At 45.4% G+C, this 57671-nt stretch carries 48 protein-coding genes and 3 pseudogenes (1 of these 51 running past the window's edge); 19 read left to right on the top strand and 32 right to left on the bottom strand.

Annotated features, from left to right (window positions below):
- The 6 genes from ACLI09_RS15765 to ACLI09_RS15740 form a co-directional block, all read left to right on the top strand.
- A protein-coding gene (locus ACLI09_RS15765) for a TolC family protein (RefSeq protein WP_411420599.1) crosses the window boundary here: on the top strand, positions 1-1238 show its 3' portion. 85 nt of this gene lie to the left of the window's left edge; 1238 of the gene's 1323 nt are visible here — the last part of the coding sequence; its start codon lies off the left edge, out of view; it ends in the stop codon at positions 1236-1238.
- Positions 1235-2329 (top strand): efflux RND transporter periplasmic adaptor subunit, encoded by a 1095-nt coding sequence (locus ACLI09_RS15760; RefSeq protein WP_411420598.1) that lies wholly within the window; start codon positions 1235-1237, stop codon positions 2327-2329. Before ACLI09_RS15765 ends, ACLI09_RS15760 begins: the two co-directional genes overlap by 4 nt.
- Before the next feature lie 3 nt (positions 2330-2332).
- A complete protein-coding gene (locus tag ACLI09_RS15755) occupies positions 2333-3574 on the top strand; it encodes an ABC transporter permease (RefSeq protein WP_411420597.1) in 1242 nt (413 codons plus the stop codon).
- Between the two features lie 10 nt (positions 3575-3584).
- Positions 3585-4262, top strand: a complete 678-nt coding sequence (locus tag ACLI09_RS15750; protein WP_411420596.1) for an ABC transporter ATP-binding protein — start codon at positions 3585-3587, stop codon at positions 4260-4262.
- Positions 4259-5488, top strand: coding sequence for a hypothetical protein (locus tag ACLI09_RS15745; protein ID WP_411420595.1), 1230 nt, complete (start codon positions 4259-4261; stop codon positions 5486-5488). Before ACLI09_RS15750 ends, ACLI09_RS15745 begins: the two co-directional genes overlap by 4 nt.
- A gap of 70 nt (positions 5489-5558) precedes the next feature.
- Positions 5559-6428 carry a DUF6268 family outer membrane beta-barrel protein gene (locus ACLI09_RS15740; protein WP_411420594.1) on the top strand — a complete coding sequence of 290 codons (870 nt, stop codon included), beginning with the start codon at positions 5559-5561 and terminating at the stop codon, positions 6426-6428.
- Between the two features lie 324 nt (positions 6429-6752).
- Here the strand turns inward: ACLI09_RS15740 and ACLI09_RS15735 are convergent, their stop codons facing one another.
- Entirely contained in the window at positions 6753-6971 is a 219-nt protein-coding gene (locus tag ACLI09_RS15735; RefSeq protein WP_411420593.1) for a DUF6965 family protein, read from the bottom strand.
- A 188-nt stretch (positions 6972-7159) separates the two neighbouring features.
- Positions 7160-8026: an SDR family oxidoreductase gene (locus tag ACLI09_RS15730; RefSeq protein ID WP_411420592.1), complete on the bottom strand. Its 867-nt coding sequence runs from the start codon at positions 8024-8026 to the stop codon at positions 7160-7162.
- 149 nt (positions 8027-8175) lie between these two features.
- Between ACLI09_RS15730 and ACLI09_RS15725 the strand changes: the two genes are divergently transcribed.
- The gene (locus tag ACLI09_RS15725) at positions 8176-8529 is read left to right on the top strand and encodes a winged helix-turn-helix transcriptional regulator (RefSeq protein WP_411420612.1); all 354 of its coding nucleotides are present in this window, start codon (positions 8176-8178) and stop codon (positions 8527-8529) included.
- 36 nt (positions 8530-8565) lie between these two features.
- Here the strand turns inward: ACLI09_RS15725 and ACLI09_RS15720 are convergent.
- Positions 8566-10038: pseudogene (locus ACLI09_RS15720) on the bottom strand (amidohydrolase); the annotation flags it as partial.
- Between the two features lie 397 nt (positions 10039-10435).
- Positions 10436-11017, bottom strand: a complete 582-nt coding sequence (locus ACLI09_RS15715) for a Crp/Fnr family transcriptional regulator (protein WP_411420591.1) — start codon at positions 11015-11017, stop codon at positions 10436-10438.
- 531 nt (positions 11018-11548) lie between these two features.
- Here ACLI09_RS15715 and ACLI09_RS15710 point away from each other — a divergent pair.
- The 3 genes from ACLI09_RS15710 (at position 11549) to ACLI09_RS15700 (ending at position 12495) form a co-directional block, all read left to right on the top strand.
- Positions 11549-11830, top strand: coding sequence for a hypothetical protein (locus tag ACLI09_RS15710; RefSeq protein WP_411420614.1), 282 nt, complete (start codon positions 11549-11551; stop codon positions 11828-11830).
- The gene (locus ACLI09_RS15705) at positions 11791-11961 is read left to right on the top strand and encodes a (4Fe-4S)-binding protein (RefSeq protein ID WP_411420590.1); all 171 of its coding nucleotides are present in this window, start codon (positions 11791-11793) and stop codon (positions 11959-11961) included. The genes ACLI09_RS15710 and ACLI09_RS15705 overlap by 40 nt, the downstream gene beginning before the upstream one ends.
- A 192-nt stretch (positions 11962-12153) precedes the next feature.
- A complete protein-coding gene (locus ACLI09_RS15700; protein ID WP_411420589.1) occupies positions 12154-12495 on the top strand; it encodes a nuclear transport factor 2 family protein in 342 nt (113 codons plus the stop codon).
- A gap of 471 nt (positions 12496-12966) precedes the next feature.
- Here the strand turns inward: ACLI09_RS15700 and ACLI09_RS15695 are convergent, their stop codons facing one another.
- The 6 genes from ACLI09_RS15695 to ACLI09_RS15670 form a co-directional block, all read right to left on the bottom strand.
- A complete protein-coding gene (locus ACLI09_RS15695) occupies positions 12967-17085 on the bottom strand; it encodes a T9SS type A sorting domain-containing protein (protein WP_411420588.1) in 4119 nt (1372 codons plus the stop codon).
- A gap of 114 nt (positions 17086-17199) precedes the next feature.
- Entirely contained in the window at positions 17200-19857 is a 2658-nt protein-coding gene (locus ACLI09_RS15690; protein ID WP_411420587.1) for an ATP-binding protein, read from the bottom strand.
- A gap of 1154 nt (positions 19858-21011) precedes the next feature.
- Positions 21012-21299, bottom strand: a complete 288-nt coding sequence (locus ACLI09_RS15685) for a DNA-binding protein (RefSeq protein WP_411420586.1) — start codon at positions 21297-21299, stop codon at positions 21012-21014.
- Positions 21300-21306: 7 nt separating this feature from the next.
- On the bottom strand, positions 21307-21708 hold the full coding sequence (locus ACLI09_RS15680) for a hypothetical protein (protein WP_411420585.1): 402 nt from the start codon (positions 21706-21708) through the stop codon (positions 21307-21309).
- A 33-nt stretch (positions 21709-21741) separates the two neighbouring features.
- Positions 21742-22038: a hypothetical protein gene (locus ACLI09_RS15675; RefSeq protein ID WP_411420584.1), complete on the bottom strand. Its 297-nt coding sequence runs from the start codon at positions 22036-22038 to the stop codon at positions 21742-21744.
- 8 nt (positions 22039-22046) lie between these two features.
- Positions 22047-22538 (bottom strand): hypothetical protein, encoded by a 492-nt coding sequence (locus ACLI09_RS15670; RefSeq protein ID WP_411420583.1) that lies wholly within the window; start codon positions 22536-22538, stop codon positions 22047-22049.
- On the opposite strand from ACLI09_RS15670, the gene ACLI09_RS15665 reads away from it, so the two are divergent.
- The 3 genes from ACLI09_RS15665 (at position 22537) to ACLI09_RS15655 (ending at position 24237) form a co-directional block, all read left to right on the top strand.
- Positions 22537-22908, top strand: coding sequence for a hypothetical protein (locus ACLI09_RS15665; RefSeq protein ID WP_411420582.1), 372 nt, complete (start codon positions 22537-22539; stop codon positions 22906-22908). The genes ACLI09_RS15670 and ACLI09_RS15665 overlap by 2 nt on opposite strands.
- A 212-nt stretch (positions 22909-23120) precedes the next feature.
- Positions 23121-23585, top strand: a complete 465-nt coding sequence (locus ACLI09_RS15660) for a helix-turn-helix transcriptional regulator (RefSeq protein WP_411420581.1) — start codon at positions 23121-23123, stop codon at positions 23583-23585.
- Entirely contained in the window at positions 23578-24237 is a 660-nt protein-coding gene (locus tag ACLI09_RS15655) for a nucleotidyl transferase AbiEii/AbiGii toxin family protein (protein ID WP_411420580.1), read from the top strand. The genes ACLI09_RS15660 and ACLI09_RS15655 overlap by 8 nt, the downstream gene beginning before the upstream one ends.
- Before the next feature lie 20 nt (positions 24238-24257).
- Here ACLI09_RS15655 and ACLI09_RS15650 read toward each other — a convergent pair whose 3' ends face one another.
- On the bottom strand, positions 24258-24476 hold the full coding sequence (locus tag ACLI09_RS15650; RefSeq protein ID WP_411420579.1) for a hypothetical protein: 219 nt from the start codon (positions 24474-24476) through the stop codon (positions 24258-24260).
- 268 nt (positions 24477-24744) lie between these two features.
- On the opposite strand from ACLI09_RS15650, the gene ACLI09_RS15645 reads away from it, so the two are divergent.
- Positions 24745-24900 (top strand): beta-propeller fold lactonase family protein, encoded by a 156-nt coding sequence (locus ACLI09_RS15645; RefSeq protein ID WP_411420578.1) that lies wholly within the window; start codon positions 24745-24747, stop codon positions 24898-24900.
- Here the strand turns inward: ACLI09_RS15645 and ACLI09_RS15640 are convergent.
- The 12 genes and pseudogenes from ACLI09_RS15640 to msrA form a co-directional block, all read right to left on the bottom strand.
- Positions 24890-27409, bottom strand: a complete 2520-nt coding sequence (locus ACLI09_RS15640) for a TIM-barrel domain-containing protein (protein ID WP_411420577.1) — start codon at positions 27407-27409, stop codon at positions 24890-24892. The two genes, ACLI09_RS15645 and ACLI09_RS15640, sit on opposite strands and share 11 nt — an antisense overlap.
- A gap of 30 nt (positions 27410-27439) precedes the next feature.
- Positions 27440-30118 (bottom strand): MGH1-like glycoside hydrolase domain-containing protein, encoded by a 2679-nt coding sequence (locus tag ACLI09_RS15635; RefSeq protein WP_411420576.1) that lies wholly within the window; start codon positions 30116-30118, stop codon positions 27440-27442.
- A gap of 82 nt (positions 30119-30200) precedes the next feature.
- A complete protein-coding gene (locus ACLI09_RS15630; protein WP_411420575.1) occupies positions 30201-31955 on the bottom strand; it encodes a glycoside hydrolase family 66 protein in 1755 nt (584 codons plus the stop codon).
- 1 nt (position 31956) lies between these two features.
- Positions 31957-33408, bottom strand: a complete 1452-nt coding sequence (locus tag ACLI09_RS15625) for a SusF/SusE family outer membrane protein (RefSeq protein WP_411420574.1) — start codon at positions 33406-33408, stop codon at positions 31957-31959.
- 12 nt (positions 33409-33420) lie between these two features.
- Positions 33421-34898: pseudogene (locus ACLI09_RS15620) on the bottom strand (RagB/SusD family nutrient uptake outer membrane protein).
- A gap of 11 nt (positions 34899-34909) precedes the next feature.
- On the bottom strand, positions 34910-37978 hold the full coding sequence (locus ACLI09_RS15615; RefSeq protein ID WP_411420573.1) for a SusC/RagA family TonB-linked outer membrane protein: 3069 nt from the start codon (positions 37976-37978) through the stop codon (positions 34910-34912).
- Positions 37979-38285: 307 nt separating this feature from the next.
- On the bottom strand, positions 38286-39926 hold the full coding sequence (locus ACLI09_RS15610; RefSeq protein WP_411420572.1) for a DUF6377 domain-containing protein: 1641 nt from the start codon (positions 39924-39926) through the stop codon (positions 38286-38288).
- 757 nt (positions 39927-40683) lie between these two features.
- Entirely contained in the window at positions 40684-41541 is an 858-nt protein-coding gene (locus tag ACLI09_RS15605; protein WP_411420571.1) for an LLM class flavin-dependent oxidoreductase, read from the bottom strand.
- Positions 41487-41705, bottom strand: coding sequence for a hypothetical protein (locus ACLI09_RS15600; RefSeq protein WP_411420613.1), 219 nt, complete (start codon positions 41703-41705; stop codon positions 41487-41489). The genes ACLI09_RS15605 and ACLI09_RS15600 overlap by 55 nt, the downstream gene beginning before the upstream one ends.
- Before the next feature lie 36 nt (positions 41706-41741).
- A pseudogene (locus ACLI09_RS15595) lies at positions 41742-42755 on the bottom strand (LLM class flavin-dependent oxidoreductase).
- A gap of 16 nt (positions 42756-42771) precedes the next feature.
- Positions 42772-43290, bottom strand: a complete 519-nt coding sequence (locus tag ACLI09_RS15590) for a peptide-methionine (S)-S-oxide reductase (protein WP_411420570.1) — start codon at positions 43288-43290, stop codon at positions 42772-42774.
- On the bottom strand, positions 43283-44284 hold the full coding sequence (msrA, locus tag ACLI09_RS15585) for a peptide-methionine (S)-S-oxide reductase MsrA (protein ID WP_411420569.1): 1002 nt from the start codon (positions 44282-44284) through the stop codon (positions 43283-43285). Before msrA ends, ACLI09_RS15590 begins: the two co-directional genes overlap by 8 nt.
- A gap of 620 nt (positions 44285-44904) precedes the next feature.
- On the opposite strand from msrA, the gene ACLI09_RS15580 reads away from it, so the two are divergent.
- The 3 genes from ACLI09_RS15580 to ACLI09_RS15570 are packed head-to-tail and all read left to right on the top strand — an operon-like array spanning position 44905 to position 46533.
- Positions 44905-45303, top strand: a complete 399-nt coding sequence (locus ACLI09_RS15580) for a single-stranded DNA-binding protein (protein ID WP_411420568.1) — start codon at positions 44905-44907, stop codon at positions 45301-45303.
- 15 nt (positions 45304-45318) lie between these two features.
- Positions 45319-45468 (top strand): hypothetical protein, encoded by a 150-nt coding sequence (locus ACLI09_RS15575; protein ID WP_411420567.1) that lies wholly within the window; start codon positions 45319-45321, stop codon positions 45466-45468.
- Positions 45469-45489: 21 nt separating this feature from the next.
- Entirely contained in the window at positions 45490-46533 is a 1044-nt protein-coding gene (locus ACLI09_RS15570; protein ID WP_411420566.1) for a DUF932 domain-containing protein, read from the top strand.
- 95 nt (positions 46534-46628) lie between these two features.
- On the opposite strand, the gene ACLI09_RS15565 is transcribed toward ACLI09_RS15570, so the two are convergent.
- The 4 genes from ACLI09_RS15565 to ACLI09_RS15550 form a co-directional block, all read right to left on the bottom strand.
- Entirely contained in the window at positions 46629-46892 is a 264-nt protein-coding gene (locus ACLI09_RS15565) for a tyrosine-type recombinase/integrase (protein WP_411420565.1), read from the bottom strand.
- Positions 46893-46991: 99 nt separating this feature from the next.
- Entirely contained in the window at positions 46992-47966 is a 975-nt protein-coding gene (locus tag ACLI09_RS15560; RefSeq protein ID WP_411420564.1) for a PDDEXK nuclease domain-containing protein, read from the bottom strand.
- Positions 47967-48349: 383 nt separating this feature from the next.
- The gene (locus ACLI09_RS15555; protein WP_411420563.1) at positions 48350-50569 is read right to left on the bottom strand and encodes a hypothetical protein; all 2220 of its coding nucleotides are present in this window, start codon (positions 50567-50569) and stop codon (positions 48350-48352) included.
- A 29-nt stretch (positions 50570-50598) separates the two neighbouring features.
- Positions 50599-51351: an SDR family oxidoreductase gene (locus ACLI09_RS15550; RefSeq protein WP_411420562.1), complete on the bottom strand. Its 753-nt coding sequence runs from the start codon at positions 51349-51351 to the stop codon at positions 50599-50601.
- Between the two features lie 147 nt (positions 51352-51498).
- Between ACLI09_RS15550 and ACLI09_RS15545 the strand changes: the two genes are divergently transcribed.
- Positions 51499-51918, top strand: a complete 420-nt coding sequence (locus tag ACLI09_RS15545) for a response regulator (RefSeq protein ID WP_411420561.1) — start codon at positions 51499-51501, stop codon at positions 51916-51918.
- 37 nt (positions 51919-51955) lie between these two features.
- Here the strand turns inward: ACLI09_RS15545 and ACLI09_RS15540 are convergent, their stop codons facing one another.
- Together ACLI09_RS15540 and ACLI09_RS15535 are read right to left on the bottom strand one after the other, a co-directional pair.
- Positions 51956-52435, bottom strand: a complete 480-nt coding sequence (locus tag ACLI09_RS15540; protein WP_411420560.1) for a DUF4385 domain-containing protein — start codon at positions 52433-52435, stop codon at positions 51956-51958.
- A gap of 13 nt (positions 52436-52448) precedes the next feature.
- Complete coding sequence (locus tag ACLI09_RS15535) at positions 52449-52844, bottom strand: hypothetical protein (RefSeq protein ID WP_411420559.1); 396 nt, start codon at positions 52842-52844, stop codon at positions 52449-52451.
- Positions 52845-52950: 106 nt separating this feature from the next.
- Here ACLI09_RS15535 and ligD point away from each other — a divergent pair, with 106 nt between their 5' ends.
- Entirely contained in the window at positions 52951-55632 is a 2682-nt protein-coding gene (gene ligD, locus ACLI09_RS15530) for a DNA ligase D (RefSeq protein ID WP_411420558.1), read from the top strand.
- Positions 55633-55938: 306 nt separating this feature from the next.
- Here ligD and ACLI09_RS15525 read toward each other — a convergent pair whose 3' ends face one another.
- From ACLI09_RS15525 to ACLI09_RS15515, 3 genes are all read right to left on the bottom strand, one after another.
- Positions 55939-56118: a hypothetical protein gene (locus ACLI09_RS15525; protein ID WP_411420557.1), complete on the bottom strand. Its 180-nt coding sequence runs from the start codon at positions 56116-56118 to the stop codon at positions 55939-55941.
- Positions 56119-56162: 44 nt separating this feature from the next.
- Positions 56163-57167: an SDR family oxidoreductase gene (locus ACLI09_RS15520; RefSeq protein ID WP_411420556.1), complete on the bottom strand. Its 1005-nt coding sequence runs from the start codon at positions 57165-57167 to the stop codon at positions 56163-56165.
- A gap of 43 nt (positions 57168-57210) precedes the next feature.
- Positions 57211-57671: hypothetical protein (locus ACLI09_RS15515; RefSeq protein WP_411420555.1), on the bottom strand; the 461-nt coding region annotated here is incomplete at its 5' end.

Here is a 57671-nt window from a genome sequence, read left to right as displayed (position 1 = left end):
TACAGGAAGTATGGGATTTTGCTGATGCACATAATGCCGGGATAAAAACAGCAGAGATAAACAAAACCATAGCAGCAACCGGCGTAAAGCAGGCATATGGGGCGCTGCTGCCCTCGGTAACGGCTAACGGCGGCTTTACCGATAACCTGCAGATACAGAGCACCCTGATACCGGCTAACCTTTTCGACCCGGCGGCCCCGGCCGGCACGTACACTGAAGCCACTTTTGGCAGGCGCTATAATTATAGTGGCAACGTGATTGCTGAAATGGACATCCTGAACACCCAGGACTGGTTCGCTGTTAAGGCGGCCAAGCTCAATAAGGAAATTGCTGCCATCAGCATCGCACAATCCAAAAAAGACCTCTACGGGCAATTGGCCAACAGCTACTATTCCTGCATGTTGCTGTCAGAAGCAGAAAGGCTGTCCCTGGAAAACTTAAGGGCCATAAGTGATGTCTATGCTATTTCGCTTCAGAAGTTTAACGACGGGCTGATCAGTGAAGTGACATTGAACCTTGCCGGGATCAATAAGGAAAAAGCGGAGAAAAGCCTGGATGTAGCCCGTCAAAATAAGCTGTTGCAGCTTAATACCCTTAAATCCCTCCTGGGCAGTGACCAGGATATCGAAATTACAGAGGAACTAAACGAAGATTTTTTGTTTAGCGCTGACACGGGTTTTGCCCCCGACCCTACCGTTCAGCTTTATAGCCTCCAGGCGATGGTTTCCAAAAATGAGATGCAATCCCAAAGAGCTGCTTTTGCCCCAACGCTATCAGCGGTGTACCAATATAGTACACTGGTTGCCGGTGATGATTTTGCCAGTTTTGCCAACAGCAATACCATACCGCAGCAATATTGGGGACTGCGCCTGTCAGTCCCCATATTTGCAGGTAATTCCAAGCGCTATGAGGTACAGAAAGCCAAACTGGATTACGCAGCTAAGCAAGAGCAATACAACAATGCTGTGCTTCAAAACACTATTAATAATACCAATTTGCTCATAGCCTACAGGGGTGCCCTGCAAGCGTATACCGCCTCCAAAAGTATCCTGGAGCGCTACCGGGCCAACGATGCACATGCAGCCCAACGCATGCAGGAAGGCCTCATCTCCCTGGACGAGCGGCTGGATTTCTATTCCGATATGATCATCAGCCAAAACGAATACCTGCAAAGCATGAGCGATTACCTTATACAGGAATACCGATTAAAAATTAGCCAAACAAATCTAATCAGATGAAAAGGATAGCCATTCTAACGTTACTAACAGCCTTTGTTGTATCATGCGGTAAAAAAGAAGCAGAAACGACCACCCCAAAATATGCCCCTGTTACAGAAGCAGTATTTGCCCCGGGCCACCTGGAAGCTACCGGCCAGTTTACCCTAACGGCCTTAAACGACGGCTACATTACCGACGTGCCGGTAGAAGAAGGCGATACCGTTACCACGGGACAGCTGATCCTACAGCAGGACAATGCAACAGCAGCAATAACCCAGGATGCTGCCAGCGAAAATTTACAGATAACCGCACAGCAGGCGGCATCCAATTCTGCCATTTTGCAGCAGCTAAAGGCGCAGCTCTCTTCGGCCAACCAAAAAGTACAAAACTATAAGGAGCAGCTGGACCGCATGCAGCGCCTTTATGCCTCCAGGTCAGTCGCCAAGGTAGACCTTGACAATGCACAGTTGGCCTATGACAACGCCCTTAATGATGCAACCGGCATCAAAAAAAATATCGAGAATACCAGGCTGACCCTGCAGCAATCGCTTATCGACAGTAAAAGCCAGCAGCGCACCGCTGCAGTGAATAATGCTTACTACAGCATAAAATCCCCCGGAAATTATACGGTGTACTCTCTTTTAAAACGCAAAGGCGACCTTGTAAAAAAGGGTGAAGCGGTAGCCGTTTTGGGTAACGCTTCATTAATGGTAGTCTTGGATATCGATGAGGCCAGTATTGCGAAGGTCAGGCTCGGGCAGGTGGTATTAGTAGAACTGAATACCGAAAAGGGCCGCACCCACACTGCCTCGGTTTCTAAAATATATCCTGCTTTTAACCAGGAAGCACAGTCATATACCATAGAGGCTGCATTTACAAAGCCGCAGGCAGGCCTGATAAACGGCACCCTGCTGCAGGCCAATATTATAGTGGACAAAAAAGAGAAAGCGCTGCTCATACCCCGCAGCAGCCTGAGCCCGGACGGCAAGGTACTGGTTAAAAGGGAGAAGGAAATGGATACCGTACAGGTAAAAACAGGCATCATCGCCACCGATTGGGTAGAAGTGCTTGATGGCCTTAGCCTCCAAGATGAAATCATTAAAACCTACTAGGCCATGAAATTAGGGATCAATACCGAAATTGCCCTCACCTACATTGTAGGGAGGCGCAAGCAAACGATGGTGGCAGCCCTAGGGGTAACCTTTGGCATCAGTATGTTCATTTTTATGAACTCGCTTATTACCGGTACAAATAACTGGTCGGAAGAAGTGATGCTGAGCACTACCCCCCACATAAGGCTGTACAACGATAACCAGCTCAGTACAAACGGAATGCTGGACCGGTATGCCGGCACTGCCACGGTAAACCTTATCAGCAACCCGCAGATGGTGTACAGCGATAACAAAATCGCTAACCCTGATGCACTGCTGAAGCAGCTCCAGAGCCACAGCGAAGTCACCGCCATAAGCAAACAGGTAAGTACCGAAATTTTATACAGCAACGGCAACGTACAGGAAAACGGCAATGCGTTCGGCGTAAATATACTCGAGCAGGATAAAATGTTTGGCATTACGGCCACCATGATAGCGGGCGATGTAAAGTCTTTGGTAAACAATCCCAACGGCATAATCATCGGCTCCGGCCTTGCGGACAAACTGAACCTTGCCAAAGGGGACTACATCAACCTTACCTATTCAAAGGTAACCAAGTCCCTTGAGGTAGTGGGCATCTTTAAGACTACCGTTAAGGCCGTAGACGACACCAAGAGCTATACCAATACAGCCGTAGTACAGCAGCTCCTGCAAAAAGACCGGAGCTATATTACCGATATTTACATCAACATAAAGGATTACTACAATGCTCCGGAAGTTGCACAAAGCCTGCAATCGCAGACCGGGTATACTGCTGAATCCTGGCAAAGTACCAATGAGCAGTCGCTCGCAGGAAAGAAAATACGTGATATTATAGCCAATTCGATGGTGATAACCATCCTTATAGTGGCAGGCTTTGGCATCTATAACATCCTGAATATGGTTATTTATGAAAAAATCAAGGAGATAGCCATATTAAAGGCAACGGGCTTTCAGGGTAAGGATGTAGTCAGCATTTTTCTGCGGCAGGCGCTGATTATCGGCTGTATCGGCTCGGTAGCGGGCATGCTCATGGGGGCATTGATTTCCTATGGAGTTTCCAAGATGTACCTGGGCCTGGGCAATGTTGATTACCTGCCCGTTACCTTTCTCACAAAACACTATGTACAGGGCGGCGCTTTCGGTATCGTAACCGCATTTTTTGCAGGCTATATCCCCGCGGTAAAGGCATCCAAAGTAGATCCCGTATTAATCATCAGAGGCTAAACGTATCATTATGAGCATTGCACTAAAAGCAGAGAACATCAGCAAATATTTTATGGCACCTGAGAAATTCAAGGTGCTTAACCAGGTGAGCTTCGAGGTAAGCAAGGGGGAATTTGTTTCCATCATCGGCAAATCCGGCAGCGGTAAATCGACGCTGCTGTACATCCTTTCGACCATGGATACAGAGTACGAGGGCGTGCTTAGCCTCAACGGTGAAAAGGTGACCGGGAACAAGCAGAATGCACTGGCATCATTCCGCAACGAACACTTGGGGTTTGTCTTCCAGTTCCATTACCTGTTGCCCGATTTCAGCTGCCTTAAAAATGTAATGATCCCCGCACTGCGGCTGGGTAAACTCACCAAAGACGAAATAGAGCATAACGCCTACGAAAAACTCAAAATGCTGGGCGTAGGCGACCAGGCCTTGAAATCAGCCTCAAAGATATCAGGCGGGCAGCAGCAGCGTGTGGCCATTGCGCGCGCACTGATCAACGAACCTTCCATTATCATGGGTGATGAGCCCACCGGTAACCTGGACAGTAAAAATACGGCGGTTGTTTTTGACATTTTTAAGCAGCTCGCCGCTGAGCATGACAAGACCATTATAACGGTAACCCATGATAATGACTTTGCTGAAAAAAGCGACCGTATCATCGAAATGATGGACGGCAAAATCATTTCGGGATGAGGAGCGTTATAACCTTACTTTTAGCGTTTACTTCAAATTTGCTGTTTGCCCAGGATATAAGGGTATTCACCTATAACGGGCATGAGACCCAATTTGCTGTATATTCCAATAGAAAGAACGGCGATGTAAAGCTGCCCGGCTATAACGTGTCCATAATTATGGGCGATAAAGACCAGGAACTGAGTGACATTTTCCAGAATGATACCCTAAAAAACGGGGAAGCGATCAGCATGGTCAACTTCTCCTATTTCTATTATATTCCCTACCAGGAATCACTGGATGAAAACAGTTTGTATGCATTCCTGGATGCATTCATACGCTTCAACCATGATGCAGATTATTTCGACAGGAACAGGGTGTTCCTTTATTTAAACAGCAAGGCCGAACTACTGTCCTGCAAAGCCTTAGACACACTTAATGAAATAGTTGCCGCAATAGTCGTCCCTCCTGATAATCCGCTACTGGGCTGCAGCCCACTAGTCTTTAATTCGGATGTGCCTTTGGGTGATATAAAAAAAAGGAGCATGAGGACTACAAAACAATATGAAGTGGTCACACTCGACTATATCGCGCAAAAAGATGATACTGAAAAAACCAACAGGGAGGCGAAAATCTGGAACAACCAGTTGTTTGGGAACTTCACTTTAGGATACCATTGGATAAGGAGCGGCAACAGGACGGCATTCGACGAGGAAACGCTTATCGATTTTTCTAAAATAAATACCTACTATAACCTGACAGCGGGATATTACATCAACAATTGGTCTGGGCTTTTCTTAAATTTTGGTTTCGTGATATCCGGTAAGGAAAAGGGTATTAAAGATGTCCGTTCAAATGTTGACGGCAGCGTCACCCTTAGCGGTTCGGGTAAAGGAGCTGCCGCAATCAAGCTTGGGTTAGGGCTGCGGCTGATCCCGTTTAAAAAGGACCGGCTTACGACCTATGCTGATATCTCGTTAAATAACCTGAGCGCCATTGCGGGCGGTGGCGAAGTAACCAGGACCATCGGCGGCTCGGGAACGAACACGACAGACACAACCAAAAAGAAAGAAAAGGCAGTTTCGTACGACCTCGCTATTGGCGCCACTTACCGGGTAACACGATCGTTCTCATTCCTGGGAAATTTCCAATATGAATTTTCAAAATTTGACCGGCCAATCGGTTCTGTAAATGGATTTGGAGGGATGTCCGTGAACCTCGGGATAGGCTTCAGTTTTGGCCTCTAATTCCCACAGGCAATGGTATAGTCCGGAGACCCTCAACGGCAATCAACCCTTTAAAAAACGTAATAATGAAATGAAGTATATAATAATAATACTGCTGCTTTGCAAAATTGTTGCGGCACAGGAAAAAGACATGGCTAGTATTAACTACAGTGCCGCTGCTATTACACATAACGACACGGCCGCGCATACCGGCCTGTTGGATATGAAGCTGCGCCTGCCTGTATATGATAATGGAAAATACACCATCATCACTGCCTTGAATTATAAAAATCTTTCCTTAGACGGCTTTCCCGAGCATTACGGTACGGGCTTACAGGCCCTTTCGAATCAGGCGATATTCAGGATAAAATTCTCAGGGACCCGAAGTTTGGCCCTTATTGCCCAGGTGGGATTGTTTTCGGATTTTAAAGCTGTCAGTGGTGATGATTTCAGGTACGGCCTGGGTTTTAATTACAGCATCAGGCACAGCGAACGCCTCACAACAGGCTGGGGGCTTTTTTATGCACGGCAGTTTTTTGGGAACCAGATAGTGCCCTTTATCAGCTTTGACTACCAGCCCGGTAAACGATGGACCATAAGCGGGCAATTCCCGGTAAAGGAAAAGGTGCTGTACCTTATTTCCAATACGGTAAGTGTGGGGCTGGAAATAGCAGGGGATAATAATAGTTACCGCTTAAGCGAAAGTCAAAGCCAGGGCAACTACGTAAAAGTTACCCAATGGGCTGCCCTGGGAAAATTCGAGTATGCCTTCGCCAAATCATGGCGGCTCAATGCAGGGATAGGCAGTAATTTTGTACAGAATTATGCACTTTTCCCCGATAGCTCCTCTACTTCATGGACCATTATAACGGCACCCCTGGGTAAAAAACCACAGCCCTTGGAGCAGGTTAAAAGCAGGGGATTTGCTGCCCAGGTAGGCATCTCCTACAGCCCTTTTTAATATACGATACTAAATTAATATGCAATCAATAAAAACAATATGAAATTCAGGAATCTACTTATTGCCTTAGCTGCGATGGTACTAACCTCGTGTGCCCCCAGGAAAACAGTGGTTGTTGTGCCACAAAAAAAAGTATACCGCACCGTTGTTGTCCGCCCTGCATCCCCAAAGGTAGTTGTGGTGCCGCCACCAAGACCCACTGTTGTGCGCCGGACCGTGATCATTAATTGATGGGACATTGTAACAGAGCATAATACGTTTGCTCCTAATTTACCTGACCATATCAATAAGAATTGTCCCGAACCCTGTCCCCTGGGCGGGGTTCTATTTTTGGCTTTCATCCTGTTTTTTCATATCACCGTAAAACTCCTTTAACCGCCACCAGGCCGGGCAGCTGTCCAGCTGCCCCCTATGGTTATTAATAAGTACAAAAGTATGGTTAAGGAACGCCTGCGAATCGGTAATTTTAGCATGGGGTTTCCAGTCCACTTCCTTGGGTGGAGGGTTGTCGATAAAGTAGCGCCGTATTTCTTCAGGTGTCATAACTGCAAAAATAAAAACCCTTCCGTAGAAGGGTTAAGGATAACAATATGGATGATGAAAAATGAGCATCACAAATTTAAAAAGCCTGCAATTTATCAGAAAAACAGATTAACAAAATTTTAAAAATTCTTAATAGTGAATTATATCTGACTGAATTTCAATACAAAAACTATCCTGGCCTGTAATAACTATATCCTGGAAGCATAAATTTCCTCTAGTGCGTCTTGTAACGTCTTTGGCTTTCTCCCCAACAGTGATTCCAGGTCTGTCGATAGGGTTTCGTATTGCCGGTTGCGGATGTCAGTTGTAAAACCGGCAGCAATCGCAATCATTCGCTCGGGTACCCCCAGCTGCCTTAGTTCCCCGGGAAAAGCAAGGGCATCTGCATTGGTGTAGGGAACATCTTTTCCGGCAATTTCGGAAAGGGATTTCGCTATGTCATCATAGGAATACAGCGCACTCCCCGTCAGTTCGTAAATAATACTTTCAGTATCATTCTGTAAAAGCGTGTTGGCAATAGCTTCCCCCATTTCCCTGCGCAGGGCATAGGCCACTTTTCCGTTTCCTGCCGGCAGGTAGATCCCCTTTTCAAAGACTTTTTCTCCTGCGTAGACCGGAATCATATCCGCATACAGCGAGTTCCGGAAGATTGTATAGTGCAAACCCGATTCCCTGAGGTAATTTTCCGTTTGAAAGTGGCTCTCTAAGTGTGTTTTTACAGCGGATGAATTCCAGTCCCTGATCAGCGCACTGGTATAGGCTATATGCTGTACACCTGCTGCTTTTGCAGCATCGATAAGGTTTTGATGTTGCTGGTAACGGTGAGGATCCACCGTGGAAATCAGCAGAATTGTATCCACGCCTTCTACGGCTTGGTGTAGCGATGCCACATCGTCGAAATCACCCATGCGTACCTGCACCCCTTTATCACGCAGCATTTGGGTTTTATCTTCGTTTCTTGCAAGGCCGGCTATTGTAGCAGGAGATACTGTTTTCACTAATTGTTCTATAACTGCTGAGCCTAGATGCCCTGTCGCCCCGGTTACTAAAATCATACTATAAATATTTAATGTTACAAATCAAAAGTACTTATTGTAGTTACCGGATATACAACTGTTACCGTTTGGTAACTGGTTACCAAACGGTAATGGGCTGACATTTTAGTTACCGTGTTTACATATCTTTGTTTACAAAACAGGAAATAATGAAAGGCCAAAATTACCTAACCGAAACCTGCAGGCAAAGTATCCAGGGCGTAAAAGACACCCAGGACCTGCTGAGCGGAAAATGGAAAACATCAATTCTTGGCATGCTTTTCTTTAACGGCAAAGCGCGGTTTATGGAGATCCACCGCCACATCAATGGTATTGCCCCCAAAGTACTTTCCAAGGAATTGAAAGACCTTGAAATGAACCGTCTGGTAAAACGCACAGTACTCGATACCATGCCCATTACAGTTGAATACGAATTGACAGAGGAGGGAAAAAGCCTTAAAACGGTTATTGAAGCAATGGGAGAATGGGGAAAAGCCTATAGAAGGAACCTGCCCAATAAATAAGTGCTGGTTGACACGCTCCCTTTTACCTACAACTGTAAGCAGCGAGGTAATATTTTTAATCTCCCCGGAAGGTATCTCGAAATAATCAGCGCTTAAAATAGCAAAATCAGCCAGGTTTCCCGGCGCTATACGCCCTTTGTCCTGTTCCTGGTTTTCAAACCAGGCTGCACCCGTGGTGTATAATTTTAACGCCTCTTCACGGCTAAGGCGATTGTCTTCTGCCAGTATAATGGAACCTGACACTGATTTTCCTGTTACCATCCAGCTCATCCCGATCCATGGATTAGCGGGAGATACCCGGAACCCATCGGAGGTCATTGATAAAGGCACGCCACTATCTATCAGGGCGCGAAGCCCAGGGGTATACAATGCTTTATCCCTGCCATGGGTTTTTGCGAATGCATCTCCGTGAAAAGCCATTTTGGTGTCAAGGGCAATGCCACCACCAAGTCTTTTTACCCTTTCAATATTTTCCGGCGATATTGTCTCGGCATGTTCCACACTCCAGCGCATACCGTCAAGTGGTGTGGTAAGATTAACTTCTTCAAGAGCATACAGAAAAGTCGTCATATTCTCGTTATAGGTAACGTGCATCCTGAAAGGTATTCTTTTTTTAATCAGCTTACCAAGATCTTCCCGGGCATACTTCATCATCACATCTTTTGGAATTATAATAGCAGGCTCATCAAAATTCTCGTGGTCATGGAGCTCGGGCCTGAGAAGCTCACCGGTACCCTCGTATTCGTGACCATGCTCCATTGTAGGATGGAGATTCTGACCCGGGCTTATCGGAGCGGTTTTGGTAACACGGTAAATCTCGTCGTCAACCCAATTGCTGTTTGGGTTCATATCCAAACCAAGATCTACGAAAGGGAAGCGGACGTTGAGCCTTTTTTTCCCTATAAGGGTACGTAATGGTGCATGACCTTCAGGATATCCGATAATGGCAGCGCATTCAATTGCAGAAGTTATTCCAAACCTGTTAAGGTAATAAATGACAGATTGCAGCGAACTTACCTCTTCATCGGGTGTGGGACCGGGAGTCATACCTTCCAGGGCAATAAACATAAAGGTGTTACCTGTTATTACCCCTGTAAAATTTCCTTTTTTGTCTTTGTGAATCTTTGTTCCTTCGGGCATCTGGAACTTTTCCGTTCCAACGCCCAGTTCTTTCATCGCTGGTGCGTTGAGAAAACCCCAATTATAGGCGTAATGGACCAGAAGGGGCCTGTTTGGCACTGCCTTACTCAATTCTTCAGGAGTAGGCATCCTGTTTTCTGCAAACTGGTAAGGAGACCGCCCCCCTGTTACCCTAACCCACTGGCCTTCGGGAGTCCTTTCTGCCTGTTCTTTCAGCATTTCCAGCGCGCGCTTCAATGTCGGCACGCCATCCCACCTTACCTTATGTGTAAGGTTCCTTTCGTTAAGGGGATGGATATGTGAATCCTCCAATCCCGGTATAAGCCTTTTGCCCCCGGCATCAATAACCTTCGTAAGGGAATCTTTCATGCCAAGTATTTCGGCATCACTCCCCACCGCGTAAATCCTTCCTCCTTTTACTGCTAAAGCCAATGCCGTTGGTTGGGCAGCGGTCAGTGTAGTAATCCTGGCATGATAAACAATAAGGTCGGCACCGGATGATTGCGCAGGCTGTGCCTGAAGCCCCAATGCCATAATGGCCGTGCAAAAAGATGTAAATGTTTTTTTCATATTTTATTCTATTGGGTTAACAATTAATACAGCTGTAATATTTATCAAGTGAAAAAACCTTTATGGATAAATTATAAATCCAAACTTATGCTTGGCCTTTCAGGCTGTAAAAATGCAAACTGATAGTGTATTTAGACGATGACATATCATAAAAAAAAGCGTTGATAAAAATCAACGCTTTTGTACCCGGCAGGAACTATTTTATAGATTGCCTTTTGACCCGGCTTAAAGTTTCTTTAGTAATACCCAAAAATGAAGCGATAAAATGCTGCGGGAAACGTTCTATAAAGCGTGGGTGGTTATTTACAAAATCTTCATAGCGCTTCTCGGCAGGATAGCTGATTGTTGAGGTAAGCCGCCTTTGATTAGCAATGGCATTCCTATCGTCCATCAACCGTGTCATTTCTATAAGGGCCGGCACTTTTTCCGCCAAAGCCATAAACGACTCCCTGGTAATAATAAGAAGTTCGGCATCTTCCCATACATCAATATTGTAACGCGAAGGGTTAAGTGTGGTAAAACTCTCACGTTCGGTTGCCCAGTAGTTCTCTATGAACAAATTGACAATGCGCTCCCCTCCTTTCTCATCGGAAATATATTGACGCATCGCTCCCTTTGAAATAAATGCGGTATATCTGGCTATCTCTCCCTCCTGTAGAAAAAATTGCTTTCGTCGCAGCTTTTTAAGCTGAAAGGCACTTTTAATCATTTCCTTTTCCTCAATAGTAAGTGATGATTGGATATAATTATGGATATAGGTGAAAAGATTTTGATACATATTCAATAAATGTTTTTTAAAATTATTAAAATTTCGATTCAACTCAAACGATTGGCGTACTGCAATAATGCTTAACCAGGTCCGGGATGGCATAAACACGATAATCGTAACATTGCAAATTACCCTAATTTACCATCCGGTATCACAATCTATTGATAAATGTTTATGTCTTTTTTTATCAAATGTCATCGTTCAAATCCATCAGCAAAACCGATTTTTGCTATTGAGTAATGCACTTGGAAAGTATTTTAAAAGTACGCCCAACATCTTCAGAAAACAATTTTATGTTAAACAAATTAAGCCTATGCGATATATAATGCAAAATCCTGTGGTCAGCACCATAGGACGTGAACACTATCAATGTAATGTGGAATGGCGAAATGGGTCATTCCAAACAGATGAACCTGTCTCGATGGGAGGCAGAGACACAGGCCCCGACCCTTACAGTTTGTTACTTTCATCTCTTGCTTCCTGTAAGATTGTGACACTTCGGCAATTCATTGATAAGCAAGGCTGGGATGTGCCTGTGATATGGGTTGCGGCAAATATATTTCAACATTTAAAGACGATACAGCTACCACCACCATCGACTGCGATATGTCGTTTCCCGAAGCAGTACTTGATATGGAACACCGAAACATACTGCTAAAGGTTGCAGAAAATTGTCCGGTATCGAAAATCCTGAAAGGTGACACAAAGGTACGTAGCTTTATTTATTATAACGTGTCAGAGCCTGACGGCAAACAATATAGCGGTGAGAATATTACCATATCGTGGAAACCTTCTCTTTGTCAGCATTCGGGCGTTGCGTAAGCCAATTGCCGGATGTTTTTAAACTTGGTGCAAGCCCATGGATTAATGCTAATGCAGCATCGGCTGATCGTCTTTCGGAACAAGTCCGCCGTTGTCCTACCGGCGCCCTCAGCATAGCTGAAAAAAGTTAACGGAACTTTTTTCTGCTACATTTACTATCAAAATAAAAAAGAAACAATTTCGCCAATCACATAACCGCTTTGCAAAAATAACCGCATTTTTTTAATTACCCTGTTGATATATGTCAACAGTCGCATTTCAGGTAATTTTTGTTCTGGGTGCATCGATGGGCGATTCTCTCAAAAACCAATTAAAACAATAGTATGGAACTTGAAAAACTACAGAAAGCCCACGTGGCTGCCTGGAATGAAAAAGATCGTGCGAAACGCGACGAACTTTTAAAAAGCATTTATGCAGAAGACATAAAAATGTACGATAAAAACTTTATCCTTAATGGTACACCAGAGATTTCTGATTTTATTCAAAAATTACATGCCGATCCGAAATTCATTTTTTCTTCAGCCTCGGATCTCGAAGACCTTCAAAACAGTGCCAGATTGTTTGGCAAGATTTATACCAGTGAAGGGACGATTAATAGTATGGACTTCTTTATCTTGGAGAATGGTAAGGTTAGCCATTATTACGCATTTATGAGTCCTGAATAAAAACAAAACGACATGATGCTCATCGTTTAGATTAAATGGTGCGGTATAGAATTGAAGAAATTTTTCATCTACAACCCCGTTTCAATAAGCATATAAATGTATTATTTGTAGTATTTTTTCAATTTTATCCTGTTCAATCTCATCCAAGACTATTAAATCTTTGATCTGATTATTGTATGATATAATTGACAAAACTGAAGAAATTATCCTCGTCGACGATATTAAAAGCATTGAAGCATGTGCTTCTATTTTAGTACCAGTCAATAAGTAACGGCAAGATGTAATTCAAATTGCATGCATTACTACGCTTGTTGTCGCACTTGAATTATTTTTCAACTGCTGGTCAGATTATTACTATTACTGCGTCGGAAAATAGTCTGTTAAAAATAACGATTAAAAACCATACAGAATATTAAAGAAAGGGCTGTCTCAAAATTGAGGCAGCCACTTTACTATTTCTGATCAGTCTGGTTATTTCTTAATGAACTTTACATAAGTTCCCAAATTCGATTTTATAAAATAGATACCGGCACTTAAGGAGCCGGTATTAACAGTGTTAACCCCAGACCTTAAATCATGACTGCCTATAATTTTCCCTGTAATATCGGTTAATATAACCTGGGTTGGCTCAGTAGCATCAATAAAAAGCTGATCGTTTACAGGATTAGGATATACCACCCAGCCCGGCTGTATGAATGTCCCGGTATTAAGACTGGAAACCGTAACACATTCTGATGTTTCAGAGCACCCATTTTGCGTTACCACAACTGCATAGGAGCCATTTTCAACAGCAGTGAATGATGCGCCGGTGGCTAAGTTTATCAACTCACTGGTAGCACAATTAATCCATTGGTAGGATGCCCCCGAATTGGTCGCCGTTATTGTAGCGCCAGAAGCAGTTACTGATGCGTCCACAACCATCACAACTACTGTCTTTGTCGTTGTTATAGCGCATTGCCCTGCATTTGGGGTAAAGGTATAAGTCGTGGTAACACTATTATTTACTACCGGGGTCCAGATTCCGTTTATACCGTTAGTCGAAGTCGTGGGAAGTGTAAAGGATTCTCCCTGGCATATCGGTGCAATTTGACTAAATACTGGTGCCACGTTGTTGTTCACCGTTACCGTCATAGTTGCAGGAACAGCGCACTGGCCCGCATTTGGCGTAAAGGTATACGTTGTTGTTGCATTGTTGTTTACCGCCGGGCTCCAGGTTCCGCTTATACTGTTTGTCGAAGTCGTGGGGAGGCTGAACAATCCCCCTTCGCAAATGGCAGGTACCTGAACGAAAGTTGGAGTTACATTGTTGTTCACGGTAACTGTCATGGTAACCGGAATGGCGCATTGTCCCGGATTGGGTGAAAATGTATAGGTTGTCGTGGCTGTGTTATTTACAGAAGGGCTCCATATCCCTGTAATACCATTATTGGAAACCGAAGGTAACGTAATCGTCCCTCCTGAGCAAATAGCACCTATCTGTGTGAATACAGGCGTCACATTATTACTGTTTACAGCAACTGTCATACTGGCTGTAATCGCGCATTGATCCTGATTAGGTGTAAAGGTATACGTCGTGGTAACACTATTATTTACTGCCGGGCTCCAGGTTCCGGTGATGCCATTATTAGAAGTAGAAGGCAGGGTGAATGTTCCGCCTGTACAGATGGCAGGGATTTGCGTAAATAGTGGCGTGACGCTACTATTCACCGCTACGGTCATTGTGGTTACAGATGCACATTGTCCTGTATTGGGCGTGAATGTGTATGTGGTGGTAGCCGTATTATTTACAGCCGGGCTCCACGTTCCTGCTATTCCGTTATTAGATGTTGCAGGCAGCGTGAATGTACCTCCGGTACATATACCCGTAACTTGGGTAAAGGTAGGCACTACGGGGGTAGTAACATTCATCGTAATTATATTGCTTGTCACAGTTGGAACAGATGGGCATAGTACGCTGCTTGTCATGACAACCGAAATATTATCTCCGTTAACAAGGTTCGAAGCTGTAAATACCGGGCTGTTCGTACCAACATTGTTGCCATTTCGTTTCCATTGGTACTGGGGTGTAGCGCCACCATTTACAGGTGTTGCTGTAAAAGTAGCGCCGCTGCCCGCACAAATCTGGCTTGAATCAGCTGCAATCGACACGGAAGCATTGCAAGGCTGTATCGCTCCGTAAACACAAATAGAGAAACTGTCGATAGTTGTCCCAGGATAGGCATTAAAAACCTGTATATAATATTCCTGTCCCTGTATAAGGTTAGAAATGTTTGCCGTTTCACTAAGGTTTGCTCCGTAGTTATTGATGCAGGCAATTGGAGTGCCGTTGCAGCCTCCCTGGTATACCAGATAGCCAAGGTCGCGACCAATCATCGGCCCTATGTATATATTTGCGCTACTTCCTTCCGCAACAAATCTAAACCATACATCCTGGCCGGCTTGTGGCGCACATGAAATTGCCGGGCCGTCAAACATAGCGCCTGTAAGTGTGGCCCCAACCTCTGAACATGTAGTGTGCTGGTACAGCACAAGTGCATTTTCACAGGTATCATTTGACGGTTTAGGATACTTTGTAATGCAGAAAGAAATATTTTGTGAAGTGTATCCGCCCATCAAATGGAAAAACCTTACATAATAGGTTTGGCCGATAACGAAATTATAATTTTGGTAGTATTCCGATACATTGTTGCCATAATTGTTAACGCATGCCATCATGGTGCCAGAACAGCTTCCTTCAAATATCTGGAAACCCGGATTAAAACCACCTACCGGGTTCAGGTAAATGCTGTAGGTTTGCTCAGTAGCCACAAATTTGTACCAAATATCCTGCATACTACTACCTGAAGGGCACACAGCCGCCGTACCGTCATTGGCAGATCCTGAAAATGTACCCCCGATGTAGTTGCATGTGGTGCCGGGAAACACCTCTGTAGCATTGGCGCAAAGATCATTGGCAGGCGTAGGATAGTTCCTGACGCAAATATTGAAGTTACGTGTTGACAACGATCCTAAAGCGTTTATGACCCTAATGTAATATTCCTGGCCCGCAATAAAGTTAGTGCTGAAATAACTCTCGCTACTACCAGCAGCATAGGCGTTAGTACAGGTAATAAGCGTACCGTCGCAGCCACCCTGGTACACTTCAAAAGCATGGTTGATATATGGTGTGCTCTCGAGTTCTATACTTATCATAGCATCAGTAGCCGTAAATTTATACCATACATCCTGTTGTGATATAGTGGCACATGACGGAATATTACCATCTTTTAATGAACCACTGAAAGTCCCCTGCATATATGTACATGTAGTACTTGGGGTAAGCTGTTGTGCATTGGCACATAAATCATTTGCAGGTGTTGGATATTTAGTTACGCAGATACCGAATGCCCGGGTGCTTAAATTGGCTGAGGCATTAATTACCCTTATGTAGTATTCCTGCCCTACAATGAAATTATTATTAAAATAGCTTTCACTAAGTCCTGCTCCGCCCTCATTTATACAAGCCACAACAGCCCCGCCGCATCCGCCCTGGTAAATCTCAAAGCCGTGGTTAAGGTTCGATGAGCTGTTAAGCTCTATCATCATCGTCACATCCGTTGCGGTAAACCTATACCAAACATCCTGAGAAGTATTAGTGGCACATGATGGGACACTGCCATCTTTAAGTGAACCGCTGAAAGTACCAGGCGTAAAGGAACAGGTAGTTCCCGGAGTAAGCTGTTGCGCATCGGCACACAAGTCATTTGCAGGTGTAGGATATTTAGTTACGCAGATACCGAATGCCTGGGTGCTTAAATTAACTGAGGCATTAATTACCCTTATGTAGTATTCCTGCCCTACAATGAAATTATTATTAAAATAGCTCTCACTAAGTCCTGCTCCGCCATCATTTATACAAGCCACAACAGCCCCGCTGCATCCGCCCTGGTAAATCTCAAAACCATGGTTAAGGTTCGATGAGCTGTTAAGCTCTATCATCATCGTCACATCCGTTGCGGTAAACCTATACCAAACATCCTGAGAAGTATTAGTGGCACATGATGGGACACTGCCATCTTTAAGTGAACCGCTGAAAGTTCCCTGCGTAAAGGAACAGGTGGTTCCCGGTGTAAGCTGTTGCGCATTGGCGCATAGGTCATTTGTTGGCGGGGGAATGTTTGTCACACAAATACCGAATGAAGCCGAACTGAATTGTGCTGTTGCGTTTAACACACGTATGTAATATTCCTGGCCTATCACATACGTATTGTCAGTATAAGCTTCTGCATTTCCCGCAGGTGTGGCATTTACACATGCCATTACAGTACCGCCACAGCCCCCCTGCAGCACAAGGAAGCCATGGTTAAGGCCGGACGTAGCGTTTAGCGATATGCGCATTGTAGCATCGGTTGCAGTAAACTTGTACCATACATCCTGAAGTGACTCGCTGGTACAGGTTGGCGCTGTGCCAGCGAGTGTCGCACCACTAAAGGTTCCCATAGTGTAATTGCAGGTCGTGCCGGGAGTTAGCATGATTGCATCGCCACATTCGTTGTTAGCGTATGAAGCGAATCCTAAGAGAAGTAAAGAGAAGAGTAAAAAATTCCTCATTATATTAATTTGATTGATTAAGTGTTCTTTTTTTTGCAAATGTAAATTAATGCTTATAAACGTTCATTAATCAATGTTGCACTGTTATATACTATTGTTGCACATCCTGAAAATCTATTGATTTTTAGCAAAATGGCTTGGAGGTTCACCAAAATGCTCTGTAAACGATTTTGTGAAATAAGACTGGCTGTTAAACCCGCATTTGTATGCTATTTCCGAAATGTTACCGTCATTGGCAAGCAGCAAGTCCTTCGATTTTTCGAGGCGCACCATACGTATAAAGTTTGTGGTAGAGAATCCTGTCAGCGCCGCAAGCTTCCTGTGCAGCTGGCTCCGGCTCACAGCCATGTCTGATGAAAGCTCATTAACCGAATATTCGGCATCGCCAATATTCATGATAATACTTTCGATGACTTTATTTACGTAGGCATTATCGCTTTTTATACGCTCTTCAAATATCTTTGCCGATTTTATTGCCGACTGGTACAGCTGCCTGTTGCGCTGCATTGTGGTGAACAGGTTGTGTACGGTCAGCCTGAGTTCATCGGGAGAAAAAGGTTTTGCAATATAAGCATCTGCGCCGTGGCTGAGCCCGGTAAGGCGGCTCTCTAACGATGCCTTTGCCGAAAACAACACCACAGGGAGGTGGCTCGACACCTGGTCGGAACGAATGTCTTTCAACAGATCAATGCCATCCTTTTCGGGCATCATAATGTCAGAAAGTACAATGTCGGGCAGGCTTTCGCTAATTATGCTTATCGCTTCCTGTCCATTTTTGGCATGGATGACCCTGAAGCTATCCTGTAGCACCGAAATGGTAAACGCGGCTGTATCAGCATCATCTTCAGCCAGCAGGAGCGTAGGGGTATCGCTATCGGCATAAACGGCCTCAGGAATATTTTGCAGTTGCTTTACCGGCAGCGTAACTGTAAATGATGTTCCTACAGGTGTGCTTTGCATCTGTATGTTTCCCTGTGCCAGTTCTACCAGCTCTTTTACCAATGAAAGGCCGATACCCGTACCGTTTGTGCCCGACGAATATTTGCCCCTGAAAAACCTCCTGAATACCTTTTTTTGTTCTTTTTGAGGAATGCCCGGACCGTTGTCCTTAATTTCTATCACAAGCTCCTCCTGCCCTAGCCGCGAAATAACCTTTACCTCGCTACCCGCGGGACTGTACTTTAAAGCATTGCCAATGAGATTCGACATTATTTTTTCCAAAGCATTCGACGGGAAAGAATAATATCCGTTAACATTGCTTTTTTCATTGATGATTCTTTTACCGTCCGAAGCTGCCTCGGCTGCAAAACCATCAGTAATGTCATCGATAAAATCGCCGATGTTACCTGTCGTATGGTCCAGGCTGAAACTTCCCTTGCCAAGTTTGGATGCATCCAGCAGTTCATTAACCAGCCGCGTGAGCCTTTTGGAATTTCGCTCTAAAAGAACCAGCTGTTCGGTGTTCTTTAGCCCTGCATCATTTTTTATCAACTGTATCGGCCCGTCAATCAGCGTTAGCGGAGTTCTTATCTCATGGAATATGTTTTCGAACATTTTTAGCTTTTCCTGCTCAAATTCCTGTATAATTTTCCTGCGCTGTATAAACAGGTACATTATAAACCCGGCAACGATAAATACCAGTGTGGCGCCAAAAAGCAGCAGGTTACGCTGGTTTTTACCCCGCTCGATTTCCTGCTTGTTCAATTGTATTTCTTTTTCTTTTTTTTCTGTTTGATACCTGATTTCCAACTCATCAACTTCTTTTTGCTTCTGCACGGAAAATATGCGCTGGCGGGCCTCGTTTTCGAGTTTTTTGTAACTGTAGGCATTCCTGAAATCCCCCATGGCTTCATAAGCCAGCCCTATGCGGTCATACAGTGCAGGCTTAAATGGGTCTTCAGGTCGCTTATCGTTAACCGCTATGGCCTTTTTCATGTATTGGATTGCTGACGGGTAATCTTTCTTTTCAAGATAATAGTCACCAATATTCTGGTTGGCGGTCATTTGGCCGGTAAGGTCATTGTACTTTACAGCAAGGTCAACACCTTTATTATAATAGTAAAGGCACGAGTCAGGTTTTACAGCCTGGTAGGCCGCCCCAAGTGAATTGTATACCGTTGAGAGGTATTGCTCCTGCCTGTTTTTCAGCAGTGTCTTTTCGGCATCCCGGAGTGTTTTTACAGCTTCGGCATAGGACTGGTTCGTAATCTGCAGGCCCGCCAGGTTGGTGGATATAAAGGCATAGTACTGGTAATCGTTAGCATCTTTTTTTGCCTTAGCTGCCAATTTAAAATAATGCTCTGCCTTTTTGATATTGTTTTGGTAAAAGTAGCAAACCCCTATCCCGTTGTATATGGTACCTGCCAAAGATTTTTCATTATGTTTTTCTGCCAGGTCAAGTCCTTTAAGGTAATTGGCAATGGCGTCCTTCATCTTATTCTGCTTTTGGCAGGCCTCACCAATTTTTGCGTAGGAGCGTATTACAATCCGATGGTTCTTCAGCTGCCGGCCTGTAGTTATTGCCTTTTGGGCATAAAAAATGGCAGAATCAGGGTTTGTACTCAGATAATATGTCGCCAGTTCACCATTGATTTCTGCTTCCTGCACTCCATGGGCATTTTTAAGTAGTTTATTCAGCGAATCTGCCGTTTGCTGCGCGGTGAGATGTGCCGGAAATAAAGTAAAAATGAAAAGAGGAATTAAAATAATGTTACTTTTTAAAATCGTTTCAATTTTTCTACCTGCAAAACACAAATCTCTGATCATCTCCATATAACAGTATTTTTTTGCAAATATATAATTAACCTAACACGGAAGGTTATTAGTTGCCAACTTCAATAAGTAAGATTTCTAAAACCCGTGTTAAAACTTTATACACCAGTGATTTTTCATAGTATAAGCCTGTGGTAAAATGGTGGCAATTTTGGTTTTCAAAAACCAAATGTTCGGTTTTACCGGGTATCCGAAGTTGGTTCGATTCCCGGGGAAATAAAAAAACCTTCAAATACTGATGTATTCAAAGGTTTCTGTTCTTTAGAAGTTTAGTCGTAAACTCCAGGTGGCGGAGAAAGAGGCTCCGGAACCTATATCTAAATCTCAGTAAATACCGATGTTTTCCGTTATCCAATTTAACAGGTACACTTATAGGTCAACTAAAAGCTGAGCAATTATTTAGCTTTAAATTTACGGTATTATCTCCTAATTACCAATTATTTTTATAAAAGCCATTAGTTGTATTAATCATCAGTTAATAAGTGCTGTCGTTATGGTCTGTACATCTCCTGCCTCCCGAAGCCTTTGATAAATACCTTACTAAAAAATATTTTAGGACTTCATAAAAATACAGGTGCATTAATTCAATTACGCTGATAAAAATTTCGGTGGCGTTGTAGTAATGGGCAAGTCCTATTTGGTGGGGAGCGATAAGGATAACACCGTTAAGCTCGACCTTTATTATACAACAAATCCCTTTCGGACGAACCTGTTATAATTGAAAATTTAAGGATGGCTTCCTTGGAAGAAAATCATAGCGATGAAGGTCGATATCGTGCAACGCACCACCCCAAAAAACTCTATGAAGTATTACCAAAACACACCATCGCTGAAATGATTAGCTCTTCATGAAAAACGCTACAAGTATTCACACGACTAATCTTTAATTAAAGCCAAATTTTTACTAACTTTAGTGAAGCAGATGATGATTTTGAGTCCATCTCTTTGAAAGGCTATTATTGGGAAATTATAAAGGAAGATATTATTACTGCGGTTGGGTAACCGCTTTTTTATACTATTATTTGGGACAACGATTAGTCTATTTTCATGGTGTGAAACATACCTTTACAACGTGAATTCTTAACCCATAGACAGCTACAATAATACGTATACTATAACTTGGCAAATATATTATAACATCATAAGAATTTTCATTACGGCTGGTTTTGCCTGAGTATCCGGTCAATTTTTAGGGCTTCATACAGAAAGATGTCACCCAATTTTGTAAAAGGCAAAACACCGCTCTGCCGGTATTTGATGATGGTATTGTTTGACAAGCCGAAAAGCAATTTCAAATCCTCGTTACGGTAGTATTTTTTCGTCTTGATGCCATCCTTTTTTAGTAGGGTGTCTATCGCCTCAAGTTTAGTATATAACGGGCCCAGCAGTTCCTTCAACGCCAGCCAAGCCCTCTCCTTTTTGTCTTTCTTTTTTTCGTTCATGGCTTTTCTATTTTTTTAACCGTGTCTTGCGCCTTTGCAGCAACGCAATCAGCTTATCCAAAAAACGCAGGTGCTTGTCGTTGTAACTGTACCCTTTTGCCTCGGAAAACTCCTTGCTAATGGCTGTGATGGCCGATTGTTCCCCCTTGTCCCCATAATAGGTAAAATGATCCTGGATAAACTCCTGGAAACATTTCCGGTTGTGCTGAGGGTCATAAGCATCGAAAAAAAATATTTTCTCATCCATCAATATATAAAAAAACTGTGCTATTTCTTGTTTCGAAAGGCTCGAATTACACTGGTTATCATTGATTCTTGGACGTAAAAAAAGTAATTGTTCCAACCTAGATACCCTGGTAAGCAGGCCAGACACAAGTGCAGTTAACTGCTCAAATGATATTTGTTCCATATAGTCGGTTCACAATTAAATTTTTAATCATCATTATGTGCTAACTAAGGCCAGTAAATAAATCTTGCTTGCCTGGTTCTTTTTAAACGAAGGTTCATATCTGATATAACCATATTCATCAAGTTGTTTGATGTACCTATGGTAAGAAGCGGATGCAAATATTTTTGCCACAGCCATTATTTCTTTACTAAATAGACAGATGGGATTTTTAAAGCCGTCCGTTTCCCAGATATATAACAATGCGGCATATAACCCAATATGACGCATTGTTATTCGCTGGTCGTTATCGATTGCCTGAAAGAAATCAGACAGTGCTAACAGCGCTCTCATCGTCAACACTATATTGATTGCCCCCTTTTCTTTGTCTCTTTCCGACCAGGCTCATTTTCTTCTCCGAACTGGCCCTTACTGTTGTCTTTTCTCGAAGATTGTCCTTGGGATTCACCCTGCTTTTCACTTTGAGATTGACGGCCTTCCAATTTCTTCATGTTAGCATCATACAGGTTAATGCTTTTGTATTGTGGATTTGCCTCAATATACTGTTTTACCTCCTGATCACCTTTAATGAACGTGGCAGACTGGATATTTCCCTTTTTCAAAGAGTCAATTAAATCATCCTTATATTCACTTTTCAGTTCTTTGATCGGATGCTTTTCAAGTACACTTAGAAGGTCATAACCGTAATTCTCACCGAACTGTTTTATTTTAAAATTTCCTTTATCATCGGTATTTTTAAAATCTAGCTTCAGCCATATCACCGGTAATATTATTTCGGGGCAGGTAAACGGCGACTCAGCAAAACAACTGTCAGAACGTTTCGGTAAGATCATGCAAAAACGGCAAAGCCTTTCCATTAACAGTAATGATACATCAGTCAGCCAGTCACGCCAACTTGAAAGCGCCATCCCCCCTTCAAAAATAGCTAAGCTGAGTTCGGGCGAATTTGTGGGTATCGTAGCAGATGAACCCGACTGTCCGATAACACTAAAGGGGTTTCACGCCGAAATACAAAACGACCGCCAAGCCCTGAGAAAAGAAGAACAAGGCTATCATGATATTCAGCCGGTCAGGAAGATAGTACCGGGGCAGGTACAGCAAAACTATCTGCAAGTCAAAAATGATATACGGGACATTATAGATAGCGAATTGCAAAGCCTCCTTGATGATCCCTCAAAAAGCTGGATGATTATAAAAAAATGAGCCTGGCCAGCAGTAATTGGGACAAAGATTAAAAGTCCTCTAAATTGAATAATATCCATGTTACCGGATCTTTAGTGATAACGGGTATAAGACAGGTGCACACCCCGAATAACATATGGGTTAACCGGTCGTAAACAACTTAAGGGCTTCCAACTACATCAGATTGTTTTTAATGTTGTATCGATATAAGCAAATTTGCTTATATTTGTATTATGGACAAGCAATTTGAACGCTATAAAGGCATACATCCCGGTGCCGTTTTAAAACGCGAGTTGGCCAAACGGCAACTTGCCCAACGCCCTTTTGCCCTCTCCATTGGGGAATTCCCGCAGAGCCTCAACCAGGTTATCCTCGGCAAGCGCGACCTCTCCACCGCTACGGCGCTCAAACTGGAAAAGGTGCTGGGGCTCGAAGAAGGTACCCTGGTAATGCTACAGGCGTATTACGACATTGAACGGATAAAGAAAAAAAATGCAGCCGCCCATACCCCCGACCTTTCACGCTTGCGCAAATCCCTTTTCTGGGATACCGACATAGCCAAAATCGATTGGCAGCGTCAAGGCCCGGCGGTAATCAGGCGTATTTTTGAACGGGGAAACCTCACCGAGAAAAAAGAGCTACTGCGCTTTTACGGAAACGAAAAGGTGCGCCAAACAATAACAAAACTGCATGGCTAAAATGTACTGGAATACCGTAAATCCATTGTTACAACAAGCCTTGCTGCAACTGATGGAACTACCCGAATTGCACCCGTTCCGCCTTGTAGGTGGGACGGCACTATCCCTGCAACACGGACACAGGATTTCCGTGGATATCGACCTCTTTACCGATGCGGATTACGGCAGTATTGATTTTGACCGCATAGAACAGGTACTTTCGGGGCTTTTCGCACATTTAGAACCAGTCTCTTCAGGTCCCGTGGGTATGGGGCGTTCCTACTTCCTGGGTACGGACCCTGAAAACACCATCAAGCTCGACCTTTTCTACACCACGGACCCTTTCATGCAGGATACACTATCCGTTAACGGAATCCGTATGGCTACCACCGAAGAGATTATCGCCATGAAGGTCGATATCATTCAACGCGGCGGCCGCAAGAAAGACTTTTTTGACCTATATGAGTTACTCCCCGCCTACCCGATTGCACGGATGCTGGAGCTGCATGCCTTGCGGTATCCTTACAGCCACGACCTCACTCTGATATTGACAAACTTTACCCATTTTGAAGAAGCTGACACCGACTTCGACCCGGAGTGCCTGCGCGGCCGCTACTGGGAATTTATAAAGGAAGATTTCGAACTCGCAATAGCAGCGTACTGGCAGCAATAATTGGTTAGGTTTTAAAACGCTTACTCTTGCAACGATACAACAAATGATAAAAATTCACTTCCTGAACTGATAACCAAAAGTAAATTCAGCTCAACTATAAGCATATCGTTCCGCACTTCGCCCCTTCCCTGCCTCCGACTTGTGCTTGTGCACAGTGCCCCGTTGACTTCCTCGCCAGAGGCTATCATCTCCGGGGCACACGGGTCTTTCAATTTCTGCGGGCTACTTTGGAGAACCATTGCATCCTGTTAAATTACACCAACCCGCCCTTCACATCCCATAGCGGGGCGGTTGATGGATTACTAAACCTTGCATTATCTCACTTAGGATTCCACCCTGATGGCAAGTCCTTTGCTGCAATGAATGAACGTTATGCAACAGTCGCTTTATACAGCTACAACGAAATGCAATCCCGTTTGCTTCAATCTGTAGACCTTTCAAAGGCCAGAATCAGGAATGCCGGAGCAGCGGTGACGATATTTTTTCTAACGATGCCCGATAGTGATAATGCCCTCAGGTAGGCTCCTTTTTCTGGCCAATGAGAACAGCAACAATATTGTCCCATACAACAGGCATATAAAAAAAGGGGCATTGGCTAAAACAGATACGTCCATCCAATCCGCGCACCTGTATACCCCCAGCTTATCAATAATCAGTAGGTAATTTCCATTATAATCTGCTTCTTGGTATCAGGGACTTTTATATACAGTATCCCAGCAGCCTCATCATAGGTAAAATTTATGTTTTCAAAATTGGTATCGGCCAATTTCTCTAACTCGGGTAACTTTATTTTTTTTGCCTTTGCACCATTTATAACAACACCTTTTGGCCGGGCAGCTGCATGTATCTTAATGACGTAGTTACGTTGGCCCTCTGGCATATAGCCTTTATCTTCTGGTGCATTTATAATAAATCTTAATCCCCCTTTAACAGTGAGACAACTGAAATTGGTTTTGCAATAAATATCTTTCTCATACCCCCGGCTCTCGCCATCATCTTCATACAGCGCAAAGGTGGCTTCCTGGTTTATGTTAGCCGGATACACTTCAAGGCTGACCGGATAATTTTCTTTCTCATGAATATACTGCATTACCGGCATGGTAGGGATAATACTGCCTTTTTTTGCAAAGAGCGGGATTACCTCAAGCGGGGCATCCACCGTAAGCCATTTCCCCCCACGGTATACCGTTTTACCGTCATTAAAATTAATCCATTCACCTTCGGGCAGGTATACCTCTTTCGTGATAGCCCCTTTTTCCACCACGGGGGCTACCAATAGTTCTTTCCCAAACATAAACTGCCCGTTTAATTTATAGGCTTCTGCGTCATTTGGGTATTCCAGGACAGTTGCCCTCATCAGCGGCAGGCCCGTATCATGTGCCTCCCGTGCATAGGTATAAATATAAGGGAACAGCCTGTACTTTAATTCGATCGCGCTGCGCGTGATTTCCTCTGCCCCCTTACCGAAAAGCCAGGGTTCAACCGCGGTATTCCCCTCGTGATGGGCACGCGTAAGGGGGTTAAAAATACCGAACTGCATCCATCGCACATACAGCTCAGCCATTGCAGGATAGTCTTTGATCTCGCCGCAGTATCCCGAAATATCACAGGCCCAAAACGGGATAAGCCCCATGCCTGCGGAAAGCCCTACGGGTATCTGGTTGGCCATCTGCTGCCATCCGTCGAGTACATTATTCCCGTTGCCGGAATCGCCGCTCCACCCAAAGGTATAGCGCTGCAGGCCGGCATACGATGCGCGTGTCATCTGGAAGATGCGTTTGTTAGGGTTGCGTTTGTAGAATTGCTCGGTAACCAGCTTGTCCCAGGTAAAGCCATACACGTTGTGTATCTCGCTGTGCATGCCCAGATAGTGCTTCATGTTGAGCCTGTCGGTAGCATCTTCATTGCTCCAGGCAGGCTCACCCATATCGGTCCAGAAACCACGGACGCCGTCGTCCAGCGGCTTTTGCTGGTAAGCGCCCCACCAGTCGGCTACCTCGGGCTTTGTAAAGTCTACCACACCGCAATTGCCGCCCCAGGGCCAGGGCATGTCGTATGTCTTCCCGGTACGGATATCTGTCGTAAAGTAGCCCTTGCCATTGGCTTCATCCCATTGTTTTTTATTGGCCTGCGATATAACCGGGTCTTGCGAAATGATCATTTTAAAGCCCATACTACCCAGGTCGGCAACCATTTGCCTTGGGTTGCTGTAGTTCCCTTTTTTCCAGTCAAAATCCTGCAGGCCGTCTACCCAACCGATATCCTGGTAGATAATATCGCAGGGGATTTGTCGTTTCCGGAATTCGGCGGCTATTTCACGCGCCTGGTCTTCACGGGTATAATTGCCACGGCATTGTGCAAAACCAAGTGCCCATTTTGGCGGCATGATGGGTTTGCCCGTCAGACCTATGTAGTTTTTAATAATCTCCTTATAATCATTGCCGTACATAAAGTAATAGACCATCTCCCCTTCGGGTGCTTCAAACGAATAATAGTCATTGCTCTCACTGCCAAATTTAAACTCGGTCTTGTAGGTGTTGTCAAAGAAAATACCATAATGGTTGGAGCTCATAAAAAAAGGAATGCTCTTGTAGAGCGGGTCTTCATTGGCGCCGTAGCAGGGCTGGTCGCTGTTCCACATTTTATAGCTGCGGCCGCGGCGGTTAAGCGGGCCCGATTTTTCGCCCAGCCCAAAGAACTGCTCATCACTGCGCAACGTTTTATAGGATGCCAGCCTGCTTCCCTGCTTTACAAATCCCTTTTCGCTGTAGTCGCTGAACAGGAGTTTTTGGTACTTGTCAAAAACCTGCAATTTAAAAGGTGATTTATTTACGCGGATGCGAAGCGACGCGGTAAATAGTTCATAGGCCGATACCTCTTCTTTGACTTCAATAGTACCGTTCCAACCAAGGTCTTCCTCTATGACCGCAAACGACGGATTGCTGCGGCTGAAATTCCCTGTTGCCGACACCCATACTTTAAGCACCTCGCCACTACAGAGCTGCAGCTGTACTTTCGCATTGTTCTCACAATCAAAGATAATCCGGTTGCCTGTTATGGCATACGACAAGCAGTTGCCCAGCGTTTGCTCTTTGGGGGCTGTATTCTGGGCTAAGCCGCGTATAGGCAGAAGCGTAAAAAGCAGGATCATGCAGGCAATATATTTTCTCATAATTGTAGGCTTTAATTGGTTCAGAAGCATTTAATTCATTTTGATAATGCGCATGAAATCGACCATTGCAGTGTTTTCATCCACATTCATATTATTATTCCACTCTTCAAAAACGATTTTGATTGTATTTTCACCTGCATGTAACGGTATCGCGTAACTATTGGTATAGCCCCAATCCGACCACTCACCGGCGCCGCGCTGCGGCATCACCAAAACACCCTGATAATCATCATTGGCATACAGGCTCCTTATCGCACATTTGTTATCCGTATTCCAGGGGCCATTGCCGTTTGAATAACGGAAATCCACATGGTAGCTTCCCGCAGTAGCCACAGTCACTTTCAGGGTTACCTCGCGATTGCTGGCTTTGGATAATTCTGAAAAGCCCGTGCCTTCAAAATTGATGTACGGTTTGGCAGAATTATCCGCGGCGTCTTCTATCTGTACTTTGCGCTCGCTATTCGCCGGATAAACCAGTATCGGTTCGGACGTGAAGCTTTCATATCCTTTGGCATCCGTGGCGCTTACTTTATATTCAGCGAAAGCATCATTTAGCATGGGGTAATCAGTACGCGTAGTGGTCACGATAGCACTACCGTTTTTATATACCGTGTACGACACGGCATCTGTTACAGCATCCCACTTTAGCGTACCCCCATCCCTCCTGGCCTGAGGATTTGCAGGGCTGAAATGGCTGTCGGTGAGGTTTATGCCGCCACTAAAATCATTGTTTTGCATTTCGATTTCTATTATATGGCTCCCGGACATCGTATTGGGTACAGAATAGTTATCCTGCGCTTTTCCGTCAAGCTTAAAACCCGAAATACGGTTACCGTAGCCATTAACTGTTATGGTCAGGTCGGCATTCCGGTATTTAAAGTGCTCCAGCCTTTTAACCCCGTCATATTGTTTTGGCACAGCAGGGCGAAACAATATCCCCTCTTCTGTAAACTCCATGCCCATAAACACACGGTGCACCATGGCCAGGTTGCCCGCCATGCTCCACAGCATGTGGTCCGAATTGATCTCTGTCCCGGCATAATCGCCATTGGAGGCCACAAAATTCTCATAATTGGTAAGAAACAGTGCAGCGGGTCGGTAAATAGCGCCAAGGCCGAAATTAAGAACGGTTTCATTACCCGCCTTTGCTGCTGCAAGGTTGTAGTACGACTGGACGAAAGGCCATACCGCATTGTTATGGTAGGGCGGTATCCCGGGTATCTGGGGGTAGATGCAGGTGGCGCCGAATTCCGTTACGGGAGATTCAGAAATAATCCTGGATGCCTTGCTTTTATCAGCAATTTCAAAAAGTATTGCCAATGCCTCCCCTAAGGCCTCAAACCTGGGCGAACTACTAAGGTACTCCCTGCCATAAAGGTACTGCGCGTAATAGCCCTTGTCTTCCTGCCATAAATAACTATTTATAGCGGCTTTAATCTTTTCAGCACGGCTTTCATACACACTTACGTCCTTACCCAGTATTCTGCCCATGGCAGCAAGTATGGTATGGGTTTTATAATGGACCGCATTAGTCCCGAGATTTTCGGATGCATAAATATCCCGGTTGTCCATCCACTTCGGATAGGTTTGCTCACGCCAGTCCAAAAACGAAGACTCGCCCCTGTATAATCCTGTTTTAGTATTATACAGGGTCTTATAATCGTCATCGAGGGTGTTTTTTATGATGGCATAGCTGCTTTCCAGCCAATTTGTGTCACCGGTAACCTTGTAAATTTCCCAGGCGGCAAGTGCCCATGTCGTGCGGTCAGAAGATACCGGCCATGCACCGCCCGAGCCGGTATCCTGGATAATACGGCCGCGTTTTACCTTTTTCATCAGGCTTATCTTTGCAACATCGGGCTGGTGGTAAGCGAAAGCTAAAAGGATGCTGTAACTGATATCACGTGTCCATACACCGCCCCACTTCGCCCCGGTCCTGAAGGTGCTGTCCGGTTCTATATTGATTAGCGCCTCCTCGGTACTCATCTTAAAAAGGGCATCTACTATGGGTTGTTCCGAAGTATATGTTGGCTTGCCCGATATATCATAACTCAGTTTCCAGTCCTTTACCGCGCTTGCCCCGGTTGCTACCGGATTTAAAATCACTTTTAGCTCGTAAATGTTATCCCCGTCCGGGTCCTGCAGCTTAAGGTTGTTCTCATGAAGGTTCGAAAAATCCCAGGTTAAAGGGCGGGCATCACCGGCAATGTAAAACCCTTTAAAATCTGCCTTCGCAAGTTTTGTTCCGTCATAAGCCGTGTAGTAACCTTTGGTATCAAACTGCCTTATCACTTCGCCCATATCTACCCTAAAGGTATATTCGTAATTAGTCGGGAGGTATGTATCTTCGGTGGCGGAGCCATACTGCAACAGTTTGCCAAATGTTATTACCGGCGACTCGTGTTCCGCGCCTATTATTATAAAATGGTCCCTGCCCGGTGCCATCTCCATGTCTTTTTCATTTATACTGACCTTAAAATTTACTTTTCTCGAAAAAAAACTGCTGGCAGTACTTTGGTAACTGGAGGAAATATGACCCGGGGTATGCACAACTGCATCGTTGCTGCCCTGGATAACCTTATCGCTGTATAGTGTATAGGCTTTGGATGTATAGAGTATTTTAGAACTGTTAGAGCACGAAGCTGCCGCTAAAAGGCCTGCTGCCAAAAGTGTCGTGCGCAGCATACCTGTAGTAATATTGTATTGCATTGCGTTATAAAAGTTTAGCATTATGAAAATGCCCCTGCTCACACAGGGGGCACTTTACAGTAATCAACCCACTTGATTAATTTTATTCTACCACAATCATTCCCCAGTATTTCAGGAAAGGGACTTTAAAATTGATGGAATTGCCATTCTGTGTAAAGGCCACCGCCATAGGCGCTCCTCCATTGTAATCCGGCGAGGCATACCATACTTTTGTAGGGGTTCCCGCAATTTGCAGGTTGACCATAGCCTGCTTGATATCGGCAGGGATATTCTGGTTGCCACCGGTATCACGCCAGTTTAAGGAATTGGCATTGGTAAAGTTTATCAGGTGTACCACCTGTTTGCTACCTACCTGTTTTCCTACAGCAGCAACCTTGCCCATGCTCGGCGGCCAGCTTCCTAAATTCAATTTTCCATCGCCGGTACTTATAGTGGGCTCGGTAAACGTGCCCCCGTCGCGCAGCAGGTTCTGGTAGGCTACCAAAAAGTCATAATATTCCATCAGTGATGCTTTGAGCTCGGCGGTCATGCTCAGGTTGTTGTTCGGGAAATATTCCTTCGCCAGCATGTGTTCGCCCAGTTCAAGGTGCGAACCCCCAAAAGCAAAGATTACAGCATCGGCCAGCAAGACTCCGGGCGTATTAAAAATGCCCTGCCCGTTGGCCTTATTGTAGTTCATATACGCTGCAAGCACCGTGTTTTTGGTGCCGTTACTGTAAGAGGCATTATTCGCAAGGATATCGGTAAGGTCTTTAAAGCCCTCATTCGGCGACCATACTTCGGTATATAAAAAATCCAACGGACTGTTCGCCATCTGTTGCTGCCCGTACTGGTTAACCGCGTTAAAAACCAAATCCTTATCGGGTTTTGCAGCTTTCATGGCCGAAATGAACGATGGGTATGCGTTGTTCAGGTTGGCACTGCTGCCGTCATACTTATACACATTGCCCCTTTCGCCCAGCTGGTCAATATGGTACCCGTCGAAATTATAGACACTGTATACGTCGTTAGTCTTCTGCGCCAGATAGTTTTGCCAACCGGTATTGGCGGGATCAGTCAGGTAGATACTGCTGATGAAGGGCGCGCCAAGCTCATGGAAGTCTTTGGTGGTATGGCCGGCATCTTTGTAGATGAACATTTGCGGGGTTATCGCCGTAGGGTCATAATCGCTAAGTACACCATAGGCTAGGTTATAAAACATGGCCTTCATGTTTTTGCCGTGTGCCTGGGTAATATATCCCTCAACCGTACTTCTGTAGGTATCACGGTTCATAATATCGTTCCATACAGCTGCAGGATTGGCTACCGTACCGGCAAGGGGCTGGTGCTGGCGGTACATCCAGTCGTAAAATTGGATGCCGTTGATGTGGTATTTATTAAGGTTAGTGATAACGGATGCCATCTCGTCCTCACTCAGCTGCCCGTATTCTGAAAGGAAGCCATAGCGTGGAAATTTAGCCCAGTCAGATGATACGTCGATACCGACCGTAGCCACAACTTCTTCCGAATTATCGGCATTCCGGATAGAAATTTCAGCCATATACCCCTGAAAATCCGTTGTGGGCGGCGTCCATGTCCAGCCGGTTCCCGTCATGGGCACTTCTTCCAGTACCGTACCTAAATGCATGTACCGTATAAAAGCATTATCGTAGGTTTTATCTGCCGTGAACGTGACAGCATCACCCGGGTTGTAAGCGGCTTTGTCGGTAACCAGCTCCACTGTATTTGCAACCGGATCGGGGATATAATGTATGGCTCCGCCTTCATCGTCGTTACAGGCAATGGCCATTGCCAAAACCGCGGCAAACAGCACTCCCGTTATTTTTCTTTTTATCATCTTAGTTTATGGTAAGCGTATTAGTATCAAGGTTTACGGTTATGGTATGGTTACCGGCCTGTGCTGCCGTTACCAACCATTTATTATCATCGCCTTCGCAATTATCACGGTAGTTAAAGTTGGTATTAGTGATGCTTTGGTTAGCAGAAGCTGCCACGATCTCCGTGCCCTCGCACCAGTTGGTATTGAACTTGGTAAACTTAAATTCGCCCGCGGCAAGGTTACCTGTCCAGGTATAGGTACTGCCGCTCTTGCTCATCGGTGCAAGGGCGCCCATGCTCCACCCGTTTGGCGAGGCATCACCAATTATGTACACGTCAACAGGGGTTATATGTATGACATTATTAGCCATATCAAGGGTGATCTTGTACCGGCCGGCCGTTTCGGAAGTAACCAGCCATTTATTATCTGCATCGCATCCTGAATTTTGGGCAACGCCTGTTTCAGACAGCACCTGGTTGTCAACCAGCGGCCTGTACCACTGTCCGCACCAGTCCCCGGTATTGCCGGCCAATATTTTAAAGTTACCGGGCGTAAGTGTAGCTTCGTAAGTGAAAATGAACGGGTTATCAGTAGCGGTAAATGCCTGTGGGCTATCAATGTTCCATCCGCTTGGGCTGGCATCGCCAACAATCCACAATTGTGTGAACGGCGGCGCGTCCACCGCTTCTATAATAATAGTCAGGGTAAGCACATTTACGGTAACCTTATACATACCGGATTCGGTAATCGTCCATTGCAGGTCTTCGCCGCTGCCCCCCTGGTTGTATACGATCTTGTTGGCATCGGTACCGTCCTTTGTATAAAAATCCTGGCACCAGCAGCCGTCCTGGCTTACGGCAAATTTAAAGTTGCCTGTACTGAGCGTGCCATTGTACACGAACTCAACAGGGTTGGCAGACGACGGCACCAGCGCAGTGGCGTTAGCGATATCCCAGCCATTGGGGGTAGCGTCACCTACAATAAACAAGGTCGTCGTCAGGGGGCGGTACGGCGTAAACAGCAGATCAACCACAGAAGTCTGCGGGCTGACGCTTCCGTCTGCAAATGTCGCCGTAACCCGCGCCTGTAAAGCTATAGGCGTACCGGCCTGTGCACCGAAAGTGGTAAGCAATATCTGGTTTAGCGTGGCCACATTAAGGTCGAACGCAAATTTATTCGTACCGAAGTCGTACTCGATAGGGTTCGAAAAATTGTTTTCCGCCTTGTCGATTTCCAGTTTGTAAGAAATAGAAGACCCCGTACCTTCACTCGTGCCTGTAGTCCACGAAAATTTAAAGTTATTCAGGTACATGCTGGGCTCCAGTATCATTTCGTTTGCTGAAACCGACAGCTGTAATGGCCCTGCCTGCGGGATGTTGTTCTGAAGGTCATCATCGCTACAGCCAAAGACAAGGAGTAATGCTACAAGCGGAAGGGCGGCCCAATATTTTATAGGTTTAATGTTTTTCATGATCTAATATTTTTAATAACCTGGGTTTTGCGATAAGTTAGGGTTACGGTCGCGCTCTATCTGAGGGATGGGCAGCAACAAGTGGTGCTCATCTGCGTTGGTTTTGCCGATGGAGTGCAAAAAGTTAAGGCCATACTGGCCGTTGTTCACCCGTATAAGGTCGAACCAACGGTGGCCTTCAAATGCCAGCTCGACCCTGCGCTCCCTGAGCACCGCATCCCTGAAATCGGCCTGGTTCATACCGGAGGCAATATCCGGAAGGCCGGCACGATTGCGTACAAGGTTTAGAGGGGCTTGTGCCAGTGAGGTCTGTCCAAGTTCGTTAGTGCCTCTGCCTTCATCAGCAGCACATCAGCATAGCGCAGCACAGGAAAATTAAGCGGGCTGTTATCAAACGACGGGCTTGTGCTTAACGGCACCAAAAACTTACGCACATTGTACCCTGTAAACGACCACGAGGGGCTATATTGCTGCCCGTCAAAAGCAGGCCCCCCTTCATACAGGATCGTAACGTCTTTACGCAGGTCGCCTGCCTCATAGTTATTGACAAACTCCTGGGTAGGCTGGTTCCAGCCGTAGGCGCCCGCCACAAGCCCGGAACTCCTTGGGCCCATAAAGGTGCTGGTCCACGAAGCCTGGTTCTCGTTACTCCAAAAATCATAACCTGCATTGGCCACATACTGCACCTCAAACAACGACTCGCCCGAATTCTCGGTCTCAGTCCTGAAATTATCAACATAGTTAGCATTAAGGCTGTAACCCATGCCCTCCAGTTGGGTAGTAAGGTCTACCACCTCCTGCCAGTGGCCCAGCGTTAAATGCACTTTAGCGAGCATGCCTACAGCAGTTCCTTTAGCGGCACGGCCTTTATCAGCATCCGTGTATTCCTGTTTTACAGGCAGCAATTCAACAGCGTTTTCAAGATCGCTGATTATTTGTTCATATACTTCGGCAGCAGGCGTCCTGGATGGGTAAAGGTCACTATCAGAACTCTGTGGCTCAGTTATAAGCGGCACATCGCCAAAAAAACGCACCAGTATAAAGTAGTATTGGGCCCTTAAGAAATACGCTTCACCGAGGCTTCGGTTCTTCACAGTTTCATCAATGCTAAGGTCCGGTGCTACTTTAAGCACAATATTGGCACGGAGTATCCCCGGCCACGGCCCACGCCAAAGGTCGAGCACGCCTTCATTAGCACTATTGGTCACAAAGTTTGAAAGATTGGTGGTTTCAATGCCGTCCTCGCCGCCGCCCGCGCCCACTACACTGTTCCCGGCAAAAATATCTGTGGTCCACATCCTTAAGTTATACAGCTTTGCCCATTGCAGGGGCTGATAGGCGCCGTTCACCATGGTAACCAGTTCTTCGGCATTGGTTGGGTAATTGCCTGTATTAATAGTATCAGGCTGGGTTTTATCCAAATAATCATCACTGCATTGTACCAATGAAAGTGATAATAAAAATAGTAGACAAATTTTCGTATAGTTCATTTTCATAGTTTTTAAAATGCAACGTTTAATCCTAAAGAAAATATCCTAGTAACAGGGTACACATTATTATCAATGCCGTTTACCGATACTTCCGGGTCAAAACCTTTATAATCCGTTATCGTAAATACATTCTGTGCCGAAAAATAAATTCTGGCTGACGAAAACATATTTTTAAAGGTTTCTTCAGGAAATGTATAGCTCAGGTTAATGTTTTTAAGCTTCAGGTACGAACCGTCTTCGACAAACCTGCTCGACACCCTTGCATTACTGTTAGGGTCCCCGTAAACCGCCCTTGGCATCGTATTAGAGGTCCCCACTCCGTTCCAGCGGCCAAGGGTTTCCGTTGTTTGGTTGTTTACGATAGACATGGACTCAGTATACATGCGGTTGGCATTATAAATATCATTGCCATAGGTACCCTGGAAATAGATGCTCAGGTCAAAATTTTTATAAGAGAAAGTATTGTTCAGCGAGTAAGTGAATTTAGGATTCGGATTGCCAAGGAACGTCCTGTCTTTATCATTAATAATCCCGTCGCTATTGAGGTCCTTAAAGCGAATGTCTCCCGGCGCTGTGCTCGTAGCGGGGTTGGTCCCCGGCATTTGTACCGCGTGGCTGTTGACATCAGCCTGTGTCTGGAAAATGCCATCGGCTACATACCCGTAAAATACATTTACCGGGTATCCTGCCTGTATTAACGATATGCTGCTGTTAAGCCCGGTGCTCCCTGTAATTATTGGGGCATTGCCGTTAATGCTTTCAACCTTATTTTTATTATAGGAGAATACAACATCGGTACCCCACTGAAATTCCCCGGTGAGGTTTTTTGTGGAAAGCGAAAGTTCAATGCCTTTGTTAACAATTTTACCTGCATTGATTGAAGGCACATAAATATCGGAATACCCTGATGTTACCGGCACCGACATAGGCACAAGCATATCATTGGTATTCTTTACATAGGCATCAAAGGTCAGGTTGATACGGCTGTTACATAACGCGGCATCGAAGCCGGCGTTAAACTGCTCCTGCCCTTCCCATTTTACATTCGTATTAGGTAGGACAGTAGGTACTACAGCGCTAACATAGCTGTTGTTGAAGTTGTACAGCACTGTATTATAAGCAGACGAAAACGCGTAGTTGCCAATCTCCTGGTTACCGGTAATACCATAACCCAGGCGCAGTTTAAGGTCGTTTACCGCGGTAACTTTTTCCATAAATTTTTCGGATGATATCCTCCAGGCAAGTGCTGCCGAAGGGAACCAGCCCCATTTGTTTCCCTGCCCAAATCGTGATGAGCCGTCGCGGCGGATGGTACCCGTAATGTAGTACTTGCCGTCATAGTCGTAATTTGCCCGGCCCAAATAAGACATCAAGGCCCATTCTGACGCATTGCCGCCTACGGTAGGTTGCAATGTGCCGTTGTCAATTTGCTGCGTGTTGTCGCTGGCAAATTTTTGTATCGACCCGTTAAGGAAGTCATACTTATTTTGTTGGGCGCTGCTGCCTAATACTGCATTTACGTGGTGGTTACCAAAGCGGGCGTCGTAGGTAACGGTATTATCCCACAGCAAGGTAATACTCCTGTTGGTAGCCTGGGACAGGTAAGAGTTCGCCTGTACATCCGATCCCCAGGAATATTTAGGCGACCAGGTGCGGTCAAACCAAAAGTTTGCCTCAAGCCCGCCAAGCGATTTGAAGGTAAGGTTCTTAAGTAAAGTAATCTCGGTAAAAATATTGCCCTGGAGATTATAGCCTTTGGTCGTGGTCGCTACCCTTTTGGCCTGCCCTATAGGGTTTAGTATATCGCCGGAGTAAAGTGGGTTTCCTGTAGGTCCTGTGTAGTTGCCGGTATCGTCGGTAATGCTTTGGGTAGGATTGGCAAGCAGCGCATTTTGTATATTGTAATCGCCACGGCTTTTGATATCATGCGCCAGCTTGAGGCTGTTGCCAAATTTAATATGCTCATTAAACCTTGTATCACTGTTGAACTGTACAATAAAGCGCTCATAGTCGGTACCCAAGACAATACCTTTCTGCTTAAAGTAATTGGTTGATACGTACAGGTTTGATTTTTCGCTCTTGTTCCCATAGGACAATGTATAACTCGACATCAATTCAGGATTAAACAACGCCCCGACCCAGTCTGTACCTTTGCCCAGGGTTGCGGGATCCGTCCATGCCGGGTTCGGCGTCAGCCCGCCGTTGGTAAGCATATCATTATTAAGGGCTGCAAATTGCGATGCGTTCAGCACATCAACCATATTAGCGGCATTCTGTATACCCGTAAACGTATCAAAGGTAAGGGTGCTTCCCTCCTGTTTGCCTCCACGCTTCGTGGTGATAATTATAACGCCGTTAGCGCCGCGGGCCCCGTATATAGCCGTAGAAGAAGCATCTTTAAGTACGCTGATCGACTCCACGTCGTTCATGTTTACCTGGTTAAGCCCCCCGTTCAGGGGCATACCATCTACCACAATAAGCGGGTTGTTGTTCGTGATAGTTCCTGTACCGCGCACACGGAAAGTCACATTACTGCCCGGCTCCCCCGAGGTTATGACCTGCACGCCTGCCGCACGGCCCTGCATAGCCTGACCGATATCTGCGACAGGCTGGTTTTTGGTTTTATTCAGGTCGATCGTGGCTACCGCGCCGGTAAGGTCTTTGGTACGCGCTTTCCCGTATCCAATTACCACAATGTCTTCAAGTGTAGTAGCTTCTGTTTCCATCTGTACTTCAATCAAAGCACCGGTAGCCGGAACAATTTGTTCCCTGTATCCGATAAAGGATACAACCAACACCGGATTTGCTGTAGTAAGGGTAAGCGTAAATCTACCTTCGCCATCGGTCGTGGTGCTGTTTGTAGTACCTTGTTCTACCACGGAAGCTCCCGGTAATGGCTGGTGTTTTTCATCATATATAATACCCGAGGCATTTTGTGATTGCGCAGGATTTTGAAATACCCTGAGATCCGCATGGGCGAAACAAGGTACTACATTGGACAACCCTACCAGCAAAAAAAGCCGTAGCAAAACCTTTAAGGGAGGCTTCCTGGTTCTGTCAATTTGTAATGTTAATCTCATCTGTGTTCTTTGTTTAAAATTTGGGTTAGCGTTGCCGGCAAAACAAAGGAACAAAAAACGGGAAACTAAAAACGGCTCACGAAAAGCCGTCAAGAAAAATCAAGACATACAACGGTCTATTGAAAAATTAAATATTTGATTAACAAAACATTAAATTTACTACAACGTTTTAAAGCATATAGATTTTTAAACCGCTAAAATCAGCCGATCTGCCGCCAAAAAGAAGAATTCGATAATTTTCAAGAAACAAAAATGTTGATTGTGTAAATGAATTCAGAAAAAACTAGGATGCCGGGTAGGCGGTTTGTCAGGTTTTTATCGTCGTGTTTTTTAATAGCCTTTTATCAAAGTCTTCATTTTCTACCACGGAACGGTTTCTGATTCTTGTTTTGTAGGTATAAATGGAATTAACTGAGTAACCCAAAATCTGCGCTATTTTTTCATTATGGGTAATTCCCAGCCGTATCAATGCAAAAATCCTTAGCTCCTTATTTAATATCTGGCTTTCTTTCAGGCTTATTTTTTCACCCTCTTTCATCAACGCGTTGAATTCGGTAATAAAATTAGGAAACAGGCTGATAAACGCAGTATCAAAATTATGGAGCAGTTTTTCCTTTTCCCTTTTTAAGTCATAACGCGATATTCGGGATTTAGCCTTAGCGGGATTGCCGGTATCTATATCTTGCCCGATGTTTGAAATAAATTCATTAAACTTCTCAAAAATATCATCGTATTGTGTGAAGAAAAAGCCCAGATACTCTTCCTTTATCGTATTTGCTTCGAACAAACGGCTGTTAATTAACTCTATTTCCTTATTGCGGGTGCTTACCTGCTCGTTAACTTTTAGCAGTTGACCATTTATTTGTTCCAGGTCGTTGTGTGCGTCTGCAATAACTTTCCGTGCTTTTTTAATTTTCTCATATTGCCTGAATATAAGTATAAAGAAACAGATAAGCACTACCGAAAATGCAATCGCTGCGATGTATTGCACATACAACCTCTTTTTTTCCCGCTCCACGTTCTCAACGATTTCCTTTTCAATAAGCGGCAAAATCGCACCAACCTGCAATTTTCGTTGCTGGGCGCCGTAGAAGAGAGCATCATCGTAGGCTTTGCGTATAATCCATGAAGCGTCCTCCAACGCTTTTCTCTTAAATAAAAGTTCGGAAAGCCTGATAAGCGCCAGGGATTCTTTCGTTGAAGTTTCGACATCCGTGATGGCCGCCTTGGCATAGTAGTCAACAGCAGCGGCTTGCCTGCCTGATTCATTACATAGTTCCCCTAACATGTAGTTAACGAGTGCCTCATCACGCTTACCGGGGCGTGTTTTTAATAATGCCTTAAATGCGGTCTCAGCGTCTTTGCTGTCACCATCTTTATATTCATTAAATGCTTTAAGGAAGCCATTAAAAAAAGTACCTTCCGCTGTGAGTGAAAGCGCCTTAATACGACTCGCGCGCGCCAGGTTGTTATATTTTTTGCTGAAATAGGGTATGCTGCTGTATTCGGCCATATCGCTATAACAGCGACCCAGTAACCCGTAATATAATGATCCGTTACCGTCGTCGATATCCTCATGCGGTACCGAAAAAAGATAGTCAAGCCCCTCTTTATACATACCGGCGGAAACACTTATATTCGCCAAATTTATATTGGCACGCTCGCTATAGGAGTTGTCAGCAATCTTCTCGGCTATGGCTTTTGTCTGCATGGCATAGTTAAATGCCGAGTCCCGTTTAAACACGCTATATTGGTCAAAAAGCTGCTGTGTGACATCAAATTTCCTCCTGTAATCTTCTTTGGAAATGTGGGACAAAACATTTTTTAAGCTGTCGATAGAATTAATTTTACGGGCGTCATAAACTGCAGCCGAACGCGTCGCGACCATTAACTTTTGAAGATAGTTACTTTCCTGGCCTCTGGCCAAAATTGAAATTGTAAGTACCATCAAAGATATTAAGCGTTTTACTGCGTACCCTTTAAGAATCATTTGTGGATTTGTTTTTTTATCAGCCTATCCAAAGATATTTCAAATTATTCAATTTTAAAGTAAGGTATGAAAATAGTGGTTCGATCAGAATAAAAGCGACCCTGCACGGTTTGCTTGTGCTGTTTGCCCAGACATGGTTCGGCCCACGTTGGATCACAATATCGTCGGCTCCAACAACAGTCTCGCCACAATCCAGTGTATCATTGTCAGTTCTCCCTCGAACACGATTCCGTAATCGATGGTTTGGGTTCTGTGCATCAGCGGGTGCGGAGCCGTGGCTCCGGAGCCTGAGACATGCTCATCACTCATTGTCTTAAAGTGCTTGGCTGCGTCTTAGCCATGTCCTGATCTCCCCCTTCAGGAGGAAAATCGGTAACTCTGATGCGTGTGCCGTCTTTTGGGGCCTAATAAGAAAAAAGTTGATTCGATATGGGCAAACCTAATTTAGAATTATCATTTTCGATTTGACCCGATAAAATTCCTGATATCGGTCAGTGCCTGAACTGACTCCTTAGATCTGTGAAAATAGCCAAATATCCTTTTGTCCTTCGAACTATTTAAGTTTGGGCTTTTTGCTGAATTGGTTACTTTTGATAAAAAGATTCGCAAAGCAAAATGTAACCTGAAGTAACTCAAATATTCTATAAAAAAGGCTGCCAATAGGCAGCCTTTTTTAATTTTTCCTTGTCTCAAATTATTAGGTACTAACCTGCAACTAACGCCAGCCAAGCTGCGGGGCAACATGCTCTAAAATAGCAGAGAGTACATGGATATTATAATCTACACCAAGGGTATTAGGTATAGTCAAAAGCAATGTATCGGTTTCCTGTATAGCTTCATCTTTTGCGAGCTCTTCGATGAGCTTATCCGGTTCGTCAGCATAGCTCTTTCCAAAAATAGCACGTTTGTCGCTCTCAATGCATCCGAAACTGTCATCTCCCCTGCCCTGATGCCCAAAGTAATACCTATCCTGGTCGTTGACCAGTGCAAAGATTGAACGGCTTACCGAAACCCTTGGTTCACGCTGATGCCCTGATTTTGCCCACGCCTCCTTGTATAACCTGATCTGCTCTGCCTGCTGGATATGGAAAGGCTTGCCGTTCTCGTCATATTTTAATGTCGAGCTTTGCAGGTGCATACCATTTTCAGCTGCCCAGATAGCGGTAGCATTAGAGGCAGCGCCCCACCATATACGCTCGCGCAATCTCTGTGAATAAGGTTCCACATGCAGTAAGCCCGGCGGATTTGGGAACATCGGCTGTGGATTGGGTTCTGCGAATCCTATACCGTTGAGGCGTTTTAAAAATTCCAGGGCCTTTTTACGCCCCATATCTGCATCTGTTTCGCCTGCTTCAGGCTCGTAGCCAAAATAGCGCCACCCCTCAATAACCTGTTCCGGTGATCCCCTACTGATACCTAACTGTAAGCGTCCTTCAGAAATCAAATCCGCAGCACCGGCATCTTCCACCATATACAAAGGGTTTTCGTATCGCATGTCGATTACACCCGTTCCAATCTCTATCTTGCTTGTCTTTGCTCCAATTGCCGCCAGCAGAGGAAATGGAGAAGCCAATTGTTGGGCGAAATGGTGTACACGGAAATAGGCACCATCCAAACCCAACTCCTCAGCTCAACAGCAAGATCGATAGACTGAAGCAGCGTATCGCCCGCCATACGCGCCTGATAGGATGGATGATTGGCCCAATGTCCAAATGATAAAAATCCTATTTTTTTCATAGATTTGTTATTATATATCAAATATACGTATGATACTTAATTGTTTCGTTCTTTCATTATCTCAGAAAGTATAGCATAGGATTTGACCCTGTCCTCATGCCTGTGCATATTAGAAACAACCATGAGTTCGTCTACTCCTGTTTCCTTTAGAAATCTGTCAATTTAGTTAGCAACTGCTTCTTTCCTGCCAACAAAAGAATATTTAAGCATCTCTCGCACAGCCGGGTTATGCTGGATCATCATCAACTCGTCGGTCATTTCCACAGGTGGCTGCAAGGGCTCCCTTTTGCCTGTCAGTATTCCCAGGAACATTCTGATCAGGGAAGTAAAATTCCTCTCTGCCTCATCGTCTGTATCAGCGGCAATGACATTTACGCCCGCAATAGTATAAGGTTTATCAAGATATTCCGAAGGCTGAAATTCTCTCCTGTAGATATCCAGGGCTTCATGTAATAATCCTGTAGCAAAATGGCTTGCAAAAGCATAAGGTAATCCCATTTTTGCAGCAAGGTGTGCACTATCAAGACTGGAGCCTAAAATGTACAGCGGAATATCAATACCCTCAGCCACAACAGCACGTACCTGCGACCATTCATTATCAGTTGAAAAATACTTCTGAATCTCCTCAATATCACCGGGAAAATTATTTACTGCCTGCATTCTGTCACTACGTATGGCATGTGCCGTAATCTGGTCTGTGCCCGGTGCCCTGCCTAGTCCTAAATCAATTCGATTGGGATAAAGCCTGCCTAACGTACCAAACTGTTCTGCCACGATAAGCGGTGAATGGTTGGGCAGCATGATTCCGCCCGAACCTACCCTGATGGTTTTTGTATTTCCTGCAATGTGGCCAATAAGTAAAGACGTTGCCACACTGGCCACGTGTATCATGTTGTGGTGCTCTGCAAGCCAAAAACGGCTGTATCCCATCTTTTCTGCTTTTTGTGCAAGGTCTACGCTGTTCTTAAAAGTTTGCTCCATCGTGATTCCACTCGACACAATAGCAAGTTCCAATATTGAATAGGCTACTTTTTTATTTATAGTTTCCATAATATGTTATTCACCTCTAAGCGTTTAATTGATTAAGATGCTTTAGCTTATCAAGATCGGCATCTTTGGAAAACCGATCGAGGATAAGTTTTAATTTGGGGTTTATATAAAGTTCGCAAAAAGGCTTTTGCGGATTGCTAAAATAATAATCCAGCAGTTCTTCCCTGCTGCGGTTGAATCTCCCGTAAGGTAATACCTGAGTGATAATAAGGCCGTTAAATTCGGATTGTAAAACCTTAATGGCGTCCCGGGCTAATAATGCGTCACGATCATCAAATGTGTAGATTGCCGAACGGTATTTATCCCTCATAGCATGTTGTGAGGTGCTGCTGTGCGTATACAGGTGAATGGCGATAAGCGTAGCAAAAGAAATAATATCGTCATCATACTCGATAATCACTCCTTCAGAAAAAGACGAATTACCCTCAATTGAGGCAATCCACCCTTGCTGAACAGCCTGAACACCTTTTAGAGAGGAAAATACTGCCTCAGTACACCAGTGGCATCCACCACCAAAGCCAGCCTCCTTAATCATTGCTATCTTTCTCCTCTTCCAATGCCTCTTTCAGCCTGCTTTTAAAAAGCTCCCTGAACTTCCTTAGTTTGGGATCAATAACCACCCGGCAATAGCCTTCCTGAGAATTATTGGCATAATAATCCTGATGGTAGTCTTCCGCCTTGTAAAAATAGTCCAGTGGTGCCACTTCTGTCACAAGAGGGTCGTCATATACTTCCTGTATTTCAGAAATAACTTCTAAGGCTGTACTTTTTTCGGCTTCATTCCTGTAAAAGATTACGCTTCTGTATTGTGTACCTGTATCGGCACCCTGCCTGTTAAGTGTTGTAGGATTGTGTGTACTGAGGTGTATGCGAAGCAAGTCAGCATACGATATTTCTTCAAGGTTATAAGTGACCTCTATAACTTCGGCATGACCGGTCAGGCCGCTGCATACTTCCCGGTAAGTCGGTTTAGCAATTTTTCCTCCACTATACCCACTTTCCACTTTTTTAACCCCTTTCAGCTGACTAAATACTGCTTCAGTACACCAAAAGCATCCTCCTCCAAAAGTAGCCTTTCTTTCGTTGCATTCTACCTTTTTAATGGCAACAGCATTCATACAATACCTTAGACCGGTAGGTTCAGGCCCATCAGGAAAAACATGTCCTAAATGTGCATCACAAGTGTTACATAGGGCTTCAATGCGTACCATCCCGTAGCTTAAATCCTTATGGTAGGCAATGGCATTTTCAGCAGCAGGCTGGCTAAAAGATGGCCACCCCGTACCGCTTTCAAATTTTTCATTGGCATCAAAAAGCAATGTGCCACAGCACACACAAGCATATTTCCCAGGTTCAAACAAGGAGCACATCTCTGAACTGTGCGCACGCTCGGTACCTTTTAACCGGGTAACCCTGAACTCTTCAGCCGAAAGGAGTTCCTGCCACCCTTCATTGGTCTTTACAACCTTTTTTTCGGGAACGGGACCACCTGTTACGGCAAACCGCATTATATCAATCCATTTTAGCATTTAAATTTCCTTTCATTAATGTACCAACCGATATTACAGTTATAAAAAGCATGCCAAACATAAAGTAAGTAATTAGCTAATCAAAATCAGCCCTTTTGTCATGTAAAGGATTATATTTAGTCACAATGATGCTTGAAATATTTTTAATCTCGATATCGCGCTGCACCATTACCCATTTGTCAATTACCAAGATTCCTTTTCCAATGCCATATGCAGAGAGGCCGCCATTAGTCGCATGGGCCAGGTTGTAGTTGATAAATTCGGTCAGATTGGTTTTACCCGAACCGTTCTTTCCAACTATTGCGGTAACACCGACGATATTTGCCCTAGGGCAGGATGCCGCTGCACTCCCTGGCAGGTCATTTTCTCAAACTGTAACGATGTCGGATTAGGCATTTCCCGGCAAGAAAAGGGGCAAAAAGGGCAGCTAAGTTATCAAGATTTTTGAAAGGGCGTGCGCATAATGGCTACGCCACCCCACAAGGCGGACTTATAGCCCGTCCTTTCAAAAATCCTGCTGGCCACTTGCTTTCTTTTTTCCCCTTTTTTCTTTTGGAAAATGTTTATGTGTGGGGTTGTAAAAGAATTCTTACTGGATTGTACAACTTAAATCAATGCGTATGGAAATTACAGGAAGGCTGACACGGGACGCAAAAGTGAGTTCCTTCAGCGAAAAAGAGGTCGTGAATTTCTCCATTGCGGTAAACGACCGCTACAAGGACAAAGAAGGCAACAAGGTGGTGCTGACGGAATTTTTTAACTGTTCGTATTGGCGCACAGCAAAGGTAGCACCCTACCTGCTCAAAGGCGGGATTGTGGAAGTATCGGGGCGCGTGAGTGCAGGGGTGTATACGGGCAATGACGGGAAACCCAAAGCTTCACTCAATGTAAATGTGAACAACATCAAATTCCACGGCAGCACGCCACGGGGCGTGGAAACCATCGCCTTGCACAACGCGGAAATTATGGACAACGGGCAACAGGGCAATGACGAGCCACACGATGACCTGCCCTTTTAAAACCGATACAAAGCGATGGAAATACAACTCAAAACCTATACCGCACGCCTGTGCCATGACATCGGCACAGTTACACTGAGTACAGTAGCTAAAAGCCCGGAGCAGGCAATAACACAAATCGCAGCAGCCGAGGGCTGCCCCACCCATGCGGTGGTACTCGTTTAATTCTTAAAAACTAAAAAAATCATGGGACACAACCTTAATTTCAACGAGCAGACCGGAGAATATTCATTCTTCAGTGTGCAGCAAAAAGCATGGCACGGGCTGGGGCAAACCGTAAGTGATTACCCCACGAGCGCAGCAGCCATAAAATATGCGGGGCTGGATTATGAGATCGCCAAAGCCCCCAATACCCATAACCTACCAAGCGGCAACAGCATCGAATCGAAAAGCAGCTTCTTTACCTACCGCACCGATAACGAAGCGGTACTGGGTGCTGCCGTAGGCAAAGATTATCACATCGTGCAGAACCGGGAAGCATTCTCCTTTTTTGACGCGATAGTGGGTGGCGGGGACGGCATCTTGTATGAAACCGCCGGGGCACTCGGGCAAGGGGAACGCATTTTCATCACCGCAAAACTACCGGGCTATATCCGCGTAGGTAACGGGGACGACATCACCGAAAAATACCTCTTCCTGACCACCGCCCACGATGGCTCGGGAAGTATTACCGCCGCCTTTACCCCAATCCGCGTGGTGTGCCAAAACACGCTCAATGCAGCACTCAAAGGGATGACCAATGTGGTGCGCATCAAGCACACCGCGGGGGCAAAACAGCGGTTAGAAGATGCCCATAAAGTGATGGGGCTTGCCGATACCCTGAGTGTGCAGTTAGAGGGGATTTTCAACAACTGGGCTTCGGTAAAAATCAGCGATGCCGAAGTGCGCAAACTCATCGAACTGGCACTATGCCCCAACAAGGAAACCTTTGACTTACTTAAAAAAGGGGCGCAGGATGAACTCTCAACACTTTTCAAAAACACGGTAAACAGTGCTTTTGCCTATGCCATGATGAGCGATACGCAGCAAACTGAAACCACAAAAGGGACACTCTTTGGCGCATACAACGCCGTGACCGGCTATTACCAAAACGTACGTACCTACAAAGACGGGGAAGCCAAACTGCAATCGCTCGTACTGGGCGGTACGGCGCAGGGCAAGGCACAAAGCGCATTTGACCTGTGCGGTGAATTTGCACGCTCGGGTGCGGATATTTTTAAATTCAGCTAAATAACCCGGCGGCTGCCCTCTGGCAGCCGCCGTAAATACAACTGTTGCAGCTAATTGCTACAGCGCCACGGTGAAATTTGATGGGGATGATGAGCCTAATCAAATATAGCTGAGCGCCCCATTTGCTCCCTGACGCTTTCTAAGGTATTATTCACGTACAGCATCGTAGTTTTAATACTGCCATGACCCATCAGCCTGCTTAAGGTGAAGGCATCAATCCCTGTAGTAGCCATCACACTCCCAAAAGAATGCCGCGACAGATGAAAGTGCAGGTTCAGCTCAATACCGCAAAGTTTCGCGATATGCTTTAGACAGTGGTTACGCAACCTTTTAAAAGCGAGAAAAAAACTGCATCCCACAAAGCTATGGGCGCTTGAAATAAAATCCTCTCACAAGGCCGCAGCCTTATGATGGGAATTTCTACCTTTACTATAGCCCACCTGTAACGCGGGCGGCACCTACTCCCCTTCCAGCTCCTGCAACTTGCGTTGCAACACCGCCTTGTCGGGAAGCTGCATCTTGTACTCCGCCACCATCGTGGGCGAAAGGCTGCGGTTCAGGGCATATTCCACCACTTCGTTATCTTTACCTTTGCACAGCAATATCCCTATACTGGGATTCTCATGGGGCTTCTTTACATCCCGGTCGAGGGCTTCTAGGTAGAAATTGAGCTGCCCGGAATGTTCCGGGCGGAACTTTTCGGTCTTAAGCTCGAAAGCGACCAGGCACTGCAACGAACGGTGGTAAAACAACAGGTCGATGTAAAAATCACTGTGCCCCACCTGAAGCTTGTATTCCTGTCCCATAAACAGGAAATCCCTGCCCAGTTCCAATATAAAATCCTTCATCTGCCGGATAAGCCCCCGCTGCAAATCCCGCTCGTTATAGGGTTCTTTCAGGTCTAAGAAATCAAAAACATAACTGTCCTTAATCGCGCCAGAAACCTGTGGATGAATTTCTCTCAACACTGTTGAGACTTTTTGGCTGCTAAGCATCGTACGCTCAAAAAGCCCTGCCGAAATCTGCCGCTCCAGCTCCCGGAAACTGTACTGCTCCGCCCGCGACATCCGCAGGTAAAACTCACGCTCTTCAGGGGTTTCACAACGCGAAAAAATGGCCAGGTTGTGCGACCAGCTGATTTCTCTCAACAGTGTTGAGAGTTTTGGCATATCGCGGTACGCTTCGTAAAACTGACGCATCCGCCAGAGGTTCTTATCCGAAAACCCTCTGAGCCCCGGCTGGCCTTTGGCAAGAAATTCTGCCAACTCTTTTACTACAGACTGCCCCCAATCCGCCGCCTCAATCCTTTCATTGATGTACCGGCCAATATTCCAGTACAAATCAATCAATGCTGTATTGACCGCTTTAAGCGCCTGGTTACGCGACTGCGTTATCAGCGTCGCCACTTCTAAAAATTGTTCCTCCCGCTCCATCTTGATTCATTTTTGTAATGCTAAATTAAAATGTTGGGATGGGCTATCCAATCCTAGCTAAATTTTGCATAGGATGGCACCGGGAGTTCGAATTTCAAAGTTCATTCTAAAGAACTATTATCAACAGATTCCGATGATGACTCAAAAATGAGCTGGTCTATCTACCTTGTTGTAGGCATACCAACGGCCAATAACGTACATAAGCGTACTCAAGAACAGTAACACAACATATTGCCATGTGATTACCGGTAAGGTGCCCACCAAATTGTCCACATTAGAGAATCTTCTAATTCGGTAGCAGATAAGTAACCAAACAGGATATTAAACAAAAAATGTTGAAACATCGGCAATATTAGGCTGCTATTTGTAACCGTATTTTGTGGTTACCATTTTATCTTGACTTTACTGTTACCCGAGAGCATAAATTCCATAAATTCAGTATTCGGATTGCCACCCGGTTGTATTGTATCACCATCATTTTCGCTGTGTACTGTAACCTTCGGCAGTTTTGCACCAGGCTCAATAGGCAAGATGACCATCCTGAAGCGCAGCTGCCCGTCACCACGGGTAAAGAAATGCAGTGTATTATCTCTTACCGTAAAACCTGTGGCCGGATACTCATTAAATACCATAAAACCGGCTTTCTCTACTTTGTGATAGTGCCTTGGTACAATACCAAAAGCAATCCCGGCGCCATACACTTCCTGGCCTACCTGGCCCGAACGGTTCCACCCATCCTGCAGGTCTTCCAGGGCAATCCATAAATTAGGGTCTACCTCCCCGGTCTTAATGTCTTTTTTCTCGGCTAGTACTTCAGGGGGCAGCATAGGCGGGTAATAATAGATAACCCTGTTTATAATGTAACGCACACATTCGGCCAGCAGTAACCGTACCGAAGGCAGGACCTCATCCACACCGTCTGCTTCCTTGAGATACCAATGGATGCCAGCAAGCACCTCCTGCTCTTCATAGGCCGCTGTATACGGTGCATCGTTTAAGGGGTATACTGCAAAGAACGTTGGATAATGCTGTGCATTGCCGTAATCGCTTTCCCAAAGCTGTACGTTTTTCAGTATACCCGCAATGCATAGGTAACTCAGGTTTAAATACAGTATATCGCCTGTTTCCTTATAAAGCCGTAGCAGCGCACCCGCCGCAAAGGAAGTATTGTTGGCCTGGTAAAAAATATCAAAGCTTAGTCCGTCGAGCTTTTTTGCGGCTTTCACTGCTTCATCAAAATACTTTTTATCTGCGGTAAGTTGCCACACCTGCAGCATCAAATGGGCATACGCGCCCGGTACATCCTTTTCGCCACCCTGGCCTTCCTGGGTTTCCCTTTTCAGCACCTCAAGGGTTGCCATTTTATAAAATACCGGCCAGTCATAATTAAAATGACGGGCCACGCTGATTACATAATCAATGGAATCCAGCACCAGTTTCCTGGCTAGGGCATCGCCATCGAGCGCAAGGCGCGATAAGTTCAGTAGTGGATGGTGCAGGTACCACGAGTCCATAACCTCGGGCTGCTTTTGCTCTTCGCTCCAGTCAAGGTTTTGCTCCAGGGCAGGCAGCCAGCGCACGATGGTCTTTAGGACCGGGTCGTAGAAATTCTCAAGCCCGTTATGCAACGTTTCAATTACAGGGCTATGGTCTTCGCCACTCCATTTGTCAAAATCGAGCAGCGGCAAAAGTACTGCCAGCTGCACCATACTTTCCGGGGGCGACTTATAATCGCAGACGTAGGCATTCAGGTAGCTCCTGCCGTCGGCAAATTTCCAGCATCCCTTATGCTCCTGCAGGTCATTCAGCCCCTTATGCAACACATCGATCCAGTCATGGTATTTCGTATCCGGTTTGGGAAGCAACAGGTATATATCGGCTAAGTGGTTGATGAACTGTTGGCATACTTGGTAATTATCTGCTGGAAGATCGCCACTCAGCTTTATAAACGCATCTGAAATAGTATATTCCTGATCCTTTTTCAGTGGCTTATTTACCGTTGTTACCGGCAGCTTCATGCCAATTTCCGGCCAGTCGCCCCCGACAAGGTCACCTGCCGAAGTTTCGGTATCAGTACAGAATTTATTCAGTGCCGTCAGGTTTTGGAAGTAAAAAACCGAGCCCGTAGCGGGCTGCTCCTGGGTAAAGAATAAATTTCCGGAACGCGAGCCTACCTGCGCGGCATGGACTGTGCCTTTAGTGTTTTGGACCCGGCCTTTCTTTTTAAATAGCGGCATGATATCCCGTGGCCAATACGGTATTAAAAGGTCAAATGCAGGGGTTAAGGTTGTACTGAACCTGAATATCGGTTTATCACCACCGGGAAAGGACAGCGTAACCTTTTGGATACAGGTGTTTCCTTTAAGCACAAATAGGACATCGTCATTGGTTTCGGTTTGGGATTCCAGTTCAAGCGGGTCACCTGCGGTGTACGCAGCCCTAAAAGCTATGCGGCCACCTCCGGGCCACATGGCCAGGATCCAAAGGCAAAAATCAGACTTCACAACATTAATGGAATAATCGTTAAGTTTCTTCCCGAAAAGTAACGTACCACTCTCCAGGCTATCCTGTGCAGCAGCAGTCCATGCAGAGATTGGTTTCATATTGTAAGATTTGATTATGTATTATGCATTTAAATTATCTGAAGGTGTGGCCTTATCTTCAGGTCGACCACATCACACCGCCACGGCAAGGCAAGGCAATACCAAACGCTTATAGCGATATCGTCGGCCATGAGCATCTCCCCTTTCTCAATTAATTCCCGCTTTTCTTCTGTCGATTGGGGCTGCATATCGGTGTCCACAGCGCCGGGCTCAATTAAGGTAACTTTAATGCCCTGTTTGTTTACTTTTTTTCGCAAGGCCTCCGAAAAAGCCTGTATACCAGCCTTGGTAGCCACATACACCGAGCCCGTCTCTTCACGTACGTCGGCGCTCATGGACCCGATATTGACAATATGCCCTCTGCCATCCATGCGTTTTACTGCCTCGTCTGTACAGGCTATATAGGACAGCAGGTTGGTATTTACCACGCGCTGCCAGTCCTCATAATCGCCATCGTCTGTATTCCCAAAGGGAAGGGCGACATTATTGATCAGTATATCTACGGTTTTAAAATTAGTATCCACGGCTTCAAATACGGTTTTTATCCCACCACCGGTACTAAGGTCTGCAATAACATCAAACACTTCTCCCTCTGCAACCTTGTAGATATCGGAAAGGGTATCTTTTAAATGCTGCTCGTTTAAACCGACAATCATCACATTAGCCCCGAGTTTTGAAAGCATTAGTGCCGTCGCCCTGCCAATGCCTGTGGTTGCGCCGGTAATGAGAATACTTTTGCCCAACACCGATTCAGGTAAGTAATTGTTAAGTTTTTCAGTCATTACAGGTAGGTTTAGTTAGATGTATGTTCTCGATAAGTTAAATGTACAGCACATTGGTATCATAATTTTGTTAAAAAAAACTAAGTTTTTGTTAACTCCTTGTACGAACCCCTATCTTTACAATAATTCGAAGCCTAAAACAATACTATGATAAAAAAAGGGGACATACTCATAATTGAAGATGACGCAGATGACAGGGATTACATTGAGGAAGTGTTTACGGAATTGAATGTTGCAAACACCAGGAAATATGTCGCCAATGCCTACGAGGCCCTTGAGTATATCAAGGCACACAACAGTAAGCCTTTTATTGTCATATCCGATATCAATATGCCGATGATGAACGGGTTTGACCTGCGAAAAATCATTTTGGAAAACATTGAGCTTACAAAAAAATGTTCTCCCTATATTTTTCTGTCCACCTCAAATGATGCGGCATGGGTAAACAAAGCGTATGAGCTGGCAGTACAGGGGTATTTTCAGAAACCTTCCCTATACGAAGACCTCAAAAAAACAGTGCAGCAGATCCTTGATTATTGGAACAACAGCCTTACGCCTGTAGTATGACGGCCAGCCCACTAACAGCAGCTTGAAGGAGCATACGTTATCCGTATTTTTCTTTCCATTCTTTTTTCATAGCCGCATAGCACGTGTCAGATTCAGCACGTTTCCATTTGCCGTAAAAAACCTCCGCGGCAGCAGCTTTTTCTGCTTCTCCGTTACCACGTTCCAAGGGCATATAGTTATTTTCCTTGTCATATTTCTTTCCACCCTTGTAGTTGGCATAACGCCTGGCGCGCGTGTACCCCATCTGTAAGTACTTCCTTGCCATATCGGCCCCGACAAAATCTTCTTTAGCCAGGTAGTCATGAAAAAGCACCGTAATTTTTTCACTGCTTTCGGTGGCCGCCTCGACATCCTTAAAACGCCAATATTGGCCAATTTCGGTCTTATAAGGTTCGCATACCAAAACCCCCTGTTCACCCTTGCCGACCTTGTACAATTCCGGATGCTCCCGATAATCAATGTCAGGCTTCCACGGGTAATCTTTCTTATTAAAATTCAGGTAGCTCGGCTTATCCATAGTAATTATAACTTTACACCTTCGCGTCCTGCTCCCCCTCTTTTTGCAGTACTTCAATTTCCACCTTCTCTTTTTTAATGGCCTGGCGCAGCAACGCAAAAATACTCATGTAGAAATTAGCCGTAAATACCAGAGCAAAGCCCGCAATTAAATATCCCTTCCCTCCTGAAAGCAACAGTTGAAAATCTGACATTGCAAGGAAGGCGATAGTAACGTAATGGCTAAAGCAGTACTCACAGGTGAAGAGATAAAAGAATTTCCTTTGAAGCAAGGTCTTCGAGTTCTTACTGCAATTCACGCAATATTCCCTTGGCTCCCGGAATACCTCTTCATGGGTAACCGTCCAGGCAACGCACGCAATGGGTAGGGCAAGTACAAAAAGCCAGATAAGTTGGGTAGTGAGTGCCATGGTCAATAATAGTAATGTAAGTGATTCTATACCTAAAGTTATGATAAAGCTGTTTTGCTTTTGCCTTAATTAAGCTAATTTTAAGTGAATTATAGCATTTACCATTATGGCCTTAGATAAATACAAGCAGAAAAGGGATGCCTCCAAAACACAGGAACCTTTTGGCGGCAAGAACAACGATGACCAGTTGCGCTTTGTCGTGCAAAAACATGCCGCCTCACACCTGCATTATGATTTCCGCCTGGAAATGGAAGGCGTGCTCAAAAGCTGGGCCGTACCCAAGGGACCCTCGTTAGATCCGGAGGTAAAACGCCTGGCCATGATGGTGGAAGACCACCCGTATGATTACCGCACTTTCGAAGGTATTATCCCACAAGGGCAATACGGCGGTGGCACGGTCATCGTATGGGATGAGGGCACTTATGAGCCGTATGAATCAAAAGCCAAAACCAAAAAAGAACAGGACAAAGCCTTGCGCGCGGGGCTGCACAGCGGCAAAGTAAAGTTCATCCTCAAAGGAAAAAAGCTCAAAGGGGCGTTTGCCCTCGTAAAGGCACACGGCCGTGGGGAGAACGGCTGGCTGCTGATCAAGCTTGACGATAGGTATACTACAACGGATGATGTGACTAAAAAAGACAAGTCTGTGGTTTCCGGGAAAACCCTTGACCAGGTGGCCGCTACCAGCAAAACGATTTATGGCGAAAAACCGGCTGAACCGCAGCAGGAGAAACTCGGGAAAAAAATGGGCAAAAAAGAAGCAAAACCGCGTGGCGGCACATCTGGTGCTGACACGCTGCTGAAAAAAGGCAGGCGCAGCAAAATGCCGGAGAAAATAAAGCCCATGCTGGCCACGCTCGTCAACGAACCCTTCGATGACCCCGGATGGACGTATGAGGTAAAATGGGACGGTTACCGCGCCGTAGCGTATATCAATAAGGGGAGTGTGGAGCTTTCCTCGCGTAACAACAAGCCTTTCACCGAAAAATATTACCCGCTGGTCGACGCCATGAAGGATTGGTCCATTAACGCTGTGCTCGACGGTGAAATCCTGGTAATAGGCAAAGACGGGAAAGCCAACTTTGGCGCCTTACAGAACTGGCGCAGCGAAGCCGATGGCGACCTGGTGTATTATATATTTGATCTGTTGTGGTGTGAAGGGAAAGACCTTGTGAACCTACCACTCTCTGAAAGGCAGGCAATCTTAAAAGAAATACTGCCGACCAACGATGACCATGTGCGCCTGAGCCAGGTATTTGCCGCAAACGGGCTGGAATTCTTTGAGGCTGCACGCAAAATGCAGCTTGAGGGTATCATGGCTAAGAAATCATCCAGTACCTACCACCCCGACTCACGCTCCAAAGACTGGCTTAAGGTCAAGGTAAACAAGCGCCAGGAAGTGGTAATTGGCGGGTTTACAAAAAATGAAGGCTCTTCAAAGACATTCAGTTCTTTGCTTCTTGGCGTATATGAAAAGGGAAAGCTGCACTACGTAGGGAAAGTAGGGACCGGTTTTAATGCAAAAACACAAAAGGAGATGATGGAACAGTTCAAGCCATTGGTTACCAATAAAATTCCTTTTTCCTCAGAGCTGGATGTAAACAAACCTTCCCGTTTCCGCCCTAACCCGCCCAAAGCTAAAGCAACCTGGCTGAAACCTGAACTCATTTGTGAGGTAAGCTTCGCCGAAGTGACCTCAGATGGTGTGTTCCGCCATCCCTCATTTGAAGGCATGCGTACCGATAAAAAAGCCCAGGATGTTGTAAGGGAAACAGCAGAAGATACAAAGGGAGCTACTGCTGACCCGATCGACCATAAAGCGGCATTAGTAGCCGCACCGAAACGAAACGGGAAACAGACCCTTTTAAACCCCACAGAAGAAAACCAGGTCAAGAAAGTACACGGGCATAACCTGAAGTTCAGCAACCTCAGCAAAGTCTATTGGCCCGAAGAGGGCTATACCAAGCGTGATATGTTCAACTATTACTACCAGGTGGCCGACTACATATTACCCCACCTCAAAGACCGCCCTTTATCGTTAAACCGTTATCCGGGTGGCATCCACGGTAAGAGCTTTTACCAAAAGGATGTCAAGGGAAAGGCGCCCGATTGGGCCAAAACATTTCCTTATAGCACCAGCGATGGTGAAGATAAGGAGTTTTTAGTGGGTAACAGCGAAGCTACACTGCTATGGATGGCCTCGCTGGGCTGTATTGAAATGAACCCTTGGTTTAGCCGTACGGCGCATCCCGATAATCCGGACTATTGCGTTATTGACCTTGACCCTGCAGACAAGACCACCTTTGAACAGGTGATCCAGGCCGCGCAGGAAGTCAAAAAAGTGCTGGATGCCCTGTCTGTTGCAAGTTATGTAAAGACCTCAGGGTCCACCGGCATCCATATTTATATACCATTAGGTGCGAAATACAGCTATGACCAGTCGCAGATGTTTGCCCGTTTATTGGTTTCAGTGGTGCACGAAAGGCTTCCTGATTTTACATCGTTAGAGCGAAAAATAAAAGACCGTGAAGGCAAAATGTACCTGGACTTCCTGCAAAACCGCCCAGGGGCTACCATTGCTTGTGCTTATTCGCTGCGCCCGAAACCGGGTGCTACCGTATCCATGCCGCTCCATTGGGACGAGGTTAGGAAGGGCCTTCAAATGAAAGATTTTACGATTAAAAACGCCCTGGCACGGATAAAAAGCGAAGGCGATCTTTTCGCCGGTACGCTGGACGCAGGTATCGATATGGAAAAGGCATTGGAAAAGACTAAAAGTCTATTGTATTAATATACGATGCACCTGGGTATTTCTTGCTTCTTTACGCAAGTCCTGCCCAACGTACTCGGCCAAGGTTCTCATAAATTTCGAGTTCGCAGCATAATATGCCTTGGATCCCGGCACGCGCATCCGATACGGCATGGCGGCAGCGCTCAAACATTACTCATTACCCGCGCCATGCATCCTACGACCGCCCGGCTTTCTTTATCTTCACTAGGCTTAGGCTATTTCACATCAATATTATCAAAATAGCGTACATATTTCAGGTTCGGGATGTTGTACCAGCCCTTACAGAGGGTTGTTTTTGTATTAGTTTTATTGCTTGGCTCTCAATCCGCCAGAAAAAGCCCTAAGGTCGGCAGCAAGCTGGTCCGGCTCTTCCATTGCCATAAAGTGGCCACCCGCCCCTATTTTTGTCCAGCGGATAGCGGCAAGGCGCAGCTTTAAATCGGCAAGCATTTCATCAGCAATATCGATTGTAAATGAATGTACCATATCTTGGCAAGATATAATTTATAAAAAACTGAACGTATATTTTATTACGGCTGCCCGCCCCCACCTGCCGCACCATATACCTGGCCTGTGGCATAGCTGGCATCATTAGCGGCAAGTTGCACGTAAATCGATGCAAGCTCTACCGGCTGCCCGGGCCTGCCCAATGGGGTGTCGCCGCCAAATTGTTTTAGCTTTTCCATGGTTGCACCGCCGCTTACCTGTAAAGGTGTCCAGATAGGTCCCGGTGCCACACCGTTTACCCGTATGCCTTTTGGCCCGAGTTGTTTGGCTAATGACTTCACATAACTGGTCGTGGCCGCTTTGGTTTGGGCATAATCATACAGCTCTGCGCTTGGGTCGTACGCCTGTTGTGAGGACGTACCAATTATGGAAGCGCCCGGCTTTAAGTGCGGAAGCGCCGCTTTTGTGATCCAGAATGGAGCATAAATATTGGTTTTCATGGTAGCATCAAAAGCTTCTGAAGTTATATCCAATATAGACTCCTGTGTTTGCTGACGTGCCGCGTTATTAACCAGTATATCCAGCCCGCCCAGTGCTTTCACGGCTTCTTCCACCAGTTTTTTGCAAAAGGTCTCATCACGCAAATCGCCGGGGATGGCTATCGCTTTACGGCCTTCGGCTTTTATAAGGGCAATTACCTCTTTAGCGTCCTCCTCTTCTGTGGGGTAATAATTAATCGCCACATCGGCGCCTTCGCGCGCATAGGCAATGGCAGCTGCCCTGCCCATGCCACTATCCCCGCCGGTTATCAGCGCCTTTCTTCCTTTAAGGCGGCCTGACCCTTTGTAACTTTTCTCGCCATGGTCCGGCCTCGGGTCCATTTTGCTGACCAGTCCGGGCCAGGGCTGGGTTTGTTCCTTAAAAGGGGGGCGAACATATTTTGTAGTAGGGTCTTCGGGTGCTGTTGCAGGGGTAGTATCAACATTTTCAAGACCGTTAGCCAGTGTGGGGCTTACGATGGTTGTAGCCAGTACCGCTCCTATGCTGCCTATAGCCTTACGGCGGCTCATTGTATTGTCTGTACTCATAATATTTCAGATTTAAATTTCATTTTAAAGGGTAACACAATAATTACTCCTCTTCTTTTGTAATAGCTTTAAGTATCGCGCCGGTTACTAATGCACCGGCAAGGTAGTAGCCCACCGTTAGCGCTTTTGTTTTCTGGCTTTTAGTGACAGGTTCCGGGTCAAGGCCTAAAGGTTCCGGCAACGTAACTGCCCCTATACCGCCCGAAAGGCCGTAAAATATAGCCCGTGTCCAGATGTGCTTATAGCTCCCACCGCCTATAAGGCTGTAGTATAACGCATTGCTAACCACATCGCCCGCAAGGGTAGCATTATATAACGTAGCATCATCATCTATTGACGTGCCCAAATAATTAAGTGATTTCTGAAGTGCTTCTTCGCCCACCAGGTCTACGCGTGGCATATCGCTGCCTTTCTTTTTCAGGCTTTCGTGGATTATGTTCAGTGCAATAGCGCCGCCTAATCCTGCTAACAAATTTTTTATCTTACTCATAATTTTATCACTAA

This window comes from Flavobacterium sp. RHBU_24 (genome assembly GCF_046613695.1).
Lineage (GTDB): Bacteria > Bacteroidota > Bacteroidia > Flavobacteriales > Flavobacteriaceae > Flavobacterium.
Note: the sequence above shows the minus strand (reverse complement) of the source record. Positions and strands in the feature narration are given on the sequence as shown.

Excerpts from the sequence above, each read along its gene's own strand:
- ACLI09_RS15760 (WP_411420598.1), top strand. The coding sequence starts at position 1,235 with ATGAAAAGGATAGCCATTCTAACGTTACTAACAGCCTTTGTTGTATCA.
- ACLI09_RS15755 (WP_411420597.1), top strand. The coding sequence starts at position 2,333 with ATGAAATTAGGGATCAATACCGAAATTGCCCTCACCTACATTGTAGGG.
- ACLI09_RS15750 (WP_411420596.1), top strand. The coding sequence starts at position 3,585 with ATGAGCATTGCACTAAAAGCAGAGAACATCAGCAAATATTTTATGGCA.
- ACLI09_RS15745 (WP_411420595.1), top strand. The coding sequence starts at position 4,259 with ATGAGGAGCGTTATAACCTTACTTTTAGCGTTTACTTCAAATTTGCTG.
- ACLI09_RS15740 (WP_411420594.1), top strand. The coding sequence starts at position 5,559 with ATGAAGTATATAATAATAATACTGCTGCTTTGCAAAATTGTTGCGGCA.
- ACLI09_RS15735 (WP_411420593.1), bottom strand. The coding sequence starts at position 6,971 with ATGACACCTGAAGAAATACGGCGCTACTTTATCGACAACCCTCCACCC.
- ACLI09_RS15730 (WP_411420592.1), bottom strand. The coding sequence starts at position 8,026 with ATGATTTTAGTAACCGGGGCGACAGGGCATCTAGGCTCAGCAGTTATA.
- ACLI09_RS15725 (WP_411420612.1), top strand. The coding sequence starts at position 8,176 with ATGAAAGGCCAAAATTACCTAACCGAAACCTGCAGGCAAAGTATCCAG.
- ACLI09_RS15715 (WP_411420591.1), bottom strand. The coding sequence starts at position 11,017 with ATGTATCAAAATCTTTTCACCTATATCCATAATTATATCCAATCATCA.
- ACLI09_RS15710 (WP_411420614.1), top strand. The coding sequence starts at position 11,549 with ATGGGTTGCGGCAAATATATTTCAACATTTAAAGACGATACAGCTACC.
- ACLI09_RS15700 (WP_411420589.1), top strand. The coding sequence starts at position 12,154 with ATGGAACTTGAAAAACTACAGAAAGCCCACGTGGCTGCCTGGAATGAA.
- ACLI09_RS15695 (WP_411420588.1), bottom strand. The coding sequence starts at position 17,085 with ATGAGGAATTTTTTACTCTTCTCTTTACTTCTCTTAGGATTCGCTTCA.
- ACLI09_RS15690 (WP_411420587.1), bottom strand. The coding sequence starts at position 19,857 with ATGGAGATGATCAGAGATTTGTGTTTTGCAGGTAGAAAAATTGAAACG.
- ACLI09_RS15685 (WP_411420586.1), bottom strand. The coding sequence starts at position 21,299 with ATGAACGAAAAAAAGAAAGACAAAAAGGAGAGGGCTTGGCTGGCGTTG.
- ACLI09_RS15680 (WP_411420585.1), bottom strand. The coding sequence starts at position 21,708 with ATGGAACAAATATCATTTGAGCAGTTAACTGCACTTGTGTCTGGCCTG.
- ACLI09_RS15675 (WP_411420584.1), bottom strand. The coding sequence starts at position 22,038 with ATGAGAGCGCTGTTAGCACTGTCTGATTTCTTTCAGGCAATCGATAAC.
- ACLI09_RS15665 (WP_411420582.1), top strand. The coding sequence starts at position 22,537 with ATGCAAAAACGGCAAAGCCTTTCCATTAACAGTAATGATACATCAGTC.
- ACLI09_RS15670 (WP_411420583.1), bottom strand. The coding sequence starts at position 22,538 with ATGATCTTACCGAAACGTTCTGACAGTTGTTTTGCTGAGTCGCCGTTT.
- ACLI09_RS15660 (WP_411420581.1), top strand. The coding sequence starts at position 23,121 with ATGGACAAGCAATTTGAACGCTATAAAGGCATACATCCCGGTGCCGTT.
- ACLI09_RS15655 (WP_411420580.1), top strand. The coding sequence starts at position 23,578 with ATGGCTAAAATGTACTGGAATACCGTAAATCCATTGTTACAACAAGCC.
- ACLI09_RS15650 (WP_411420579.1), bottom strand. The coding sequence starts at position 24,476 with ATGGTTCTCCAAAGTAGCCCGCAGAAATTGAAAGACCCGTGTGCCCCG.
- ACLI09_RS15645 (WP_411420578.1), top strand. The coding sequence starts at position 24,745 with ATGCCCTCAGGTAGGCTCCTTTTTCTGGCCAATGAGAACAGCAACAAT.
- ACLI09_RS15640 (WP_411420577.1), bottom strand. The coding sequence starts at position 27,409 with ATGAGAAAATATATTGCCTGCATGATCCTGCTTTTTACGCTTCTGCCT.
- ACLI09_RS15635 (WP_411420576.1), bottom strand. The coding sequence starts at position 30,118 with ATGCAATACAATATTACTACAGGTATGCTGCGCACGACACTTTTGGCA.
- ACLI09_RS15630 (WP_411420575.1), bottom strand. The coding sequence starts at position 31,955 with ATGATAAAAAGAAAAATAACGGGAGTGCTGTTTGCCGCGGTTTTGGCA.
- ACLI09_RS15625 (WP_411420574.1), bottom strand. The coding sequence starts at position 33,408 with ATGAAAAACATTAAACCTATAAAATATTGGGCCGCCCTTCCGCTTGTA.
- ACLI09_RS15615 (WP_411420573.1), bottom strand. The coding sequence starts at position 37,978 with ATGAGATTAACATTACAAATTGACAGAACCAGGAAGCCTCCCTTAAAG.
- ACLI09_RS15610 (WP_411420572.1), bottom strand. The coding sequence starts at position 39,926 with ATGGTACTTACAATTTCAATTTTGGCCAGAGGCCAGGAAAGTAACTAT.
- ACLI09_RS15600 (WP_411420613.1), bottom strand. The coding sequence starts at position 41,705 with ATGAAAAAAATAGGATTTTTATCATTTGGACATTGGGCCAATCATCCA.
- ACLI09_RS15590 (WP_411420570.1), bottom strand. The coding sequence starts at position 43,290 with ATGATTAAGGAGGCTGGCTTTGGTGGTGGATGCCACTGGTGTACTGAG.
- msrA (WP_411420569.1), bottom strand. The coding sequence starts at position 44,284 with ATGCTAAAATGGATTGATATAATGCGGTTTGCCGTAACAGGTGGTCCC.
- ACLI09_RS15580 (WP_411420568.1), top strand. The coding sequence starts at position 44,905 with ATGGAAATTACAGGAAGGCTGACACGGGACGCAAAAGTGAGTTCCTTC.
- ACLI09_RS15575 (WP_411420567.1), top strand. The coding sequence starts at position 45,319 with ATGGAAATACAACTCAAAACCTATACCGCACGCCTGTGCCATGACATC.
- ACLI09_RS15570 (WP_411420566.1), top strand. The coding sequence starts at position 45,490 with ATGGGACACAACCTTAATTTCAACGAGCAGACCGGAGAATATTCATTC.
- ACLI09_RS15560 (WP_411420564.1), bottom strand. The coding sequence starts at position 47,966 with ATGGAGCGGGAGGAACAATTTTTAGAAGTGGCGACGCTGATAACGCAG.
- ACLI09_RS15555 (WP_411420563.1), bottom strand. The coding sequence starts at position 50,569 with ATGAAACCAATCTCTGCATGGACTGCTGCTGCACAGGATAGCCTGGAG.
- ACLI09_RS15550 (WP_411420562.1), bottom strand. The coding sequence starts at position 51,351 with ATGACTGAAAAACTTAACAATTACTTACCTGAATCGGTGTTGGGCAAA.
- ACLI09_RS15545 (WP_411420561.1), top strand. The coding sequence starts at position 51,499 with ATGATAAAAAAAGGGGACATACTCATAATTGAAGATGACGCAGATGAC.
- ACLI09_RS15540 (WP_411420560.1), bottom strand. The coding sequence starts at position 52,435 with ATGGATAAGCCGAGCTACCTGAATTTTAATAAGAAAGATTACCCGTGG.
- ACLI09_RS15535 (WP_411420559.1), bottom strand. The coding sequence starts at position 52,844 with ATGGCACTCACTACCCAACTTATCTGGCTTTTTGTACTTGCCCTACCC.
- ligD (WP_411420558.1), top strand. The coding sequence starts at position 52,951 with ATGGCCTTAGATAAATACAAGCAGAAAAGGGATGCCTCCAAAACACAG.
- ACLI09_RS15525 (WP_411420557.1), bottom strand. The coding sequence starts at position 56,118 with ATGGTACATTCATTTACAATCGATATTGCTGATGAAATGCTTGCCGAT.
- ACLI09_RS15520 (WP_411420556.1), bottom strand. The coding sequence starts at position 57,167 with ATGAGTACAGACAATACAATGAGCCGCCGTAAGGCTATAGGCAGCATA.